This window comes from Gluconobacter sp. Dm-74, assembly GCF_018256135.1.
In the GTDB taxonomy this organism is placed as follows: domain Bacteria; phylum Pseudomonadota; class Alphaproteobacteria; order Acetobacterales; family Acetobacteraceae; genus Gluconobacter; species Gluconobacter cadivus.
On record NZ_JAERLX010000001.1, the window covers coordinates 511,678 to 567,250 of the forward strand.

Annotated in this window: 56 protein-coding genes and 1 tRNA gene (2 of these 57 running past the window's edge); 37 read left to right on the top strand and 20 right to left on the bottom strand. The window is 61.3% G+C overall.

Annotated features, from left to right (window positions below):
• The 6 genes from JK208_RS02365 to JK208_RS02390 form a co-directional block, all read left to right on the top strand.
• Positions 1–657: the 3' portion of a DnaA ATPase domain-containing protein gene (locus JK208_RS02365; protein WP_194266507.1), read on the top strand. Its footprint begins 57 nt before the window's first position; the window shows 657 of its 714 coding nt (coding positions 58–714); the start codon falls outside the window, past its left edge; its stop codon occupies positions 655–657.
• Between the two features lie 231 nt (positions 658–888).
• Entirely contained in the window at positions 889–3,048 is a 2,160-nt protein-coding gene (locus JK208_RS02370) for an RNA degradosome polyphosphate kinase (protein ID WP_249201905.1), read from the top strand.
• 5 nt (positions 3,049–3,053) lie between these two features.
• Complete coding sequence (locus tag JK208_RS02375) at positions 3,054–4,532, top strand: Ppx/GppA family phosphatase (RefSeq protein WP_194261483.1); 1,479 nt, start codon at positions 3,054–3,056, stop codon at positions 4,530–4,532.
• Positions 4,529–5,293: a CDP-diacylglycerol diphosphatase gene (locus JK208_RS02380; protein WP_194266504.1), complete on the top strand. Its 765-nt coding sequence runs from the start codon at positions 4,529–4,531 to the stop codon at positions 5,291–5,293. The genes JK208_RS02375 and JK208_RS02380 overlap by 4 nt, the downstream gene beginning before the upstream one ends.
• An 81-nt stretch (positions 5,294–5,374) precedes the next feature.
• Positions 5,375–6,541 (top strand): MFS transporter, encoded by a 1,167-nt coding sequence (locus JK208_RS02385; RefSeq protein WP_211574183.1) that lies wholly within the window; start codon positions 5,375–5,377, stop codon positions 6,539–6,541.
• Positions 6,538–7,212 (top strand): HAD family acid phosphatase, encoded by a 675-nt coding sequence (locus tag JK208_RS02390; RefSeq protein ID WP_211574184.1) that lies wholly within the window; start codon positions 6,538–6,540, stop codon positions 7,210–7,212. Before JK208_RS02385 ends, JK208_RS02390 begins: the two co-directional genes overlap by 4 nt.
• Before the next feature lie 81 nt (positions 7,213–7,293).
• Here the strand turns inward: JK208_RS02390 and JK208_RS02395 are convergent, their stop codons facing one another.
• Together JK208_RS02395 and lysA are read right to left on the bottom strand one after the other, a co-directional pair.
• A complete protein-coding gene (locus JK208_RS02395; protein ID WP_211574185.1) occupies positions 7,294–9,966 on the bottom strand; it encodes a DUF4175 domain-containing protein in 2,673 nt (890 codons plus the stop codon).
• Positions 9,959–11,314, bottom strand: coding sequence for a diaminopimelate decarboxylase (lysA, locus tag JK208_RS02400; protein WP_211574186.1), 1,356 nt, complete (start codon positions 11,312–11,314; stop codon positions 9,959–9,961). Before lysA ends, JK208_RS02395 begins: the two co-directional genes overlap by 8 nt.
• A gap of 68 nt (positions 11,315–11,382) precedes the next feature.
• Between lysA and JK208_RS02405 the strand changes: the two genes are divergently transcribed.
• The 3 genes from JK208_RS02405 (at position 11,383) to JK208_RS02415 (ending at position 13,044) form a co-directional block, all read left to right on the top strand.
• Entirely contained in the window at positions 11,383–11,772 is a 390-nt protein-coding gene (locus tag JK208_RS02405) for a cytidine deaminase (protein WP_194261477.1), read from the top strand.
• On the top strand, positions 11,769–12,464 hold the full coding sequence (locus tag JK208_RS02410) for a serine protease (RefSeq protein WP_211574187.1): 696 nt from the start codon (positions 11,769–11,771) through the stop codon (positions 12,462–12,464). Before JK208_RS02405 ends, JK208_RS02410 begins: the two co-directional genes overlap by 4 nt.
• A gap of 145 nt (positions 12,465–12,609) precedes the next feature.
• Positions 12,610–13,044, top strand: a complete 435-nt coding sequence (locus JK208_RS02415; RefSeq protein ID WP_211574188.1) for a response regulator — start codon at positions 12,610–12,612, stop codon at positions 13,042–13,044.
• A 34-nt stretch (positions 13,045–13,078) separates the two neighbouring features.
• Here the strand turns inward: JK208_RS02415 and JK208_RS02420 are convergent.
• Together JK208_RS02420 and JK208_RS02425 are read right to left on the bottom strand one after the other, a co-directional pair.
• Positions 13,079–13,155 (bottom strand) — tRNA-Arg (locus JK208_RS02420).
• 61 nt (positions 13,156–13,216) lie between these two features.
• Complete coding sequence (locus JK208_RS02425) at positions 13,217–13,594, bottom strand: hypothetical protein (protein ID WP_211574189.1); 378 nt, start codon at positions 13,592–13,594, stop codon at positions 13,217–13,219.
• A 75-nt stretch (positions 13,595–13,669) separates the two neighbouring features.
• On the opposite strand from JK208_RS02425, the gene guaA reads away from it, so the two are divergent.
• On the top strand, positions 13,670–15,292 hold the full coding sequence (guaA, locus tag JK208_RS02430; RefSeq protein ID WP_194261473.1) for a glutamine-hydrolyzing GMP synthase: 1,623 nt from the start codon (positions 13,670–13,672) through the stop codon (positions 15,290–15,292).
• A 172-nt stretch (positions 15,293–15,464) separates the two neighbouring features.
• Positions 15,465–15,878: a hypothetical protein gene (locus JK208_RS02435; protein WP_211574190.1), complete on the top strand. Its 414-nt coding sequence runs from the start codon at positions 15,465–15,467 to the stop codon at positions 15,876–15,878.
• 91 nt (positions 15,879–15,969) lie between these two features.
• On the opposite strand, the gene JK208_RS02440 is transcribed toward JK208_RS02435, so the two are convergent.
• Both JK208_RS02440 and JK208_RS02445 read right to left on the bottom strand, forming a co-directional pair.
• Complete coding sequence (locus JK208_RS02440) at positions 15,970–16,416, bottom strand: CHRD domain-containing protein (RefSeq protein WP_194255203.1); 447 nt, start codon at positions 16,414–16,416, stop codon at positions 15,970–15,972.
• 42 nt (positions 16,417–16,458) lie between these two features.
• Positions 16,459–17,031: an HNH endonuclease gene (locus JK208_RS02445; RefSeq protein WP_099285209.1), complete on the bottom strand. Its 573-nt coding sequence runs from the start codon at positions 17,029–17,031 to the stop codon at positions 16,459–16,461.
• A 143-nt stretch (positions 17,032–17,174) separates the two neighbouring features.
• On the opposite strand from JK208_RS02445, the gene gluQRS reads away from it, so the two are divergent.
• Positions 17,175–18,035 (top strand): tRNA glutamyl-Q(34) synthetase GluQRS, encoded by an 861-nt coding sequence (gene gluQRS, locus JK208_RS02450; protein WP_211574191.1) that lies wholly within the window; start codon positions 17,175–17,177, stop codon positions 18,033–18,035.
• On the opposite strand, the gene JK208_RS16045 is transcribed toward gluQRS, so the two are convergent.
• The gene (locus JK208_RS16045) at positions 18,004–18,135 is read right to left on the bottom strand and encodes a hypothetical protein (RefSeq protein ID WP_255308560.1); all 132 of its coding nucleotides are present in this window, start codon (positions 18,133–18,135) and stop codon (positions 18,004–18,006) included. The genes gluQRS and JK208_RS16045 overlap by 32 nt on opposite strands.
• Positions 18,132–19,577: an argininosuccinate lyase gene (gene argH, locus JK208_RS02455; RefSeq protein WP_211574192.1), complete on the bottom strand. Its 1,446-nt coding sequence runs from the start codon at positions 19,575–19,577 to the stop codon at positions 18,132–18,134. Before argH ends, JK208_RS16045 begins: the two co-directional genes overlap by 4 nt.
• 15 nt (positions 19,578–19,592) lie before the next feature.
• Between argH and JK208_RS02460 the strand changes: the two genes are divergently transcribed.
• Genes JK208_RS02460 through JK208_RS02515 form a run of 12 tightly spaced genes read left to right on the top strand, consistent with a single transcriptional unit; the run spans position 19,593 to position 29,923 of the window.
• Positions 19,593–20,192 (top strand): TlpA disulfide reductase family protein, encoded by a 600-nt coding sequence (locus tag JK208_RS02460; RefSeq protein WP_211574193.1) that lies wholly within the window; start codon positions 19,593–19,595, stop codon positions 20,190–20,192.
• Positions 20,189–20,770: a TlpA disulfide reductase family protein gene (locus tag JK208_RS02465; protein ID WP_211574194.1), complete on the top strand. Its 582-nt coding sequence runs from the start codon at positions 20,189–20,191 to the stop codon at positions 20,768–20,770. Before JK208_RS02460 ends, JK208_RS02465 begins: the two co-directional genes overlap by 4 nt.
• Before the next feature lie 38 nt (positions 20,771–20,808).
• Positions 20,809–21,468: a TlpA disulfide reductase family protein gene (locus JK208_RS02470; RefSeq protein ID WP_099285542.1), complete on the top strand. Its 660-nt coding sequence runs from the start codon at positions 20,809–20,811 to the stop codon at positions 21,466–21,468.
• A gap of 16 nt (positions 21,469–21,484) precedes the next feature.
• Positions 21,485–22,249: an N-formylglutamate amidohydrolase gene (locus JK208_RS02475; protein ID WP_211574195.1), complete on the top strand. Its 765-nt coding sequence runs from the start codon at positions 21,485–21,487 to the stop codon at positions 22,247–22,249.
• Positions 22,246–23,076: a shikimate dehydrogenase gene (locus JK208_RS02480; RefSeq protein ID WP_211574332.1), complete on the top strand. Its 831-nt coding sequence runs from the start codon at positions 22,246–22,248 to the stop codon at positions 23,074–23,076. The genes JK208_RS02475 and JK208_RS02480 overlap by 4 nt, the downstream gene beginning before the upstream one ends.
• Before the next feature lie 3 nt (positions 23,077–23,079).
• Positions 23,080–23,685: a dephospho-CoA kinase gene (coaE, locus tag JK208_RS02485; protein ID WP_211574196.1), complete on the top strand. Its 606-nt coding sequence runs from the start codon at positions 23,080–23,082 to the stop codon at positions 23,683–23,685.
• Positions 23,682–24,368 carry a DNA polymerase III subunit epsilon gene (gene dnaQ, locus JK208_RS02490; RefSeq protein WP_211574197.1) on the top strand — a complete coding sequence of 229 codons (687 nt, stop codon included), beginning with the start codon at positions 23,682–23,684 and terminating at the stop codon, positions 24,366–24,368. The genes coaE and dnaQ overlap by 4 nt, the downstream gene beginning before the upstream one ends.
• Complete coding sequence (locus JK208_RS02495) at positions 24,368–25,288, top strand: glycosyltransferase family 9 protein (protein WP_211574333.1); 921 nt, start codon at positions 24,368–24,370, stop codon at positions 25,286–25,288. The genes dnaQ and JK208_RS02495 overlap by 1 nt, the downstream gene beginning before the upstream one ends.
• Before the next feature lie 36 nt (positions 25,289–25,324).
• Complete coding sequence (locus tag JK208_RS02500; protein ID WP_211574198.1) at positions 25,325–26,374, top strand: glycosyltransferase; 1,050 nt, start codon at positions 25,325–25,327, stop codon at positions 26,372–26,374.
• Positions 26,374–28,134 carry an asparagine synthase (glutamine-hydrolyzing) gene (gene asnB, locus JK208_RS02505; protein ID WP_211574199.1) on the top strand — a complete coding sequence of 587 codons (1,761 nt, stop codon included), beginning with the start codon at positions 26,374–26,376 and terminating at the stop codon, positions 28,132–28,134. Before JK208_RS02500 ends, asnB begins: the two co-directional genes overlap by 1 nt.
• Positions 28,135–28,162: 28 nt before the next feature.
• The gene (locus JK208_RS02510) at positions 28,163–29,482 is read left to right on the top strand and encodes a dihydroorotase (RefSeq protein ID WP_211574200.1); all 1,320 of its coding nucleotides are present in this window, start codon (positions 28,163–28,165) and stop codon (positions 29,480–29,482) included.
• Between the two features lie 45 nt (positions 29,483–29,527).
• Positions 29,528–29,923 carry a hypothetical protein gene (locus JK208_RS02515; protein ID WP_211574201.1) on the top strand — a complete coding sequence of 132 codons (396 nt, stop codon included), beginning with the start codon at positions 29,528–29,530 and terminating at the stop codon, positions 29,921–29,923.
• A gap of 26 nt (positions 29,924–29,949) precedes the next feature.
• On the opposite strand, the gene JK208_RS02520 is transcribed toward JK208_RS02515, so the two are convergent.
• Positions 29,950–30,252, bottom strand: coding sequence for a hypothetical protein (locus JK208_RS02520; RefSeq protein ID WP_194266475.1), 303 nt, complete (start codon positions 30,250–30,252; stop codon positions 29,950–29,952).
• A 187-nt stretch (positions 30,253–30,439) separates the two neighbouring features.
• Here JK208_RS02520 and JK208_RS02525 point away from each other — a divergent pair, with 187 nt between their 5' ends.
• The 5 genes from JK208_RS02525 to JK208_RS02545 all read left to right on the top strand — a co-directional run bounded on the left by JK208_RS02525 (position 30,440) and on the right by JK208_RS02545 (position 36,855).
• Positions 30,440–31,123: a tetratricopeptide repeat protein gene (locus tag JK208_RS02525; protein WP_349291954.1), complete on the top strand. Its 684-nt coding sequence runs from the start codon at positions 30,440–30,442 to the stop codon at positions 31,121–31,123.
• Positions 31,123–32,523, top strand: a complete 1,401-nt coding sequence (locus JK208_RS02530; protein WP_211574202.1) for a PQQ-binding-like beta-propeller repeat protein — start codon at positions 31,123–31,125, stop codon at positions 32,521–32,523. The genes JK208_RS02525 and JK208_RS02530 overlap by 1 nt, the downstream gene beginning before the upstream one ends.
• A gap of 4 nt (positions 32,524–32,527) precedes the next feature.
• Positions 32,528–33,913: a ribosome biogenesis GTPase Der gene (gene der / locus JK208_RS02535; protein WP_099285537.1), complete on the top strand. Its 1,386-nt coding sequence runs from the start codon at positions 32,528–32,530 to the stop codon at positions 33,911–33,913.
• A 133-nt stretch (positions 33,914–34,046) separates the two neighbouring features.
• On the top strand, positions 34,047–35,459 hold the full coding sequence (locus JK208_RS02540; protein ID WP_211574335.1) for a sugar porter family MFS transporter: 1,413 nt from the start codon (positions 34,047–34,049) through the stop codon (positions 35,457–35,459).
• Positions 35,460–35,463: 4 nt separating this feature from the next.
• The gene (locus JK208_RS02545; RefSeq protein ID WP_194261457.1) at positions 35,464–36,855 is read left to right on the top strand and encodes an MFS transporter; all 1,392 of its coding nucleotides are present in this window, start codon (positions 35,464–35,466) and stop codon (positions 36,853–36,855) included.
• On the opposite strand, the gene JK208_RS02550 is transcribed toward JK208_RS02545, so the two are convergent.
• A complete protein-coding gene (locus tag JK208_RS02550; protein ID WP_211574203.1) occupies positions 36,824–37,492 on the bottom strand; it encodes a methyltransferase in 669 nt (222 codons plus the stop codon). The two genes, JK208_RS02545 and JK208_RS02550, sit on opposite strands and share 32 nt — an antisense overlap.
• Entirely contained in the window at positions 37,489–38,406 is a 918-nt protein-coding gene (ubiA, locus tag JK208_RS02555; RefSeq protein WP_211574204.1) for a 4-hydroxybenzoate octaprenyltransferase, read from the bottom strand. Before ubiA ends, JK208_RS02550 begins: the two co-directional genes overlap by 4 nt.
• A 36-nt stretch (positions 38,407–38,442) precedes the next feature.
• On the opposite strand from ubiA, the gene JK208_RS02560 reads away from it, so the two are divergent.
• The 4 genes from JK208_RS02560 (at position 38,443) to JK208_RS02575 (ending at position 42,253) form a co-directional block, all read left to right on the top strand.
• Positions 38,443–39,189, top strand: coding sequence for a 16S rRNA (uracil(1498)-N(3))-methyltransferase (locus JK208_RS02560; RefSeq protein ID WP_211574205.1), 747 nt, complete (start codon positions 38,443–38,445; stop codon positions 39,187–39,189).
• Between the two features lie 73 nt (positions 39,190–39,262).
• On the top strand, positions 39,263–40,639 hold the full coding sequence (locus JK208_RS02565; protein ID WP_211574206.1) for a glutamate--cysteine ligase: 1,377 nt from the start codon (positions 39,263–39,265) through the stop codon (positions 40,637–40,639).
• Positions 40,640–40,666: 27 nt separating this feature from the next.
• A complete protein-coding gene (gene mbfA / locus JK208_RS02570) occupies positions 40,667–41,623 on the top strand; it encodes an iron exporter MbfA (RefSeq protein WP_211574207.1) in 957 nt (318 codons plus the stop codon).
• 3 nt (positions 41,624–41,626) lie between these two features.
• Entirely contained in the window at positions 41,627–42,253 is a 627-nt protein-coding gene (locus tag JK208_RS02575) for an outer membrane lipoprotein carrier protein LolA (RefSeq protein WP_211574208.1), read from the top strand.
• A gap of 4 nt (positions 42,254–42,257) precedes the next feature.
• Here JK208_RS02575 and rsmI read toward each other — a convergent pair whose 3' ends face one another.
• Positions 42,258–43,091, bottom strand: coding sequence for a 16S rRNA (cytidine(1402)-2'-O)-methyltransferase (gene rsmI, locus JK208_RS02580; protein WP_211574336.1), 834 nt, complete (start codon positions 43,089–43,091; stop codon positions 42,258–42,260).
• 149 nt (positions 43,092–43,240) lie between these two features.
• Here rsmI and JK208_RS02585 point away from each other — a divergent pair, with 149 nt between their 5' ends.
• Positions 43,241–44,536, top strand: coding sequence for a penicillin-binding protein activator (locus JK208_RS02585; protein ID WP_211574209.1), 1,296 nt, complete (start codon positions 43,241–43,243; stop codon positions 44,534–44,536).
• Between the two features lie 85 nt (positions 44,537–44,621).
• Here the strand turns inward: JK208_RS02585 and JK208_RS02590 are convergent, their stop codons facing one another.
• The 7 genes from JK208_RS02590 to pdxH form a co-directional block, all read right to left on the bottom strand.
• Positions 44,622–45,005 (bottom strand): hypothetical protein, encoded by a 384-nt coding sequence (locus tag JK208_RS02590; RefSeq protein ID WP_194261450.1) that lies wholly within the window; start codon positions 45,003–45,005, stop codon positions 44,622–44,624.
• Positions 45,006–45,170: 165 nt separating this feature from the next.
• The gene (locus JK208_RS02595; RefSeq protein ID WP_211574210.1) at positions 45,171–46,085 is read right to left on the bottom strand and encodes a lysophospholipid acyltransferase family protein; all 915 of its coding nucleotides are present in this window, start codon (positions 46,083–46,085) and stop codon (positions 45,171–45,173) included.
• Positions 46,082–47,065, bottom strand: coding sequence for a tetraacyldisaccharide 4'-kinase (gene lpxK / locus JK208_RS02600; RefSeq protein ID WP_211574211.1), 984 nt, complete (start codon positions 47,063–47,065; stop codon positions 46,082–46,084). The genes JK208_RS02595 and lpxK overlap by 4 nt, the downstream gene beginning before the upstream one ends.
• Positions 47,062–48,927 carry a glycosyltransferase N-terminal domain-containing protein gene (locus JK208_RS02605; protein ID WP_211574212.1) on the bottom strand — a complete coding sequence of 622 codons (1,866 nt, stop codon included), beginning with the start codon at positions 48,925–48,927 and terminating at the stop codon, positions 47,062–47,064. Before JK208_RS02605 ends, lpxK begins: the two co-directional genes overlap by 4 nt.
• A 64-nt stretch (positions 48,928–48,991) precedes the next feature.
• Complete coding sequence (locus tag JK208_RS02610) at positions 48,992–49,720, bottom strand: polysaccharide lyase family 7 protein (protein WP_211574213.1); 729 nt, start codon at positions 49,718–49,720, stop codon at positions 48,992–48,994.
• Positions 49,721–49,767: 47 nt separating this feature from the next.
• Positions 49,768–50,652: a universal stress protein gene (locus tag JK208_RS02615; RefSeq protein WP_194261445.1), complete on the bottom strand. Its 885-nt coding sequence runs from the start codon at positions 50,650–50,652 to the stop codon at positions 49,768–49,770.
• Positions 50,653–50,699: 47 nt separating this feature from the next.
• Positions 50,700–51,302: a pyridoxamine 5'-phosphate oxidase gene (pdxH, locus tag JK208_RS02620; protein WP_211574214.1), complete on the bottom strand. Its 603-nt coding sequence runs from the start codon at positions 51,300–51,302 to the stop codon at positions 50,700–50,702.
• A 371-nt stretch (positions 51,303–51,673) separates the two neighbouring features.
• Here pdxH and fabI point away from each other — a divergent pair, with 371 nt between their 5' ends.
• Both fabI and aroC read left to right on the top strand, forming a co-directional pair.
• Positions 51,674–52,525, top strand: coding sequence for an enoyl-ACP reductase FabI (gene fabI, locus JK208_RS02625; protein ID WP_211574215.1), 852 nt, complete (start codon positions 51,674–51,676; stop codon positions 52,523–52,525).
• Position 52,526: 1 nt separating this feature from the next.
• A complete protein-coding gene (gene aroC / locus JK208_RS02630) occupies positions 52,527–53,609 on the top strand; it encodes a chorismate synthase (protein ID WP_194261443.1) in 1,083 nt (360 codons plus the stop codon).
• Between the two features lie 22 nt (positions 53,610–53,631).
• Here the strand turns inward: aroC and JK208_RS02635 are convergent, their stop codons facing one another.
• Positions 53,632–54,063, bottom strand: coding sequence for an OsmC family protein (locus JK208_RS02635; RefSeq protein WP_211574216.1), 432 nt, complete (start codon positions 54,061–54,063; stop codon positions 53,632–53,634).
• A gap of 337 nt (positions 54,064–54,400) precedes the next feature.
• Between JK208_RS02635 and JK208_RS02640 the strand changes: the two genes are divergently transcribed.
• Positions 54,401–55,573: the 5' portion of a ribonucleoside-diphosphate reductase subunit alpha gene (locus JK208_RS02640; RefSeq protein ID WP_211574217.1), read on the top strand. The gene runs 804 nt beyond the window's last position; only the first 1,173 of its 1,977 coding nucleotides appear in the window; its start codon is at positions 54,401–54,403; its stop codon lies off the right edge, out of view.

The window sequence follows — 55,573 nt, forward strand, 5'->3', positions numbered from 1 at the left end:
TTTCCCCTGCGCCGGGTGACGGCGATGACGTCCGATCGTTTCATCAATGGTCCGTCGAATGTGGCGGCGCGGGCATGGCTTGCGCGCAGTCAATGGCCGGATGGGCGTTTATGGCTCTGGGGCCCTTCGGGGACGGGGAAGACGCATCTTTTGACGGCATGGGCGCATGAACATGACGCGACGGTGCTGGATGCCCGCCTGTTCTCCACGTCCTCTGCGGGCGGGCGGATCCGGGTTCAGGGGAATCTTGCGATTGATAATGCCGATTCGCCGGGCGATGAGGCGACCATGCTGCATCTGCTCAACGATGCGTTCTCCCAAGGCGATCGCGTTCTGATGGCGGGCCGCCTGCCACCGTCGCGCAGCCATTTCATGCTGCCCGATCTGGCGAGCCGCCTGCGGGCGACGGCCACGACCGCAACGGGCGAGCCTGAGGACGATCTGCGGGCGACGCTGCTTCTGTCATTGCTGGCGGATCGTCAGCTTGTCGTGTCGCAGTCGGTGACGGACTGGCTGTGGCGTCATCTGCCCCGGACGGGCAACGCGCTGGTTTCCGCGGTGGAGCGGCTGGATGAGGCGGCTCTGGTCCGCAAACAGCCCATCACGCGGGCGCTGGCGCTGGAAATGTTGCCAGATCTGCTGACGCCTGAGGAATAGATGTCACGAACGTGACACAAAAACTCCGTTTGACATGCCTATCCCGTGGCATGACCCTTGAGGCGATTTGTAAATTCGTGTGTTCCGGAAGGCCCCATTGTGACGACTGAAGATTCCCGGCCCGCGCCGCGCCGCCGCTCCCCCCGCAAGCCCCGCAGTGCAGTCACTCCAGCCCAGAACCGCAGCCGTCGCCGACAGACTCCCGCTATCCGGGCCGAAGATTACGCGCGTATGGCAACGTCGCCAGAGCGTTTCCTGAACCGGGAACTGTCCTGGCTGGATTTCAACGAGCGCGTTATTGAAGAGGCCGAAAATACCCGCAACCCGTTGCTGGAACGGGTGCGGTTTCTCTCGATCAGTTCCAGCAATCTGGACGAGTTCTATTCCGTGCGTGTGGCCGGGCTTGTGGGGCAGGTGCGTGAAGGCATGGTCGTGCGCAGTCCGGACGGACTGACCCCCATCCAGCAGCTTTCACAGGTGCGGCAGAAGGCGCGGCATCTTCTGGCGGAGCAGCAGCGCGTCTGGCATGTGCTGGAAGGAGAGCTGAAGGACGCAGGCATCGTCATTCTGCCGACCGACTCGCTGGATGAAACGGATCTGGCGCAGCTTTCCACGCTGTTCGACGAGCGGGTTTTCCCGGTGCTGACGCCGATGGCGGTCGATCCCTCCCATCCGCTGCCCTTTATTCCGAATATGGGTCTGGCGCTGCATCTGCGTCTGAAGGATGCGGCCTCTTCAGCACATGTGATGGATGGACTTATCCTGCTGCCAGCGCAGGTTCCGCGTTTCCTGCGGCTTCCGGCGCGGTTGAAGGAAGGGCAGGAGACACCGGACCAGATCCGCTTCGTGCTGCTCGAAGATCTCATCACGCTATTTGCCGGACGCCTGTTTCCGGGGCTGGTGATCGGTGCTGCGGGCGTGCTGCGCGTGATCCGCGATACGGATGTGGAGTTTGAAGACGAGGCCGAGGATCTGGTGCGGTCTTATGAAACGGCACTGAAACAGCGTCGGCGTGGCGTATGCATTCACCTCGCGCTGGACCGCAAACTGCCTGACACGCTGGGTCGTGAGATGGGTGAAGAGCTGGGCGTGGGTGAGGAGGACGTTGTCGTCCTGCCGTGCTTTGTCGGCGTGACCGATCTCAAGCAACTGATCGTGGATGATCGCCCGGATCTGGTGTTTCCGGCCTATACGCCTCGCTTTCCCGAGCGGGTTCTGGATTATGACGGAGACTGTTTCGCGGCGATCCGTGCGAAGGACATGCTGGTCCATCATCCGTTCGAGAGCTTCGACGTGGTAGTGCAGTTCCTGCGTCAGGCGGCGCTGGACCCGAACGTGCTGGCGATCAAGCAGACGCTGTATCGCACATCTCGCGACAGCCCGATCGTTCACGCGCTGATCGAAGCGGCGGAGGCCGGAAAATCAGTGACCGCCATGGTCGAACTACGGGCCCGGTTTGACGAGGAAGCCAATATTCGCCTGTCCCGCGCGCTTGAAGCTGCGGGCGTGCAGGTCGTGTTCGGCTTCGCGCATCTCAAGACCCATGCGAAGCTGAGTCTTGTGGTCCGTCGCGAGAACGGCTCGCTCCGGTCCTACGCACATTTCGGAACGGGCAATTACCATCCGATTACGGCGCGGATTTATACGGATCTGTCGTTTTTCACCTGTGACCCGAAGCTGGCTTCGGATTCGGCGCGTCTGTTCAATTACATGACGGGCTATGCCATCCCCGCGAAAATGGATGCGCTGGCCTTCTCGCCCATCACCATCCGCTCCACGCTGGAACAGCTCATTCAGGACGAAATCGACCATGTGAAGGAAGGGCGTCCGGGGCGGATCTGGCTGAAAATGAACAGCCTCGTGGATGCCGAACTGATCGACAAACTCTACGAAGCCTCGCAGGCCGGGGTGAAGATCATTGGGATCATTCGCGGAATCTGCTGTCTGCGGCCCGGTGTGCCGGGGCTTTCGGACAATATCGAAATCAAGTCGATTGTCGGGCGTTTTCTGGAACATTCCCGGGTTTTCGCCTTTGGAAACGGGCATCGGATGCCGTCCGCCAAGGCAAAAGTTTTCATTTCTTCGGCAGACTGGATGGTGCGGAACATGGACTGGAGGGTAGAAGCCATGGTGCCCATCACGAACCCGACGGTCCATGCGCAGATTCTTGGCCAGATCATGACGATGAACATCAAGGACAACCTTCAGAGCTGGACGCTCACGAGGGACGGCTATTGGCATCGGGTTTCGCCGGGCGCACATCCGTTCTCCGCCCACGAATACTTCATGAACAATCCGTCCCTGTCCGGCCGAGGCTCGGCTGCGCGGGAGAAGGTCCTTCCGGAGGCACATCGCCCCCGTGAGCGGCCCGACAGGATTCTGGAAGACTGATTTTCATGTCCTCATCTGCACAGCGTTCCGCCATTGTCGATCTTGGGTCCAACTCGGTCCGGCTGGTTGTTTTTGAAGGGGTGACGCGCAATCCCCTTCCGATTTTCAACGAGAAAGCCACGCTCAAGCTGGGGCGCGGACTGGATGTGACCGGGCGTCTCAATGACGAGGGCGTTACGCTGGCGATGGACGTGCTGGGGCGGTTCCATGCCGTCGCCCGTGCCATGGGGGCCGAGCCTTTCGAGGTTCTCGCCACCGCAGCCGTTCGCGATGCGACCAACGGGCCGGATTTCGTGGATGCTATTCGCGCGCGGATGCCGGGTGTGCCGATCCGCGTTCTGGAAGGAACGGAAGAAGCCGATTACGCGGCCCGCGGCGTTCTGTGCGGTCTGCCGGAAGCGAATGGTCTGGTTGCGGATATTGGTGGCGGTTCTCTGGAACTGATCCATGTTGCGGACAGCCAGTATTTTGAAGCCGTGACAACCAAACTGGGCGTGATCCGGCTGCATGATCGTTCCAAGGGCAGCATTGAGCGGGCAGCGGAAATTGCGAACGAACTTCTGGCAGAAGTGAACTGGCTGCCGGGCATGACCGGGCGGCCGCTTTATCTCGTGGGCGGGGCGTTTCGTGCGCTGGCGCGGCTTCAGATTGCGCGGACGCAGTATCCATTAAACCTCGTGCATCTATTTACCCTTTCCGAAGGGGAAGCGCGGGAAATGGCGGACTGGGTGATCAGTTCCCCGCGCCGGACCCTTGAGAAAATGCCGGGGGCTCCGCGCAAGCGTCTGGCGGATGCGCCGTTTGCGGCGGTCGTACTGCGCTGTCTGATGGAGCGGGTCCGTCCGTCCAAGGTCGTGTTCAGTGTCGATGGACTGCGCGAAGGCTGGTACATGCGCCATGTGGCGTCCTCGGTTGCGGATCTCGATCCGATGACGGATCTGGCGACGGAAATGGCCAATCGTCTGGCCCGCAGCGCCTCGCTCGCTGAGGCGCTGGTGAGCTGGACGGCACCGCTGTTCCGCGACGAGACGCGCACCCAGAAGCGTCTGCGCGAACTGGCGTGTATGCTCTCCGATATCGGTTCTTACGATCACCCGGAATATCGGGTCGAGCAGACCTATCGACGGGTGATGTATGGGCATGGTGTGGGCTTCGATCATACGGCCCGGGCCTTTATCGGCCTGACGCTCGCCGTGCGGTATGAAGTCTCGATGGACTCTCCCCTGATTGAACCTTCCCGACAGCTTCTGTCGCGCTCGGAGATTGACCGTGCGGTGCGTCTGGGCCTTGCGCTCCGGCTGGCCTATACACTCTGCGCGGGAACGAAAGTCCTGCTCGATGAGTGCAGGCTTCTCGTGGAAGACGGAACGCTCGTGCTGGTTCTGGGCGCGCGCAGTGTGCGGGCGGCGGGCAGTGCGGTCCGACGTCGTTTCGAGAGGCTGGCGGCTGCGATGCAGCTTGAATGTCAGGTTAGGGAAGAATGACTTTGCGGGATTACGGGACGGCGGCCAGATTTGGTCTTGTAGCGGCGGCAGTGGTTTTCGGACTGTCGGGCTGCGGAAAATCCCATGACCGGGGTGCGCTGTGGAAGGTCGTTCACGGGCGTTGTGCTGTTGATGCGGATCACAAGCCCTGCACGGTTTATGACGAGAAAGATGGTTATGCCCTCCTCAAGGATCAGACCGGACGCGGCCAGTATCTGGTGATCCCGACGCAGAAGGTGCCGGGCGTTGAAGATCCAAGTCTGCTGAAGCCTGAGACGCCGAATTATTTCGCGGAAGCCTGGGGGCAGCGTGCCCATGTGGCGCAGTCCTACGGGTTTGAAATCCCTGACTCGCATCTGTCGATGGCGATCAATTCGCGTCCGGGGCGCACGCAGGACCAGTTGCACATCCATCTGGATTGCCTGACGTCCTATGCGCGTGCCGAGCTCGACAAGAACATGATCACCGAGGATTGGTCTTTGGTCTCGTTGTACGGTCATCCCTATCGGGCGCGGATCGTGACGTCTCTGGAGCCGTCGCCGTTCCGGGTGATTGCTGCTGATGACATGTCCATCCACACGCTCGTCATCACGCCGGCAAAGCATGGCGGCTTCATCCTGCTCGATGACATGGCGCATGTGCTCGATCATGGATCGGGCGAAGAGCTTCAGGATCATGAATGTCATCTCGATGATCCGCACCATAAGGCCATGATTATGGATGGCATGGACATGGGCCAGCACCCCAACGGCATGATGTAAGACAGCTTTGGGTTGTCCGGGGATTCCGGGTGTGGCAGGGTTCGATAAATCTCGAACAATCTGTCGTCCCGGAGACCGGTCTTGAAACTGGCAGCGAAATCGTCCCCAAACTGGCCACTGCTTTCGCTCGCCGTTGGCGCCTTTGCCATCGGCACCACAGAATTTACGCCGATGGGCCTGCTGCCCGTCATCGCGCATGGTCTTCAGGTCAGTGTACCTAAGGCCGGTGGGTTGGTGACGGCTTATGCGGTGGGTGTGATGCTTGGCGCACCCGTCATTACGCTGCTGATGGCGCGTTTTCGCCGAAAACTGGCCCTGATCCTACTGATGGGGCTGTATGTGGCAGGCAATCTGCTCTCTGCGGTTTCCGCCAGCTATGATCTGTTGTTTGCCTCACGCGTCCTGACCAGTCTGGCTCATGGGGCGTTCTTCGGGCTGGGAGCCGTGGAGGCTTCCTTATCTGTCGCGCCAGCGCGCCGGGCGAGTGCGGTGGCATCCATGTTCATGGGGCTGACGATCGCCAATATCGTTGGTGTTCCAGCAATGACATGGCTCGGGCTGAATTTCGGCTGGCACAGTGCGTTCGGGGTGACGGCCATATTGGGGCTCGTAACCATGCTGGCCGTGCAGTTTGCCCTGCCGGCCCGCGAGATTGGCCCGGCCCCGGATGTTGGGCGCGAATTGCGGGTTCTCGTGAAGGGGAATGTGCTTCTGGCGTTGCTGACGACCGCGATCGGCGCGGGGGCGATGTTCGTGCTCTACACCTATATCGCGCCAATCCTCGAACACATCACCCATGCCAGCCCGACCATCATCACTCTGGCGCTGATGCTGACCGGGGTAGGGTTCTCGATCGGCAACGCTATAGGCGGCCGGAGCGCGGATCGCTCTCTGGATGGGAGCCTGCTGGTCTTTTTCCCCGTCCTTGGCGTGATCATGCTGATCTTTCCGTGGATGGCGCAGAGCGTGCCAGGCGCGCTGTTCGCGTCACTGCTCTGGGGCGCCGCGACCTTCGCGCTCATGCCCGCGCTTCAGATGCGGGTCATGCAGGCCGCGCATGATGCGCCTGCGCTGGCGTCGTCCATGAATATCGGGGCGTTCAACCTTGGCAATGCGATCGGTGCGGCTCTGGGAGGGATCGCACTGTCCATGGGGTTGGGCTATGGCGGTGTGTCCGTCATTGGTACGGCTCTGGCGCTGGTCGGGGTCGGGCTTGTTCTTCTGTCACGAAAGGTGGCTCCTCCATGATCCGTTCCCTCCTGCTCGCCACCAGCCTGTTTGTTGCGCCCCTCGCGGCGCTGGCTGCACAGCCTGCGAATGTTGGCGATGCCATTATGGCCGCCAGCGCCTATCACGACAGCGGCGATTACCAGCGTGATTTCGACGCCGTGGTTGCCCAGGCGCGCCAGTGGATCAAACAAACGGCGCCAAAAACGCGCCATCCCGCAATCGTTCTGGATATCGACGAGACGACCTTGTCCAACTGGGACGAGATCCGCGCCGATGATTTCGGCTATATCCCGGCGGGTCCGTGCGACGCCCTGCCTAAAGGGCCGTGTGGAGCGATTGCCTGGGAAAAGAGTGGCCACGCCCCGGCTTTTGCGTCCATGCGGGCGCTGATCGAAGAGGCTCAGGCGAATCATGTTGCGGTGTTTTTCGTGACAGGGCGTCATGAGGATGAGCGGGACGCAACCGAGCGGAACCTGCATCTGGCGGGAATTCAGCACTGGGACGGGCTGTATCTGCGACCGATGACCTCCCATGGATACGCAGCCTTGTACAAGGCACCGACCCGCGAGCGGATCGAACGTAAAGGCTATACAATTATTGCAAGTCTTGGGGATCAACCGTCCGACCTGAGCGGTGGATTTGCAGAAAAGACTTTCCTGCTCCCGAATCCGTTCTATCGTGTTCCGTAATATTATGTAATTCGGGGGGCAAGATCGTCTTTGCCACCTCTGAAAAAGCCCGGTGCCTCGATGGCACCGGGCTTTTTTGTCTCAGAACGATTTGAGGAGCCGTTCCAGATAGTCCAGTTCGCTCTGCGGGCGCGTGCGGTCCGAGGCGCGGCGGCGGAGTTCGCGTTCGATGTCGCGGGCGCGGTCACGGGCGCTTTTGTCCGGGATATGGGCGTCCGAATCCTTGCCTTTGTCGCCTTCGCCGAGTTTGCGGCCCAGCGGATCCTGATCCTTCTGGTCCTCATCATCGCCGTCTTCATCGCCAGCCTGCGGTTGGTCACCGTCATCGCCCTGCTGGCCTTTTGCGCCGTGCTGGGGTTTGCCGGAACCGCCTGCACCACCGGAGGGAATAAAGCTCAGGCTGCCTCCGCCCTGTCCGCCCTTGCCGGAACCGCCGGATTTCTGGTTCTGGCGCATCTGCTTTCCGGCTTCGGACAGGTCGGCCAGAACTTTCTGTTCGGCTGTCTGCGCGTCGGCGTCCTTGCGGTCCGCGAGGGCCTCGCGGGCGCTCTGCATGTCCGTTTTTGCCTTGTCAAAGGCTGTGGCGGGCTTGCCGGTCAGATCCTTGACGCGACGGCTCAGGATATCGTTCACGCGCTGAAGGGCGCGTTGCAGGGCATGATCCGCACGGCGCCCGTCGGACTGGGCGGCAACCGTCGCCGGATCGACCGGGGGCGGTTTGTCGGCAGGCTGATCCATTCCGGCAGGCGGCTGCATCCCAAGCTGGCGGAGCAGGTCCGCCGTGGACATCTGGCTGACATCGGGAGGATTGCCGTCATCGGGTGGTGCTGCGGCCTTGCGGGCGGCGGAGAGGCGGGACTGCGTGTGGTCGAGCAGCGTGGTCTCGCGGTGGACGAGATCATGCAGGGCCGCGCGCTGCGCCTGCGCTTCGGCTTGCGCCTTCATCTGGGCGGCAAGCGCCTTGAGGTCTTCGGGACGCGCCTGACGCATGCGTTCGGCCATGTCTTCCATCTGCTGGAGACGGCGCAGGGCTTCGTCGCCATGACCCTGATTGGCTTCGGACTGGAGGCGGCGCATTTCGTCTGAGAACGGATCGGCCGAGCTGGTGCCGGATTGCGGCATCATGATCCCGCTCTGCGCGGCGCGTTCGAACAGGAGCTGCATCCGACGGTTCAGGGCGTCCTTGAGGGCCTGTGTGCGGCGCTGGAGTTCTTCCTGTTCAGGAAGAGTATGACCTTTTTCTCCCAGATCGCGCATGTGGTCGAGCTGCTGCTGCACGCCCTGCTGGGCTGCGCGGACTTCAGCTGCGGCATCCGCGATTTCGGGGCCGTCACGGCGCAGATCGTCCAGATAAAGTGCGAGCGCCCAGAGGTCACCGGGAACGCGATCCGCCGAGCCTTCAGGGGCATCTTTACGAAGGGATGCGATTTCCAGCCCCAGCGCTGCGAGGATCGCGCGTTCGTCGGTTGTCTGTGTCAGGAGCGCGAGTTCATCCGAGGCTTTTGAAGCGCGTTCCTGCCCGAGCATGAGGCGGCGGCGCAAAGCCACGAGGGCGCGGGCCAGCGGATCGGTGAATTTGCGGGCGCCGATTTGGAATTTAACCAGGTCGCTTCGGCTTTCGCGACCCGAAACGCTTTTGGCGTGCAGGCGACCTTCAACGTCCATTCCAGCAAAAGGATCGGAAGAGAGATCCGGAGTGGCGATCCCTTTCGCGTTCTTCGGATGACCATCGAGGGGGATCGGAACGCGTAGGATCCGGCCGCGGGAGAGGCCGGGCAGTTGGATTTCGGCCTCCAGCGACTCTACGCCATAGGTTTGATGGATATGCCAAGGCAGGCCGGTGCGCCAGTCATCTTTCTGGGGGCCCGGCTTGCCGTCCCATGTGACGGTCGGGGGCAAATCGGGCTCGATGGTTACGTGCCAGGCGCCGAGAGTGCGGCCACGAATGACGATGCGGACAGTCCCGGATTGCTGGAGCGTACCGTGACTGTTCCAGCTTCCAGCATCCAGACGGCTCTGCTCAGGAGAGGCGATGCCGGACAGAGTGGGTTTTCCGTGAGCGCCGGTGATGGTGGCGTTCAGGATCGAACCCTGCGGCACATCAATCGCGGTGCGGCCCGTTGAGGACAGGAAAATGGGCGCGCCGGGCGCATAAGAGGGGCGGTCGATCCAGGCCTGAAGGGTCGGGAGCGGAACGCTGTCATCGTCCACGCCGGGGAGCAGTCCGGCGTAAAGACGCGACGGTGTATGTGTGCTCGCCAACAGCGCGGCACCGATCAGGGCTAGAGGGACGGCGATAAGGCCGATGCGGTCCTGCAGACTGGTTTCAGGATGAGGCAGACCGACGCGGAGCGTCCCGAGCGATGCTGTAACGCGTTCGACATGGCGCGCCCAGATGGCGGACTGTTCGCCGTTTCCGGCAAAAGCCGGGCGGTCCGTCAGGCTGAGGAGTGGCTGGCGGGCGAGGCGGGAATCGTGTTCAATCCTGCGGTCTGCTGCCGGGATGCTGACCGGGGCGACACGCCGCATGCCGCTGACGGTCAGCCAGAGTGCCGTGCCGAGCACGCCGATTTCGAGCAGCGCATGCAACCAGTCGGGCAGGGACTGTGGAATGCGCGCCAGACTGGCCAGACCGTAGAACGCCACGAGAAGTAGCGGCCAGCGCAGGGGCTCCCACGCCCGTTCCCACCACAGGACGCGCTGGGCCTTGCGGCGCAGGGTTTTGAGATGGAGGGCCGGGTTTGGCTCAGCCATGGTCATTCCCAGCTGCTGTCAGCCATTCGGGGACGGTTTCAACGGCAATCAGTTCTGCAACACTCTGGGGCTGGCGGATAATATCCCATTTCCCATTGTCGATCAGAACCTGCGCGGCGAGCGGGCGGGAATTATAGGTGGAACTCATGACAAATCCATAAGCGCCGGTGTCGAGCAGGGCGATCAGGTCACCACGTTTCGTATCCGCAGGGAGCGCGCGATCACGGGCGAAGATATCGCTGCTTTCGCAGACCGGACCGACGATATCCCAGAGTTTTGTCGGGCTGGTCAGGCCATTGGGGGCGACTGGCATGATGCCGTGCCAGGATTCGTACAGGGATGGACGGGCCAGATCGTTCATGGCAGCGTCGAGCACAACGAAATCTGGATTGCCAGCTTTCGTTTCGATCACGCGGCTTAGTAGAATGCCGGTTGGTGCGGAAAGCCAGCGGCCGGGTTCGATGCTGAGGCGGACACCAAGGTCCCCCAGCGTCTCGGCAATAACGCCTGCGAGCATATCGGGCGAGGGAGCGATTTCGTCACGATAGCGGATACCGAGGCCGCCGCCGCAGTCCACGGCTTCGACGGTGTGACCGGCGGCGCGGATTTCGCGGACCATATCGGCCAGTCGGGTATAGCCTTCGCGGAAAGGGCCTGCGGTCAGCATCTGGCTGCCCAGATGAACGGCAAGGCCAACGAGGCGGACGTTCTTCAGGCTGGCGGCTTCACTATACAGGGCCACGGCGCGGCGGTGTTCGATACCGAATTTGTCTCCGGCGCGACCTGTGGAAATCTTGTCATGAGTGTCGGCGTCCACGTCCGGATTAACGCGCAGGGCAGCACGCGCGACACGACCGCAGGCGCGGGCAATGTCGTCGAGGCGGTATAGTTCTTCGACGCTTTCGACATTAACCTGCGCGATATCGTGTTCAACGGCTGCCCGCAGTTCCGCATCGGATTTCCCAACGCCGGAGAAAACGATCTTCGAGGGTTGGATCCCGGCATGGAGCGCGCGCTGCATTTCGCCGCCGCTGACGATATCCACGCCGTAACCGCACTGCCGCAGGATGGTGAGTGTGGCCTGATGGTCCTGCGATTTCATGGCGAAATGCATGCTGATCGGCAGGTTCCGAGCCTCGAACGCCGCGCGCAGGGCTTTTGCCCGCCGTCGCAGCGTTTCTGCTCCCATGATCCAGCACGGCGTGCCGACAGCGGCCGCGATGACGTGCAGGGGCACGCCTTCGAACAGGAGGCCGTCCCGCGCATCCATCGTCAGGGAAGGGCGGGTGTCCAGCATGTCGTGGAAGGACGGGTCGGTAGCGGGATCGGAGGGAAGCGGTGCACTCATGATGGTGATACCGTATCGCTCTTGGAAGCATGTTCCAAGCTGAACCCGCAGGGGATAATATCATCGGTATGATACAGGAACTGATCCGGGAGGCCCTTGAGGCCCGTTCGCGTGCTTATGCACCCTATTCGCGCTTTCAGGTGGGCGCGGCCTTGCGGTGTGAGGGGGGTGTTCATTCAGGCTGCAATGTCGAGAACGCCGCCTATCCGCTGGGAACATGTGCTGAGGCCGGTGCGATTGCCTCCATGATCCGTGCTGGGGGACGGCGGATTGAGGAAATCGTGGTCGTGGGCGGCGATGCGCCGTGTACGCCCTGTGGCGGGTGTCGGCAGAAACTGCGGGAGTTCGGTCTGCCGGACCTGCGGGTGCATATGATCTCGCCCAAAGGGGATATTCTTCTGACCCGGACTCTGGCCGAACTGTTGCCTGATGCGTTCGGCCCGGATCATCTGGGATGAAAGGCGCCGCTGCGCTGCTGATGTTCTGGATCTGCGGCGCAGCAGCGTTCGCCGCTCCGGGTGTCGCGCTGCCGGGACTCGGACCTGACAGCCATCGCAGCGTGGTGGATGTGAATAAGGCGCCCTGGAAGATTTTGGGGCGCGTCCAGACCTCTCTCGGTAGTCGTTGCACGGGATTCGCCGTAGCGCCGACGGTCATGGTGACGGCGGCGCATTGTCTGTGGCTGCCTGCGACGCGGCACTATATCCAGCCTGAGGATGTTCATGTCCTGATGGGGTATATGCTCGGACATTACCGTCTTCATGCGCAGGTGACACAGTTTGTTATTGCGCCCGGTTACGACCCTGAAAACGAGGGCGGCACGGCGTCCGAGGATCGGGCAACGCTGGTGCTGGACCGCAAGGTCATCGCGTCGGCCGATCTTGTTCCTTACGGCGCAGCAGAGATGGGCGCGGCTGCGATGCTGGTCGGATATCCGCAGGATCGGTCGGAAGTCCCGTATGGAGATATTTCCTGTTATATCAATGGTTTGTCAGGGAATGGTTTGATCCATCATGACTGTTCGGCAACACGCGGAGACAGCGGTGGCCCCCTTCTGGCACGCCAGCCAGACGGCCAGTGGGGGATTGTGGGTATCGATGTTCTGGCGACGCCGGCGCGGGGCGGTTTTGCGGCCCCTTTACCACACTGAAATTTGTGTGTTTCCACAGGGTATAGTGCGTAAGGTTTGCGTCAGAAAAAATTCACTCATGCAAACATGAGCCGTGTTTCCGCGTTGTTGAGGAGACGACACCATTATGGTGTTAAAGGTTTTTTAATCCCGGAAAGTAACTGCCATGTATGTCATGTCCATGAAGGGAGCATCATCCAGCGTCGTTCCGCAGGGAAACGCGCAGGGGGAGAGTAAAAAAATCGACAGAAAGCATGTTCTGGTCGTTGAAGATCAGGCGCTTCTGCGATTCCTCGCTGCTGACATGCTGGAAGAGGCTGGTTACGAGACGTCGCTTGCGGCGGATGCTGACGAGGCACTGGCTGTTCTCGCCCGGCACCCGGACATCTGTACGATTTTTTCCGACGTCAATATGCCCGGTGATATGGACGGCGTGGGTCTTGCGCATGCGATTCGCGAGCAGCACCCTGATATCGGTCTTGTTCTGACGTCAGGAACCCGGATTCAGGAACTGGGGGAACTGCCGGGCGGCACGATGTTTTTGGCCAAGCCCTATGAATGGGACGAGGTCTATCGCTGCCTTGAGCGCGTGCGCCACTGAATAACAGGTAAAATCTTTTAAGGAGAAGGCAATGTGGTGCACCCGAAAGGACTTGAACCTCTAACCCCCAGATTCGTAGTCTGGTGCTCTATCCAGTTGAGCTACGGGTGCGCTGTGAGGCGGGGTTTTACAGAGGCTTAGCTGACCTGACAACCCCGCTTTCGAAAAAATTTCAGTTTCGCGTCATGGTGATATGAGCGCGGCATGACGGCGAGCCGAAAATACCGCCGATCGCCTGTCCGACGGGGTAGCCGTTGAAGACGACGGCTGTGGGATGGTGGTCCAGATCCGTCATGGCGAGTTCTGCATGATAATGCTGGTTGCCGGGTGTGTAGGTGCCGTGAAGAACCTGTGAGCCGTCGGCGGGTGTGAACAGGATTTCTCTACCTCTTATACGAAGGGTGGAGGGGTGCTCGGTCGGGCATGTTCCCTGATCCGTAACAAGAGCACCAACCCAGGAACCGGTTGGATCGTGGCCAGGATCGGGCGTGCCCGCACATGCGGCAAGCAGGGCCGTGGCGGAAATGGCGAAAAATGCTGGCAGGCGCATGTTGTTCCTGTTCGATGATGCAGAATGGATGACGCAGACGATACAACACCTTATAGGAGAGCCTCAAAAGGCACCATGAAACCGGAACGCGAGGCCACGACATTGACCCAGCAGGACGCCAGCACCGTCGAAAAGCTCGACGAAACTCTTCACGAAGACCGTATCCTCATTCTGGATTTCGGCAGTCAGGTGACGCAGCTCATTGCGCGCCGCGTCCGCGAAAGCGGTGTGTACTGTGAGATCTGGCCGTACACGGCGACCGAGGAAAAAATCCGCGCTTTCAATCCGCGCGGCATTATCCTCTCCGGTAGCCCGGCCAGCGTCCATGACGAGAATGCACCGCCGGTTCCAGAGGTGGTTTTTGCGCTGAACCGCCCTGTGCTGGGGATCTGCTACGGCCAGCAGGCCATGTGCCAGCAGCTGGGTGGCAAGGTCGAAAACCACGATCATCGCGAATTCGGTCGGGCATATATCGATATTGCCGAGGATTGCTCGCTGTTCCGTGGCGTCTGGGCGCGCGGCAAGCGTGAACAGGTCTGGATGAGCCACGGCGACCGCGTGACGCAGCTTCCGCCGGGCTTCCGTGCCGTCGCCCATTCCGAAGGTGCGCCGTTCGCGATCATCGCGGATGAGGGACGTCGTCTGTATGGCGTGCAATTCCATCCGGAAGTTGTGCATACGCCGCATGGTGCAGCGCTGATCCGCAACTTCACCCATAACGTCGCGGGTTGCAGCGGCAGCTGGACGATGGCGGGTTTCCGCGATCTGGAAATCGCGCGTATCCGCAAGCAGGTCGGCTCGGGTCGGGTGATCTGTGGTCTGTCCGGTGGTGTGGACAGTTCGGTGGCTGCAAAACTGATCCATGATGCGATTGGCGATCAGCTCACCTGCATTTTCGTAGATCCGGGCATTATGCGGACGGGCGAGGCGGATGAGGTCGTCAAGACGTTCCGTGGCCGCTTCAACATTCGCCTTGTGCATCGTGATGCGTCCGAGCTGTTCCTCAAGGAACTGGCTGGTGTGACGGACCCGGAAACCAAGCGCAAGACGATTGGTCGTCTGTTCATCGAGGTCTTCGAGGAAGAAGCCGCGAAGCTGGGCGGTGCGCAGTTCCTCGCACAAGGCACGCTGTATCCGGATGTGATCGAGAGCGTGAGCTTCTCGGGCGGTCCGTCCGTGACCATCAAGTCCCATCACAATGTGGGCGGTCTGCCGGACCGCATGAACATGGAACTGGTTGAGCCGCTGCGTGAGCTGTTCAAGGACGAAGTCCGCATGCTGGGCCGTGAGCTCGGGATTCCCGAAAGCATCGTCGGGCGGCATCCGTTCCCGGGACCGGGACTGGCGATCCGTATTCCGGGCGATGTGACGAAGGAAAAGCTCGATCTACTGCGTAAAGTGGACGTGATCTATCTTGAGGAAATCCGCCGCGCCGGACTTTACGATGCGATCTGGCAGGCTTTTGCGGTTCTGCTGCCGGTGCGGACCGTCGGTGTCATGGGTGATGGTCGGACCTACGATCAGGCCTGCGCCCTGCGCGCCGTGACCAGCACCGATGGCATGACGGCGGAAGTCTATCCGTTCGATTTCGAGTTTCTGAACCGCGTTGCAGGTCGTATTGTCAACGAAGTGCGCGGCATCAACCGCGTGACCTATGACATCACGTCCAAGCCACCCGGCACGATCGAGTGGGAATGATTCTGTTTCGTTAGTGCTTGAACCTTTTTAGGTTTGAAGGTGTTGAAAACCCCGCAGTGATGCGGGGTTTTTTGTTGTGGCTACTGTGTGTTGCGACGGGAAAGCTGTGTTGGGGTTGCTTGACCCTGTGGAGGATGACAGGGTGTATGTCTCTGAAAACAGGAGACTCTCGATGTCGATCCGGTTCATTTCCTCTTCCGCCCCTCTGCTTCTTGCTGCTCTGGCCGCGTTGCCGCTGGGAATGGCTTCGCAGGCTATGGCGACTGACTCTACTGAGAAGCCCTGTGAAACCGATCTGTGCCGGAGCGTGCGTCAGTCCTGGGCCGCGGTTCGTCATGACACGTCCGATGCGGCGCAATGGACGAAGAAAGAGAGCGTCAAAGGTTGGGACGCTACGAAAAATGGCGTTTCCGATGCGGCTCACTGGACTGGCAGGGAAGGCGAGAAGGGGTGGAAGGCCACCAAGAACGGCACGAAGGATGCGGTGCATGACACTGGCGTGTGGACGAAAAAAGCCGTGCACGATCTTGATCCAGGCCAGCCCGCCAAAGCTCCCACCACGAAAAATTCCACGACAGGCGAATAAAACTGCCGGTCAGACTGGATCTGTTGCCAGTCTCATGAAAAAGGCCTGCCCTGTGAGGGGCAGGCTTTTTTAATTTGCCGTGATGACAGTCTTATTCCGCGTGGTGATGGTGGCCGGTCAGTTCCGTGGTGAGCTGGGCGCGGGCTTCTCCGTCCGGGAATTTTTCCGTATGAAGATTGATGTAGCTCCGTCCGGCCTGAACGTCCTTCACCTGATCAGGCGTGAGCTGGAGTGTACCAGTCATGCGGGTGGTGTAGGGACCGTTAATTGGGGCCAGAACGCCTGCGTCTTCACCTGCATCTGCGGGGCCATGAAGATGGATGGCAGTGACGGGACCGGACAGGCCATTATCTTCGAAGCGGTAGGTCAGGGTGTTTTTCGTGGTGTCCAGCATGGCGGACGCCGAGCCCTTGATCGGCGTTGTGGCGCCATGTTCGCCCTTGAAAGGGCCAAAAAGATGCAGGGTCTCGGCGGAAGCCGGGAGGGCTGTGACGGAGAGACCGAGGGCGAGTGTTGTGAGCAGAAGTCCGGTACGCATGGAAAATCATCCTTGCAGAATAGGGATCAACAGAACGCCTGCTCAGGTTTCGAGTTCGGTATTCCAGTATAGATAATCGCGCCAGCTTTCGTGAAGGTAATGGGGCGGGAAGGTCCGGCCGTTTTCCTGAAGAAGGCGGCTGCTGGGTTGGACCGGCTTGCGGTGCGGGTGCATGCCGAGTTCGCTTGGCAGTTTTGAGCCTTTGAGCAGGTTGCAGGGGCTACAGGCGGTGACGACATTTTCCCATGTCGTGCGCCCGCCGCGGGCGCGGGGGATGACGTGATCGAAGGTCAGTTCGTGCGTGGGCAATCGATCATGGCAGTACTGACACGAGAAATTGTCCCGCAGGAAGACGTTGAAGCGCGTAAAAGCCGGTTTGCGCGCGCTGGGAATATAGTCTTTCAGGGCGATCACGCTGGGCAGGCGCATGCTCTGGCTCGGAGAGTGGACGACGGCGTCTTCATATTCTGAAAGGACCGAGACGCGATCGAGAAAGACTGCCTTGACGGCCTCCTGCCAGGACCAGAGCGAGAGCGGGAAATAGGACAGCGGACGGAAATCCGCGTTCAGGACAAGAGCCGGAAAATGCTGACCGCTGACGGACACCACACGCATCCTTTCTGCAAGGACGACACATGCGGGGTTACGGCGCCGAATGAAAACGGGACAAACAGCGGGAAAACACGTGTCGTCGGCTTCTTTGAGGAAACTATTCCAGTAAACTGCGCGAACCGCAAGCAAACGCTGGTGACACATTCATGACGCTTCCCGCCACAACACGATTTGCGCCGAGTCCTACGGGTTTTCTCCATCTGGGGCATGTGGTGTCAGGGTTGTATTCGCGGATCATGGCAGGTGAGGGCGGAAAGTTCCTGATCCGTATCGAGGATATCGATACGACGCGTTGCACGCCGGAACTCACGGTGGCGCTGCGTGAAGATCTGGACTGGCTTGAATTGTCGTCAGACGCGTCGGTTCGGCAGCAGTCCAGACATTTGTCTGAATATCACGCCGTACTGGAAACTCTGCGGAAGCGGGGGCTGCTCTATCCGTGTTTCTGCACGCGGCGGGAGATCGCCGACGCCGCGACGCAGACCGCGCCGGACGGGAGCGTCGTGTATCCGGGAACCTGTCGGCATGGCGCAGTTCATGCAGGTCGGGAGCCGGTCTGGCGGCTCGATATGGGGCGGGCGCTTGATGTGTTGCAGGAAGTGCCTGGCTGGCAGGAGTTAGGGCATGGGCGGATCGCGGGGCAGGCCGGGACGTTCGGCGATATTGTGTTGGCGCGGCGGGATACGGGTGTTTCGTATCATCTGTGCGTCACGCATGACGATGCGCTGCAAGGCGTGACCACAGTCACGCGCGGGCGGGATTTGTACGAGGCGACGTCAGTGCAGCGGGTGTTACAGGACCTGATGGGCTGGCCGGAACCGGTCTATGCCCATCATGCCCTTATCATGGATGCGGATGGGCAGAAACTGTCCAAACGGGATGGGGCTGAAGGCGTGCGGGTTCTGCGGCAGAAAGGGTGGACGGCCCGACAGGTTCTGGACCATCTACTGGTGCGGCAGGCTTTGAAAGAGAGCTTTATTCCGGCGGATAGGTGCCCGGATAGGTGATGTCCTGCGCGGGGCCGGGGGCGTGTGGCGCGCCTTTCTTGCCGCAGGCGGTCAGGCTGAGAGCCATAACCGCCATGCTGACGAGCAGCAGGGTTTTCATGCGGATTCTCCGAGTTTTGCGAGCCACGCTTTGGCCTGATGCGTCACATTGGCCGGTGCGGTGCCGCCTTCGCTGGTGCGGGACGCCAGAGAGGCCTCAACGGTCAGGACATCGAAAACGCCCGCGTTGATCTGGGGCTCGACGGACTGCATTTCGCCAAGCGACAGATCCGCCAGATCGCAGCCTTTCAGTTCCGCCATGCCGACGAGCCGACCTGTGACGTGATGGGCGGTGCGGAAGGGAACGCGCAGTTCACGGACCAGCCAGTCGGCCAGATCGGTCGCTGTCGAGAAGCCCATGCCCGCGACTTCGCGCATCCGAGGGGCGTTGGCCTTGAGGTCCCGGATCATGCCGTCCATGGCGGCGAGGGAAAGCGTCATGGCCTCGGTGGCGTCGAAGACAGGTTCCTTGTCTTCCTGCGTGTCCTTGGCATAGGCAAGCGGCAGACCTTTCATGACCGTCAGAAGGCCCACAAAATCGCCCATGATCCGGCCGATCTTGGCGCGAACCAGTTCGGCGGCGTCCGGGTTGCGCTTTTGCGGCATGATGGACGAGCCGGTCGTGAAGGCATCGGAAAGCGTGACGAAACCGAATGGCGCGGAGGCCCACATCACGATTTCCTCGGCAAGACGCGATAGATGCATGGCCTGAAGCGACAGAGCGGACAGGAATTCGAGGGCGAAGTCACGGTCCGAGACGGCATCGAGTGAATTGGCGGTCGGGCGGTCGAAATCCAGCGCCGCAGCCGTCATGCGACGGTCGATCGGGAAGGACGTTCCAGCAAGAGCGGCCGAGCCGAGCGGGCATTCGTTCAGACGGGCGCGGGCGTCACGCAGACGGCCGCGATCGCGCGACAGCATCTCGACATAGGCCAGAAGATGGTGTCCGAACGTGACCGGTTGGGCGACCTGAAGATGGGTGAAGCCGGGCATCGGCGTTGCGGCATGTTCCAGCGCGCGCTTGGCGAGGGACCGCATCAGGGCGGCGGTCTGGTCCTGAAGGCCGTCGATGGCATCGCGGACCCAGAGGCGAAAATCGGTGGCGACCTGATCGTTGCGTGAGCGGGCCGTGTGCAGGCGTTTGCCGGCCTCGCCAATCCGCTCAGACAGACGTGCCTCGATGTTCATGTGGATGTCTTCGAGGGCCGGGGAGAACTCGAAGCGCCCTTCGCCGATTTCCTGCGCGATATCGCCAAGGCCCTGACGGATTTCGGCAAGTTCCGTCTCGGTCAGCAGGCCGACTTTCTGGAGCATGGCAGCGTGTGCGAGAGAGCCGCGGATGTCCTGTCGCCACAGGATCTTGTCAAATCCGATGGAGGCGTTGATCTCACCCATGATGGCGGCAGGGCCTGAGGCAAAGCGGCCACCCCATTGCGGATTGGCGGCAGTGCCTTCAAAGGACGTGGCGGCATCTGATTGTGTGTCGACAGGAGCGTTTTTCATGATAACCGTAAGCAGATGATTCGGAAGCAGATCGACCGGCGAACCCTTCTTGGAGGAGCTGCCAGCCTAGCTGCGGCAGCCTCCCTCTGCAATTGCGGGCTGGGGAATTCCGCCCGCGCGGCGGATGGAGCACAGCCAGTGCTGCCCTCGCTCGTGCCCGGCGCGCCTAAGTTGGAGCCCGTGAATTTCCAGCTTAAGGGACCGGATGGCACGATGTTGGCACTCTCCTCGTTGAGGGGGCGGCCCTTTATTCTGCATCTTTGGGCGACATGGTGCCCGCCGTGCAGGCTCGAGCTTCCTGCACTGAATGCGTTCATCGAGAAAACCGGAGCCAGCATTCCTGTCATTCCAGTCGCCGTGGCGAGTCCGCTGCCGAAAGTGATGATCTTTCTGGCGCAGGGCAATCTGCCGCATATCGCGCCCTGGACGCTGGACCAGCATGAGTTTTCTCAATGGTTCACGTCCGGCGAGCCAAGCCTTCCCATGACGTGTGTGATTGATGCGCAGGGACGGCTGCGTGCCAGCGTTGAGGGGGAAATGGCATGGGGCGCACCGGACAGTCAGGCCTCTTTTGAAAAGATCCTGTCGGGCCTTCAGGCGTCCAAGCCCGCGTGAGCGGTGGGCTGGCCAGTCGGCGGAGCCTTGTTTTGGGAACGGCAGGTCTTGCGGTTCTGGTCGGGGTCGGAGCTTCGAAACTGGCCGGGACGGTTGTGCGCCGTGGGATGCCGATTGAGCGGCTGATGCCGGGGCGGCCCGTCTCGGAATCCGTTACGCTTTCGCTGTCCGGCCCTGAAGGTGCGCATTTGTCACTTGTCTCGCGTCGGGGAGCGCCTTTCCTGCTGCATGTCTGGGCGACATGGTGCCCGCCCTGCCGTCATGAACTGCCTGCTCTGGTGGGGTTCATGCGGGCATGGGGGACAGATTGCCCTGTTGTTCCGGTCGCGGTTTCAAGTGGATCGCCCGACGATGTTCGTGCGTTTCTGGACCGAAACGGCATCGCAGATTTGCCCGCATGGACAGTGGACGGGACGGCTCTGAAAGACTGGTACCGGGCTGCGGCGCTTGCCATCCCTGTAACATTCCTGATTGATGGTGCAGGGCGCATTCGCGCGACGGCGGCCGGTCCGTTGGACTGGGGCGCTTCCGATGCCGTTGGCGTGCTTCATCAGGTGCTTGCCGCCACGACTGCCTGAGACGCGATAAAGTAGAAATGAAAGAACGGATTTCCAACATGACTTTCCCCCTGACGCGCCGTCATCTCATGGGTCATCTCTTAGGCGGAGCCGGTGCCCTCCTGGTTTCGGGACGGGCCATTGCCGCAACGGCGGCAAAGGAAGAGGCCGGGAAGGGGCTGGCTTTCGAGCCGAACTCTTTCGGCAAACTGGCTGTGCCAAAAGTTCTGCCGCCGCTGAGCGTGAAGAACGAGCAGGATCAGGACGTGCCGCTGTCGCACTGGTATGGCAAACCGTTCATCCTGCATTTCTGGGCAACATGGTGCCCGCCCTGCATCCGCGAACTACCTTCGGTGAATGCGACGGCCAAGGCGCTAGGGGCCGAGGGGCCGCAGATCGTCGCCGTCGCTGTGCGTGGCAGCACGATTCCCAAGGTCAGGGCGTTTTATGACAGCCACGGGATCGACGCCCTGCCGATCCTGGTCGATCCGCTTTCAGCAGTGATGATGGAAACGGCCGATCAGGCGGCGCTGATCCAATCGATCCAGCAGGTGCGTCCGGATGATCTGAAGAGCCTGACACCAAATGTCATGTCCCTGCATGGCGTGCCCCGGTCGCTGATCCTGAATGCGAAAGGCGAAGTCGTGGCGGAATCCATTGGGAACATGGACTGGTCTGCGGACGCTGTGAGGCATACTGTGCAGGCTCTGGCTGGATAGTAAGAGTAAAGTCCTGATGTCTGCTCCCCTTCTTGGCGCCAATGACCCGGCACCCTTCCTTCTTTTCCCTGAAAAGACACCGTCTCCGTTCGTGTTCGTGAGCGATCACGCAGGGCGGGCGGTGCCGGATGCGCTGGGAGACATGGGGGTGCAGACCGAGGACTGGGACCGTCACATCGCCTGGGATATCGGCATCGTCGGTGTCGGGCGCGTGCTGCACGAAACGTTGGGGTCGGCGTTGATCGAGCAGGTCTATTCAAGGCTCGTGATCGACTGCAACCGCGCCCCCGGCCATCCGACATCCATGCCGGGTGTGAGTGATGGCACGCCGGTTCCGGTCAATCAGGCGGCGCAGGAGAGTTGCCGGGCGAAGCGTGAGCGGGAAATCCTGCACCCGTATCATGACACAATCGCGGAGGTTCTGGCCGAGCGCGGTTCGCGTCCGACGGCGCTGATTGCGCTGCACAGTTTTACGCCGCAGATGAACGGGAAAGACCGCCCGTGGCAGATCGGTATTCTGCACAATCAGGACAGCCGCATGGCGTCGATCGCACTGGACCTGCTGCGTGAAGATACTGCGCTGTGCGTGGGCGATAACGAGCCTTACGTCCTGACCGATACGTCCGACTACACGGTGCCGCGCCATGCGGAAGCGGCGGGCCTGCCTTATCTTGAAATCGAAATCCGGCAGGATCTGATCCTTGAAAAAGCTGGACAGCGGGCATGGGCCGAGCGTCTGGCCGACTTGCTGCCGAAAGTCTGGGAAAGGCTGGCGGCATGATTGACGGACATACGAAACTCGCGGGCGTGATGGGATGGCCCGTCGAACACTCGCGCTCTCCGCTGATGCACAATCACTGGTGCCGGGTGAACGGTGTGAATGGCGCCTATGTGCCGTTACCAACACGGCCTGAAGGGTTCGATCAGGCGTTGCGCGGGTTGGCAGCGGCGGGCTTTCAGGGCGTTAATGTCACGATTCCGCACAAGGAAGCCGCGATGCGCGCCTGTGACGAACTCACCCCGACCGCGAAACGGGCGGGAGCCGTAAACACGATCTGTTTCGTGGCGGGACGGATCATCGGTGACTGTACGGACGGAACGGGATTCTGCGACAATCTGAGCGCGCATGATGTCGCGATTGCGGGCCGCGCCCTGATCCTCGGCGCGGGCGGTGCGGCACGGGCCGTGGCGGCAGCGCTGCTGGACTGGGGCTGCGAGGTTGTGATCGCGAACCGGACGCTGGAGCGGGCCGAATCTCTGGTCGAGGCCCTTGGCGGCGGCGAGGCCGTCGCGTGGTACGAATGGCCGTCCCTGCTGTCGGGGTGTTCGCTTCTGGTGAATGCCACGTCCATGGGGATGGGTGGCAAGCCCGGCATGGACTGGGATTCCGCGCTGCGAGAGGCCGCACCGGGGCTCTGCGTAACCGATATCGTCTACACACCGCGCGAGACGCCTCTGCTGCTGGCAGCTCAGGCGCGCGGACTGCGGACAGTGGATGGTCTGGGAATGCTCGTCCATCAGGCGCGGGCCGGGTTTCGGGCGTGGTTCGGCGTTGACCCTGAGGCCGACCGGACGACGTTCGACCTTCTGGCGGCGAGCCTGCGCTAGGGCGTGCGGATTATTGGGCTGACGGGCGGGATGGCAGCCGGGAAAAGCACGGTTGCAACATTGTTCCGGAGAGCCGGAGTGCCGGTTTTTGATGCGGATGCGTGTGTTCGGAGGCTTCAGGGCGAAGGGGGAAAGGCACTCCCTTTGATCGAAAAAATGTTTCCGAAAACGGTGGTTGCAAGGCGTCTGGATCGAGACGCGCTGCGAGAGATTGTACGGACGCAGCCTGACGCGCTGAAACGTCTGGAAGCCATCATGCATCCGCTGGTGCGAGCAGAACGGGCGCGTTTTCTGAAGCAGTGTCGGGTGCGGAAAGAGCCGTTCTGCGTGCTGGATATTCCGCTGCTCATGGAAATCGGGGAAGACCGACGCTGCGATCTGGTCGTGGTTGCAGAAGCTCCAATGAGCACGCGTTTGTCGCGTATCCGGCAGCGCGGACGCAGTGGAGGGCGTATGAGCGTGACAGATGCCAAAGGATTGCTGGCCCGTCAGATGAGTGACCATGAACGCAGACGCCGGGCCGACATCGTGATACGAACCGGCCTGTCCCGTGGACACGCCGCCCGGCAGGTCCACGCCCTGCTGCACCGGCTTCGTGAGGCGTCATGAAACGATCCATCCTGTTCGATACGGAAACCACCGGATTTGACCCGGATATGGGGGACCGAATCATCGAGATCGCGGCTCTCGAACTGATCGACGACCTGCCGACGGGTGAGGCCTATCATGTGCTGATCCACCCCGAACGCGATATCCCGCCCGAAGCGACCAAGGTGCACGGGTTCCGGATCGAGGATCTGGAGGGAAAACCGAAATTCGCCGAAGTTGCAGACGCTTTTCTGGAGTTCATCGCAGACAGTCCGATGATCGCGCATAATGCCCGCTTCGATTTCAAGTTCGTCAATGCCGAGTTGAAAGCCTGTGGGCGCGAGCCGCTCGATTATGCCAGCCGGGCCATCGACACGGTGGAAATGGCGCGGAAGAAATATCCGGGCCTTCCAGCAAGCCTGGATGCACTGTGCCGACGTTTCGGCATCGATCTGTCGCAGCGCGGCACCCATAACGCGCTGCTGGACTGCAAACTTCTGGCGGAAGTATATGTCGAACTGATGGGCGGACGGCAGCGTGGCTTAGGTCTGGCAGGTCCGTCCCGCAGTCGCAGCATGACGGACGGGATCAATGCGCTCGCCAGTCGTCCGCCACGGAAAATGGCCCCGCCGACCGCGGAAGAGCTTCAGGTGCATGAGGCATTCGTGAGCACCATCAAGGACGCGGTGTGGCATCGCGAATGATGCGGATTTTGTTCATCACGTCCAACCGTCTGGGCGATGCGGTGATTTCCACGGGCGTTCTGGATGCCCTGCAGAAGCGCTATCCGGCGGCGATGTTCACAGTGGTCTGTGGCCCTGTGGCGGCGGGGCTTTTCGAAGCGGACCCGCGCTGTGAGCGGATCATCACCATGGAAAAGCGTCGCCATGACCAGCACTGGATTGATCTGTGGCGGACTTGTTTCCGAACACGATGGTTCATGGTCGTGGATCTGCGCGGATCGTTGCTCGGGCTGACGTTGTGGGCGCGGCGTCGGGTCATCGTGCGAGGTGGGCGTCGGCCCGGACGACGGGTCGAGCAACTCGGGGAGGCGCTGGGGTATCGCCGCACGCCCATGCCGCGTGTCTGGACGTCCGAGGCGCAACAGGCGAATGCGGTTGCGACATTGCCTGAAGGGCGCTGGCTGGCATTGGGGCCGACGGCGAACTGGGATGGCAAAATCTGGCCGCCCGAACGGTTCGTGGCATTGGCTCAGGCACTACGATCGGAAAACCTGCGTCCCGTCGTGTTTTATGGACCCGGTGAGGACGAGCGTGCGCGGGCGGAGCCTGTGCTAAAGGGACTTCCCGATGCGCTGGATCTGGGCGGGAACCATGCGCTGGGTGATGTGGCGGCACGTCTTCAGCGTTGCGCGCTGTTTGTAGGTAATGATTCCGGCTTGATGCATCTCGCCGCCGCTGCGGGGACGCCGACGCTGGGTCTGTTTGGGCCGTCCCGGGCGTCGGAATATGCGCCCGCCGGTCGTCTTGCGCGTTTTGTGGAAGCCCCGGGGCCGGAAGGTCATGCTCCTATGGCCGGATTGGATGTGGCGCAGGTTCTGAAAGCTGCGACGGAAATCCTGAATGAAAAAAGCGTGTTTGTTCCGGACCTTGGAGCAGACTGACTTGATGCCCTGTCGGTCATGGCCGATAGAGGAAGGATGATGTCTGCATCGTCCAACGAATACCGGGGCCGCGTGGCCCATGTGATGGCGGGGGCTCCTCGAGGGGGCGCAGAGCTTTTCTTCGAGCGCCTGACGATGGCCCAGATGCGGGATGGCCGTCCCGTTCAGGCATTGATCCGACACGATGCCGGTCGGCTCGCACGGCTTGAGGAAGCAGGAGTCGACACCCGGACGTATCGGTTCGGTGGTCTGCTGGACCTGCGGACCCGGCCCGGACTGCGGCGTAGTCTGAATGCGTTCCGGCCGGATGTTGTTGTAGCGTGGATGAGCCGGGCGGCGCGTCTCGTGCCGTCAGGGCCGTGGCAGATGGCCGGGCGGCTGGGAGGATATTACGACCTGTCGAACTACCGGCGATGCGATCATCTGATCGGCAATACGCGGGGGCTGGCGGACTGGATGAAAACGCAGGGCTGGGCCGCCGATCGCGTGCATCACCTGCCGAATTTCGCGACGGATTTTTCGGACGTGACGCCGCAGCGTCCCGGTTTCCTACCGTCCGGTGTGCCGTTTGTGCTCGCTCTGGGCCGTCTGCATGAAAACAAGGCCTTCGATGTTTTGATCCGGAGCATGAAGCATGTACCCGGCGCTCACCTTGTGATTGCGGGCGAAGGGCCGGAGCGTGCCGCGCTTGAGGCGCTGGCGAAAGCGGAAGCTGTTGCAGATCGTGTGCATCTTCCCGGCTGGATCGGACAGAGCGGCCCATGGCTGCGGGCCTGTGATGTTCTGGTCTGTCCGTCCCGGATTGAACCGCTGGGCAATGTCGTGATCGAAGCCCTCTCCGCCGGGGTGCCGGTCGTGGCAAGCCGCATTCAGGGACCGCAGGAAATTCTTGAAGGCACGGAAGACGGGCTTCTGGCCGCAGTCGAGGACGAGAAGGATCTTGCGGCACAGATCGGCAGTGTCATGGAAAGTCCTGCACTGGCGCAGCAACTTTCCCTGAACGGGCGGGCGCGGTTTGAGCGGGAGTTCTCGCAAAACGTGGTCATGACGAGATGGTCAGCGTTTCTGGACGGGGTACGGACCTGATGTGTGGCATCGCAGGCCTGTCCTGTTTGCCGGGGCATCGGCCGGACCACGCGGCGCTGGAGCGTATGTCACAGGCGATTTTCCATCGTGGGCCGGATGGGGAGGGGCGCCTGGATCTGGCGGGGGCTGCCCTGCGTCACCGCCGACTGTCCATCGTCGATATCGCAGGCGGTGCGCAGCCCTTTAAGCTTGGCGCAGCAGCCCTGATCGCGAATGGTGAAATCTATAACGATCCGGTCCTCCGCAAACGGTTCCCCACAACCTGCTTTCAGACGCACAGCGACTGCGAGCCGCCATTGCATCTGTGGTTGCAGGACGGTGCGGGCTATACCCATGCATTGCGGGGTATGTACGCCATTGCGATCGTGGAGAACGAGCATGGGCGTCATGAAATGGTGCTCTCGCGCGATCCGTTCGGGATCAAACCGCTCTATATTGCGGCTTACGAAGGGGGTATCGCCTTCGCATCCGAAGCACAGGCGTTGCTTGCGGGCGGATTTGGGCGACGGGCCGTTCGCGAAGGGGCACGTGACGAACTGATGCAGCTTCAGTTCACAACAGGCCAGGACACCATTTTCGAAGGCATCCGGCGTCTTCTGCCGGGTGAGACGCTCAGGATTGTGGACGGGCGAATCGTGGAGTCACGCCGCCGTCACGTTCTGCACGAAGCACGGGATACGGTTCCGGCCGGTCTGACGGATACGGATGCGCTGGCGCGGCTGGACGCGGCGCTTCTTGACAGTGTGGCGGCGCATCTGCGGGCGGATGTGCCGCTTGGACTGTTCCTGTCGGGCGGGATCGACAGTTCGGTCATTCTGGCGGCGGCTCATCGGCTGGGACTTCCGCATCCCAAAACATGGACCGCGCGTTTCGATGCCGGATCGGCAGATGAGTCCGCCAATGCCGCAGCTCTGGCAGCGTCAGTCGGTGCGGAGCATCATGTCCTGACCGTCACCGAAGACATGGTCTGGCGCGATCTGCCATCCATCGTGGCCTGTATGGACGATCCGGCTGCGGATTATGCGATCATCCCGACATGGTTTCTGGCCCGCGAAGCAAAAAAGGACGTCACGGTCATCCTGAGTGGTGAGGGCGGGGACGAGCTTTTTGCGGGCTATGGTCGCTATCGGCGGGTCATGAAACCCTGGTGGAAAGGTGGCCGTGCGCCGTATCGGTCCGGGACGTTCGGCCGAAATTTTCCACAACGGGGGCGGCAGTGGCGACACGGGATCGCCATGACGGAACTGGCGCTCGGAACATCCGGGCTGGAGGGCGCGCAGGCGCTGGATATCGCGGAATGGCTACCCAATGATCTGCTGCTCAAGCTGGATCGCTGTCTGATGGCCCATTCCTTGGAAGGGCGCACCCCGCTGCTGGACCCGGTTGTGGCCAAAGCGGTCTGGTCTTTGCCTGAGACGTTCAAAGTGCGTGATGGTTACGGGAAATGGCTTCTGCGCCGCTGGCTTCAGGACGCATTGCCTCAGGCCCGGCCTTTTGCGCCAAAGCAGGGATTTACGGTGCCTGTAGGGGCATGGATCGAGAAACAGGCTCCGCGTCTGGGGCCGCTGGTCGCGCGTCAGCCCTGTATCCGCGCCATGATGCCGCAGCAGGATGTAGAGCGTCTTTTTGCCCGCGCCAACCAGCGCGGCGTCGCACGGCAGGCCTGGACATTACTGTTTTATGCGCTCTGGCATCGCCATCATATCGAGGGTGTTCCCGTGGACGGGGATACGTTTGAAACTCTCTCGCGCGCTTTATGAATAGCTTACTGATTTTTAAGGACGGAACATGCATTACGATCTGATTATCCGCGGTGGACTCTGCGTTTTTCCCTGGGGCGAAGCGGAAGCAGATATCGGAGTTCGCAACGGCAAGGTCGCGTCGCTGTCCGTTGCCTCGACGGATGAGGCGGATCGGGTGATTGACGCGCGTGGCCTGCATGTTCTGCCCGGTTTGATCGACGCGCATGTTCATCTGCGTGATCCGGGCAAGCCGGAAGTTGAAACACTGGAAACCGGAACGCGCGCTGCGGCGCTGGGCGGGATTGCAACGGTTTTCGACATGCCCAACACGTCTCCGAGCATCACCGACGTGACGATGATCGACTGGAAGCGCGATCATATCCGCAAGACGGCTCATGTGGATGTCGGGATGTATGTCGGTGCGACGCGTGAAAACACGCCGGATCTGGCGCTGCTGGAGCAGCAGCCGGGTGTGTGTGCGGTGAAGGTTTTCGCAGGATCGTCCACCGGCAATCTCATGATCGAGGATGATGCGGGACTGGAAGCGGTTATGCGTTCTGGCCACCGCCGCGTGGCCTATCATTCGGAAGACGAATACCGGCTTCAGGCGCGCAAGCCGATGTTCCATGAAGGTCAGCCCTACGAAACGCACAGCGTATGGCGGGATGTGGAATGTGCGTTTCTCGGCACCCGTCGCATCATGGCACTGGCTCGCAAAACCAACCGTCCGGCGCATATCCTGCATGTCTCGACAGCGGAGGAGTTGGAATATCTGGCAGATTATAGAGATATTTCCACGGTCGAGGTTCTGGTGAACCATCTTACGCAGGTGGCGCCGGAATGTTATGAGAAGCTTGGTGGCCTGGCTGTCATGAACCCGCCGCTGCGGGATCGGTCGCACTGGGAAGCAAGCTGGAAGGCCGTTCAGGACGGGCGGGTGGACGTGGTCTCGTCCGACCATGCGCCGCATCCGCTTGAGGCCAAGCAGCTTCCCTGGCCAAAATGCCCGGCTGGCCTGACGGGGACCCAGACGATCGTGCCGGTCATGCTCGATCATGTGAATGCGGGTCGTCTGTCGCTGTCACGTCTGGTGGATCTGATGGCCGCAGGTCCGGCGCGGGTTTACGGGTTACAGACGAAGGGGCGTATGGCTGTCGGATTCGATGCCGATTTCACGCTTGTGGACATGAAGGCTGAGCGCGAAATCACCAATGACTGGATCGTCACGCCTGCGGGCTGGACGCCGTTCGATGGCACGCGTGTCACGGGTTGGCCGATGGCAACGATCGTCCGTGGAACGGTCGTGATGCAGGACAATGAGGTTTCGGGTGCGCCAACGGGGCAGCCTGCCAAATTTGCGCCTTGATCTGGGCGTAGGGCGCGCAACGCTTCAATCAGGAAAGGGAGCTGTATGAGACGTTGCGTTGCCGCCAGCCGTAGGGCGGTGCTGTTTGGGCTGGTTTTTGCAGGGATTGTCGATGCCGGGACGGTGCATGCGGCTGAGGCGGCATGGACGGCTCCGAAATGTGGCGCCGAGCCTCAGGCCCCTGCCGTCAAGGCAGGGACGGTCGCGCAGTACAATGAAAGCGTCGATCGTGTGACGGCTTATGAAAAGGCTGCCCGCGTTTATAATGCCTGTGTTGCGGCTCAGGCCAATCGCGAAGAAACGGCCATCAGTCAGGACGCCAGTGCGCGGATCGCGCATGTCCATGCCGGAAGTGCCGCCGTTCAGTCTCATATTGCGGCATCATTCCAGACGCTCTCCGCCAATCTTGCGGCAGCCGGGCGGAAGCTCGGCCATCACTGAAGCCCAGTTGGGGCAGTTTGCGACTCTTACTGCCCCATGCGTTCCTGATTCTGGAGCGGTGTCAGCGTCGTCGGGCCTTCATAGGTCTGGCGGGCGACATTGGGCATGAGGTCAGGACGCGCCCAGCAGGTCGTGCCTTCAAAGCTCGTCGTGCAGTAAGGTTGTGGCGGAGGTGGCCCGATCGGGCGGGCACAGAAACTCTCATTGTCATACAGATAGGCCGTGTTGCAGTCCTTTCCGGTAATCGCGGACGCGATACGGTCCGGCGCGCAGCCGTCAAGGGCGCAGAATACCAACGGAAACAACAGGAGCGGGGCAGGCTTTTTCATGGCCGTCAGGATGCGTTGGGCCGCGTTAAGGAAGTCTGAATGTCGGTCGGATTTTCTGACGAAAACCGGTTTTTCAGTACTGCGCGCTACGCGAATATCTATCCGGGCGTGTGAAGCGTTTGCCGCGACGGTTCGGCACCTGTATGGTCGTGCAAACAGTTTGAAGACCGATCCAGCAGGGGACCAGGTGGCAGACGATTTCATCACGCAGATTGACGAAGAAATGCAGGCGCAGCGGTTGCGGGCCATGGCACGGCGGATTGGTGCCGTAGCTGGCGTCGTTGTGCTCGTTGGTGCCATCGGGGGGGGGGTGTGGGGCTGGAACAGCCATGCGCGCCATGTCGCACAAAAGGCAGCATCGGCACGCTATTTCACAGCCATGGCCGCTCTGTCTGATCCGAAGCGGGACGCTGCGGCCCTCAGTAAAGCCACCGCAACCTTGCAGGATCTGGCGGAGCACGGCCCAGCGGGTGCACGCTCCTATGCTGCGCTGCGTCTGGCCGACCTTCAGGTTCAGGCACATCAGGACGCTGCGGCTCTCCGGTCATGGAAAAGCGTTGCGGATGATTCCTCAGCCGAACCGTCTCTGCGGGACATGGCGCGCTATATGGGCCTGAACGCCCAGACTGCCTCTCCTGCTGACCCGAAGGCGATCCGTTCGGGCTATGAAGCTCTGGCGCAGGGTGGTGGAGCATGGGCGCCTCTCGCTCAGGAAGGTCTTGTGGCGCTGGATCTGCGATCCGGCGCGACGGCCGATCAGCAGAAGGAAGCCCGGCGTATCCTGACCCAGATCGTTAGCAGTGCAAACGCGACCGAAGGGGTGCGTGCGCGTGCGCAGGCCCTGCTTGAGACATTTGGAGACGCCGGTTGATGCGCCGTCCTGTTCTTTCCCGCTCTTCTCTCTCCGTGAACCGCAGGGCTCTGCTTCGGACGGCCTGCTCAGGCAGTGCGCTCGCAGTTCTTGGCGGATGCAGCCTGTTTGAAGACGACAAGAAGCCACCTCTGGCCGGGCATCGCGTGGATGTGCTGTCCACGGGGGCAGGGCTTACGGTCGATCGTGACGATCATACGCCGATCAATCTGGGGCCGGTGCAGCCGGTTCGGGAATGGCTTCAGGAAGGCGGTCGTCCGTCCCATGTCGCGGTGAATGCGGCCTGGAATGGCCCGGATCTGGCCTGGAGTCAGACCATCGGTGCGCCGACCGACCCATCCAGTTTCCTGTCCATGATCGCCATCATGCCGACCAACCGTGGCGCGATCCAGTCTCCTCCGGTGATTGGAAACGGCCATCTTTACACGACGGACGCGCAGGGCGTGGTGAAGGCCTGGACATGGCCGGGCCGCCGCCTTGTCTGGACGCGCCAGCCCGCATCTTCGGCAAGCCGTTCCACCAATATCGGCGGTGGCCTCGCGCTTGACGGAGACACGCTCTACATCGTGGACGGCGTGGCGCAGGCTCTTGCGGTCGAGGCGCTGACAGGCAAGGTGAAATGGCGTGTGAGCACGGGAACGCCGGGTCGTTCCGCTCCCACGATTGCAGAAGGCCTGATGGTTTTCGGAACCATTGACGAGCGTCTCATCGCGCTGAATGCGAATACGGGCCATCAGGTCTGGGCGTATCAGGCAACGCCGTCCGATACGGTCATTTTCGGCCAGTCCGCCCCGGCTTTTGTGGATGGCGTTATTCTCGCGGGCTTTGGCAGCGGCGATCTGGTTGCTCTGCGTGCGGCTTCAGGCGAGATGGTCTGGAGCGACAGTCTGGGCGGCACCAACGGCATGGGCGCCATGCTGGATTTCTCCTGCATCCGGGGCGCGCCGGTCATCAAGGACGGCACGGCCTATGCCGTGTCCATGTCCCGCGTGCTGGTGGCAATCGACATGCGTTCGGGCCGCCGCCTGTGGGAACGTGAGGTCAGCGGGCAGAGTCCTCTGGCGATCTGTGGAGACTGGATGTATGTGCTGTCCACGGATCAGCAGATCGCCTGTCTGGATCGTCTGTCCGGGCATGTCCGCTGGATCACGCAGCTTCGTCGCTTTGTCCGCGTGGATGCGGAAAAGGACGCCATCGCCTGGGTGGGACCGCTTCTGGTGAATGGCAAGCTGGTCTGCTTCTCCACCTTTCCGAAAGAAGGCATGGCGGTTGTGAACGCCGTGACCGGGAAACTTGAACTGACCCGCAAGACCGTTGCCCCGTGTCAGGTTCAGCCGATCGTCTGTGACGGTCATGTGCTGGCTCTGTCGCAGGATGCCGTTCTGCGGGCCTATGGCTGAACGAATGACCTCTGAGAACCTGCCCGTTGTCGTTATTGCCGGGCGCCCGAATGTCGGGAAATCCACTCTGTTCAACCGGCTTGTCGGCCGCCGTCAGGCGATTGTTTCCGACATGCCGGGCGTTACGCGCGATCGTAAAGAAGGCGAAGCCCTTCTGCGCGGTCGGCGTGTGCGACTGATCGATACGGCCGGGCTAGAAGAAGCAGCACCCGATACGCTGTATGGGCGCATGCGCGCTTCGTCAGAATCTGCTGTTGCGATGGCGGATCTGGTACTGTTCTGCATTGATGCACGCTCTGGCATTACGCCTGCGGACGCACATTTTGCAAGCTGGCTGCGTCGTCAGAACCGGCCTGTCCTGCTGATCGCCAACAAGGCGGAAGGACAGGCAGGGACGAATGCGGCACTTGAAGCCTATTCCCTTGGTCTTGGCACCCCGCTGGCACTGTCAGCAGAGCACGGCGAAGGCATTGCCGATCTGATGGGTGAGATTGCCGAGCGTCTGCCTCCGGCTGAAAAACAGCGCCGTCGGGAAGCGCCGAAGGTTGATGCCGAGGGTGAAGAAGAGGAACGCCCGGCGGGTCCGCTGCGTCTGGCGATTATCGGACGGCCCAATGCTGGAAAATCCACGCTTCTGAATTGTCTGCTTGGCGAAGAGCGGATGATTACCGGTCCTGAAGCCGGGCTGACGCGCGATTCCATTGCAGTCACGCTTCATGACGATCAGGGCGAGATCCGACTCGTCGATACGGCCGGAATGCGCAAGCGTGCCCGCGTCGAGGAGCATCTGGAGCGGATGTCCGTTTCGGCCTCCATCGAAGCCCTGAAAATGGCGGAAGTGGTCGTGCTGGTGATCGATGCGACGCTCGGCGTGCATGAGCAGGATCTCCAGATTGGTCGTCTGATCGAGCGCGAAGGCCGCGCCTGTGTCATCGCGCTGAACAAGTGGGATGCAGTCGAGGATCGGAACGCGACGAAAAAAGCGATTCTGGACCGTCTGGAAATTTCTCTTGCGCAGGTCAGAGGCATTCCGGTCGTGACGTTCTCCGCACTCACGGGAGCGGGTGTGCATCGTCTCCTTCCTGCGGTGCGGGAGGTTTACGAGATCTGGAACTCGCGCATCTCGACCGGTGAACTGAACCGCTGGTTTGAAGATGCTCTGGAGCGCCATCAGCCGCCTCTGGTGGACGGTCGTCGCCTCAAATTGCGTTATATGACGCAGGTCAAGGCACGCCCTCCGACATTCCTTCTGTTTGGCACGCGTGCGGAACAGCTTCCCGATTCCTACAAGCGTTATCTGGTCAATGGCCTGCGTGAAACGTTCCACATGCCGGGCGTTCCGGTGCGTGTACAATTGCGCGGAACGAAAAATCCTTACGCGGAAAAGTGATTTTCTGTTGGTTTCGATATAGACCACACCCCTGATTGATCATTAAATACAGGACCGTCTGTTTCCGATTTCGGAACATTCGGTTCTGTTCCCCTCGCCGGTATGAGGGGATATGTTTGGGGTGACTAAGGGTATGGTTGGGATTGCTGCGTCTTCCAGCGAAGGTCTGTCGACAGGACAGACCCGCAGCACCGCACGGGCGACAACCCTTGGTATTCTGGCAGCGTTAGCGGGACTGATGTTCGGTCTTGATACCGGCGTTGTCGCGGGCGCCCTTCCTTTCATTGCAACCGATTTTCATGCGGGCGACGTTCTGCAAGGCTGGATCGTATCCTCTATGATGGCAGGGGCTGCGGTTGGGTCGCTATTTGCTGGTCGGATTTCGGTTCGGTTCGGGCGAACGGGCGCGATGCTCGGGGCCGCAATCCTGTTTCTGATCGGCACACTGCTTTGCGCTCTTGCTCCGGGCGCTGCGATCATGATCGTAGGCCGGATTTTTCTGGGGCTTGCGGTCGGTGTCGCGGCATTTGCAGCCCCGCTTTATATTTCCGAAATCACGGTTGAATCCGTTCGCGGAGCCATGATTTCGTTTTACCAACTCATGGTCTCTCTCGGGATTTTTCTGGCTTTCGTCTCGGACAGCGTGCTGGCTTCGGGAGGGCACTGGCGTTGGATGCTGGGTATCATGGCGGTCCCGGCCAGTTTCTTTCTTGTGATTGTTCTGATCCTGCCGCACAGCCCGCGCTGGCTGATGATGCGGGGGGAAACGGAGCACGCACGCCGGGTTTTGCAGAGCCTGCGATCCGATGAGGAAGTGGCGGAAGAGGAACTGGTCGATATTCAGTCGCGGCTCCAGAAAAGTAGCGACGCGGGGATCGGGCTTTTCAAAAGCAACCCCAATTTCCGGCGGACGGTTTTTCTGGGCATGTTGCTTCAGATCATGCAGCAGCTCTCGGGCATCAACGCGCTCCTGTATTATGCGCCGCGCGTGTTTCAGGCCGCGCATTTTGGAACGAACGCAGCCATCTGGGCGACAACCCTTGTTGGGTTGACGAACATGGCATTGACGGGTGTTGCGATCGCCTGTGTCGATCGCTGGGGGCGGCGGCCGCTGCTGATCCTCAGTTGCGCGATTGCTGCCTTTTCTCTGGCTGGCGTTGGAACACTGCTGGCTGTCGGAGCGAACAGTTTTGAATCCCAGCTTCTGCTCTGCGGGTTTGTGCTTCTGTTCGTCGCCGGGTTTGCCATTGGCGAAGGGCCACTGGTCTGGACGCTGTGTTCTGAAGTGCAGCCAACGCGGGGACGGGATTTCGGGATTGGCTGCTCGACCGTGACGAACTGGGCCGCAAACTGGGCCATCTCCAACGTGTTTCCGCTCGGCATGGCCATGATGGGGGCGTCGGTGACGTTCCTGATGTTTGCCCTCTTCAATGGTCTTTTCATCGTTGTGACCGTATTGTTCGTTCCCGAAACGAAAGGCGTCTCGCTCGAAAAGCTGGAGGCCAACCTTTTTGCAGGCATGCGCCTGCGTGATCTGGGGCGCTGATACCATGACGACCACGACGGAAGACGAGCAACAACACGAAGAATACGACTCCAAACGCCATGCGGGGCTCTATGGGGCGCAGCGGGTCAAGGCGATGTCGGCTGTTCTTCTGGCACTTCTTCTGTCGGTTCTGGATTATGCGATCGCCAATGTCGCTCTGCCGCTGATTGCGGTGGATCTGCATGCGTCATCGTCGCGGGCCATCTGGGTCGTGAATGCCTATCAGCTTGCGAATCTGTCCTGTCTGTTGCCGCTGGCTTCTCTGGGCGCGCGCGTGGGGTTCGGACGGCTGAGCCAGTTCGGGATTTTCCTGTTCCTGATCGCGTCCGTGGCCTGCGCGCTTTCGCAAAATCTGCTGGAATTGACGCTGGCGCGCGCCTTACAGGGCGTGGGCGGGGCCTGCATCATGAGCGTGAACATTGCGCTCGTTCGCTTCATCTATCCGCATAATGAACTGGGGCGCGGGATTGCGCTGAACGGATTGTTCGTCGGTATCGGCGTGGCGCTCGGACCCACTCTGGGGTCTCTGATCCTGTCTGTTGCGACGTGGCCCTGGATTTTCTGGATCAATCTGCCACTGGCTCTGGCCGCTCTGGCGCTGGCACATGCTGCGCTTCCCCAGACTCCACGCAGCGATATTCCAACCGACGTGGTCGGCTCGCTCCTGACGGTGGCGTCTTTCGCCCTGACCGGCGTGGGGCTGGATGGGCTGATGCATGCCGATTTCGTGTCCGGTGCCGCAGTCACGGCTGCAGGTGTGTTGTGCTGGGCGATGTTGTTGCATTACCAGCGTGAACGACTTGAACCGATCGTGCCGGTCGATCTTCTGGCGCGCCGTCCGTTTCTGCTGGCCTGTCTGGTTGGGTTTCTGGGATTCGTGGCATCCAATCTTTACATCGTAGCGATGCCTTTCACGCTGGCTACGGCATTCCATCGCGGGGCGGGAACGATCGGTCTTCTGATCGCGCCGTGGGCGGTGGGTGTGGCGACGATGTCTTTTGTAGTCAGCCGTCTGGCCGACCGTTTCCCAGCGTCGGTTTTGTCGTCAATCGGTCTGTTCATTACGGCGAGCGGTTTCTGCCTGCTCTGGTTCCTGCCGACGGATGCAGGCAATTGGGATATCGCCTGGCGGACGCTTTTTGCCGGATGTGGCTTTGGACTGTTTCAGCCGCCCAACAACCGCGCCATCATGGTGACGGCCCCTCCCGGACGGGAGGGCGGGGCAAGCGGTATGTTGTCTGTTGCACGACTGGCAGGACAGACGACGGGGGCGCTCCTCGTGGCGGCACTGTTCACGATCTTTCCCCATCCGGCCTTTATTTGCCTCGGGGCGGCCATGACCGTGGCGCTGACGGGATCAATCCTCAGTCTGGGGCGGAAGTATCTCGCAGCCTGAAGAGTGTGGTCGCGCGTTGCTCCACGCTTTCCAGTTCCTGCGTGACGGAGACGGACTGCCGGACCAGCACTTCAAGCGGCATTGATGGCGCATAATGCCGACCCGGATCGCAGAGCCAGACTTCGCAGGTTTTCGAACATTCCAGAAGCCACGGAATAATCCGTGAGGCCATGGCTTCGTTGTAACAGACGTCCCCGATGACCAGAAGGTCACAGTCCGGGACCGTGCCGATCAAATCGCCCGGAATCGGAGTGACCGTCGCGCGGTTCAGTCCCGCATTGAGGGACGTTGCTTCAAGCGCCATGAAGTCGATGTCGTTGGCCTGAACGGACGCCGCGCCGGATAGGGACGCGGCGATGGCAGCCAGTCCGCATCCGCAGGCCACATCCAGAACGCGACGTCCGCGCACAAGCTCGGGATTGTCGAGGATGAAGCGGGCGATGAGCTGGCTTCCCGGCCAGGCGAAGGCCCAGAAAGGCGGTTCTATGCCGATCTGTTCGAGATAGGTCTCGCTGGCCTGCCAGATCGGGGTGATTTCCGTGGCCAGATGCAGGGAAATCTCAGGAACCAGCGGGGCTTGTTCAACGCATGTATTGTCGCGGATAAAGCTGACGGGATCGCCTAAGGTGGTGATCATCCAAATACTCTTGCCGCGACGAAGCCTGCGGCTAGCACGAACCCGATAGGCACGTTACGGCGAAATTCCTTCAGACACGCCGGAGCATCATACGGGTTCAGCACCCGGACCTGCTGGAGCAGCATGGCTGTTGCGATGGCGAGGAACGGCCAAAAAATCCAGTGCAGATGTGCATGGATACCGACGAGCGCCAGAGCCAGAATCATGAGGCTGTAACAGGTGCCGATGAAGGAGCGCGCGTTTTTCTCCATCAGGCGCGAGGTGGAGCGCACACCGATCCGGGCGTCGTCGTCCATGTCCTGAAAGCCGTAGATCGTATCGAATCCGAGCTGCCACAGAATGACGGCGCCATAGAGCAGCAGCCCGTTGCCATCGAGCGTCCCGGCCGCTGCGGCGTATCCCATGGGGGCACCGAATCCGAAAGTGAATCCCATAACGAGCTGCGGCCACCAGGTGACGCGCTTGGCCGCCGGGTAGAGCGCAACGAGCAGGAGCGCGAGCGGGGCGAGGGCCCAGCAGACAGGCGGCAGGCAGACCAGAACGCCGAATCCCATCAGCAGCAGCACCGCCAGAAGCAGCAGCCCCTGTTTCAGCGATAGCGCTCCGCTGGCGAGGGGGCGCCCTGCGGTCCGGGCGACTTTTGCGTCGATGTCGCGGTCCCAGATGTCGTTCACGACACATCCGGCCGAGCGCATGACGAGCGAACCGAACGCAAACAGCGCCGTGTCGATCAACCGCATCTGGAGAGAGGCACCGGGGGCAAGGAACAGGCCCCACACGCCGGGCAGGAGCAGAAGCCATGTCCCAACCGGGCGGTCGAGACGGGCGAGTAGCGCATAGGAACGCCACGGCTCGGGGAGGCGGGCAATACGGCCGCTCAGATCGATGTCGGTATGGGCGCGGGTCTGGCTCATGGGAAGATGTGATGCTGTGTGGACGTGCTTCCGTCAATGGCTCAGGCGCGCTATCGGAAAAGGATGAGCCGATCCGATCCCCGTCTTTATGTTCCCGCGTCTGAAACAGCTTTCGTGGAAGGCCAGACCGTGCAACTTCCACCGGGGCAGGCGCATTATCTGGGCAACGTTATGCGTCAGGGCGTGGGAAGCCTTGTGCGGGTGTTCAACGAGCGTGACGGGGAGTGGAGTGCCGAGATTGCGGCTCTGAAGAAGGATCGTGGAAACGTTCTGCTGCAACATCGTGAACGGGACCCCATGCCGACACAGGGCGTGGAGCTGCTGTTTGCGCCGCTCAAGCGGGATGCGACCGAGCTTGTGATCCGTATGGGCACGGAACTCGGAGTGACACGCTTCCGGCCCGTTGTGACGGAGCGCACCAATACACATCGCCTCAATTTGGAGCGTCTGGCGGTGATTGCGACGGAAGCGGCGGAGCAGTGTGAACGGCTGGATGTTCCTGACATCCAGCCCCCTGAGTCGCTGCGTGTGGTGCTGGCGGAGTGGCCGGAGGATCGCCCGCTCTTTGCCGCGCTGGAGCGTCGGCCCGGCGAGCGTGCGAGCGTACGCGCCGCCGCTCTGCTGATTGGGCCGGAGGGCGGTTTTTCGGGAACCGAAGTGGAGATGCTCAGGCGGCATGGTGCCGTTCATGCGCTCAGTCTGGGGCCGCTTGTGCTGCGGGCAGAGACCGCGGTCTGTGCGGGGCTGGCCCGTCTGGCGGCGGGAGCCGAGGGCGCTGCCTGAGGGTGACAGAACCGTCGGACCTGCTACAGTTCAATCATTATCGAACAACGAATTCAGACCGAGGCCAAACGCCATGTCCAATCCCGGAACGTCCAATGCTGCGTCGATCGAAAGCCGGGCGCAGCTCGTCGAGGCGATCGCAAGGGGTTGCAAACCGAAATCGGAATGGAAGATCGGGACCGAACATGAAAAATTCGGTTTCATCCTTCCTCAGGATGCTGATGGACGCGAGCCTCTTTCTCCGCCGCCTTACGCGCCGCGCGGAATCGGAGCCTTGTTGGAAAAGCTTCAGGGCCCGGATTGGGCCCCCATCATGGACGGCGAAAACCTGATCGGGCTGAAGGGGCAGAACGCACAGGCCGGACGCGCAATTTCGCTTGAACCGGCCGGACAGTTCGAGCTTTCGGGTGCGCCGGTCGTGTCGCTTCAGGAAACCGAAGCGGAGATGCAGGAGCATTACGATCAGGTCCGTGGTCCGGCTGCGGAACTGGGGCTGGGTTTCCTGCCATTCGGTTTTCAGCCGCTCTGGTCGCGTGATGAGATGCCGTGGATGCCCAAGAGCCGCTATGCGATCATGCGCAACTACATGCCGAAAGTCGGCACGCTTGGTCTCGATATGATGACGCGGACCTGCACCGTTCAGGTTAATCTCGATTTCAGCGACGAAGCCGACATGGCGCGCAAGATGCGCGTCTCTCTGGCCCTTCAGCCGCTGGCCACCGCGCTGTTTGCGAATTCTCCGTTCGTCGAGGGCAAGGCCAATGGTCTGCTGTCCAACCGTGCACGGATCTGGACCGATACGGACAACCAGCGTTCGGGCCAGCCTTCGGTGTTCTTCGAGGACGGGTTCGGCTTCGAGCAGTATGTGGACTGGGCGCTCGACGTGCCGATGTATTTCGTCTCGCGCGAGGGAAAGAACATCGACGTGGCAGGCTGCTCGTTCCGTCGCTGGCTTGCCGGAGACATTCAGGAGCCACTGAAAGGCCTGACACCGACGGTTGGCGATTTTGAAGACCATCTGACGACGGTTTTCCCGGATGTGCGCCTCAAGCAGTTCCTTGAAATGCGTGGCGCGGATGCTGGGAAACTGGATATGATGGTGGCGCAGTCGGCCCTGTGGGTTGGTCTGCTCTACGACCCGGCAACGCTGGAAGCTGTTGAAAAGCTGGTGCGTGAGCAGCCTTGGAGCGCCTACCAGCAGCTCCGCGCCGAAGTGCCGCGTCTTGGGTTGGATGCTGCGTTCCCGGGTGGACTGAAGCCATTGGCCAAGCGTGTGGTCCAGCTTGCGGAGCAGGGCCTGCGGGCCCGCGTGCGCAACGAGGCCAGCTATCTCGATCCGCTGCATCTGATTGCCGATGGTGGTCCGAATCAGGCACAGCACTGGCTGGATCTGTATAATGGTGCGTGGGGGCAGAGCGTGAAGCCGCTCTTTACCGAAGCCGCCATCTGATTTTATGAGACGGGACCTGCTGCCTACGTGACAAAACTTTCCGAGCTGACCGAACGCGAAATCCTTGCGCTGGCCATCGCCAGCGAGGAGGAGGATGGTCATATTTACGCGGATTTCGGCCAGATGCTGGCGGAAGATTATCCCGACAGCGCCGCCATCTTTCAGGATATGGCGGAAGAGGAAAACCATCACCGCCGGGCGCTGATCGACCTGTTCGTCCGGCGCTTCGGCAATCATATTCCGCTGGTTCGTCGGCAGGACGTGCAGGGGTTTCCCTCCCGTAAATCTGCATGGCAGATGCAGAATCGCGGAATTGAGGCCATCCGGGCGCAGGCTGCCGAAATGGAGCGGCAGGCGGCACGGTTTTACCGTCAGGCCGCCGGACAGACGCAGGATGCGGAAATCCGCAAACTGCTGGGCGACCTGGCAACAGAAGAAGACCGTCACCAGCGCGAAGCACGCCGTCTGGAAGACGAGCATCTGAACGATAACAGTCGTGACCGCGAGGACGAGCACAGCCGCCGCGATTTCGTGCTGCGGATCGTCCAGCCGGGTCTGGTCGGGCTTATGGACGGCTCCGTCTCGACGCTGGCGCCTGTTTTTGCAGCGGCGTTCGCGACGCACAGTCCCCATGCTGCTTTTCTGGTTGGGCTTGCGGCCTCGCTGGGGGCCGGGATTTCCATGGGGCTGGCGGAAGGACTGGCTGATGACGGCAAGCTGTCCGGACGTGGGGCACCGCTTTTGCGTGGGTTGATCTGTGGCGCCATGACGTTTGGCGGTGGCATCGGCCATACGCTGCCATTTCTGGTGCCGGATTTCCGCGTGGCCTTTGGCGTGGCGCTCGTTGCGGTGGCGATTGAGCTTCTGCTCATTTCCTGGGTACGCTGGCGCTATCAGGACACACCGTTCGGTTCGGCCATGGTGCAGGTTTTCCTTGGCGGGGCTCTCGTTTTTGCAACCGGCGTGCTGATTGGCAGTTCCTGAGACATGATGAACCGTTCCTTTTTCCGCGCGGCTGTTCTGGCGGCGCTGTTTCCTGTCTCCCTGTCTTGTAGTGCTTTTGCACAGACGGCTTCCGTGCAGCTTCGTCCCGCGGATCAGGGGTGGGTGTCCCGCATTGAAGACACGCTCGGAAAGGTGACGACGCTTCAGGCGCATTTCCGTCAGACCGCTGCGGATGGCAGCGTGACAACGGGGACGGCGACGCTCGACCGGCCGGGTCGGATGCGTTTCGATTATGACAAGCCGAGTCCGCTCCTGCTGGTCGCTAATGACGGTCGCGTGGTGTTTCAGGACCGCAGCGTCGATCAGGTCACGACCCTTCCGCTCGACCGTACGCCGCTGGGACTGTTGCTACGGCCTGAGTTCAAGCTTTCAGGCGATGTGACTGTAACAGGATTCGAGCATCGGGACGGGCAGATCAGGATTCAGCTTGTCCGGACGCAGAGTGCTGGTGAGGGCAGTCTGACGCTCGTATTCTCCGATGCGCCTCTGGCACTGGAAGGCTGGAGCGTCGTGGACGCGCAGGGGCGCACGACCACGATTGCGCTGTCCGATGTGCATCTTGGCGGAGATGTGCCACAATCGCTGTTCGTACTGCCGAAAGCGGACTGAGCTTTCAGTTTTTCAGTTCGCGTGAAAGCTCCAGCGCGCGGGCATAGACCGTGCGTTTGGGCAGTTTGACGATGCCCGCCACCAGAGCCGCCGCGTCCTTGACGGAATGGGTGGCAAGAGCCTCGCGCAAATGCGTGTCCAGATCGGCCGCGCCACTGTCGTCTTCGTCGGACGGGCCGATCAGCAGCGTAATTTCGCCGCGTGGTGCCGTCATGCGAAAATGTTCCAAAACCTCCGTAAGCGTGCCGCGCACCATTTCCTCGAACCGCTTGGTGAGCTCGCGTCCGACTGCCGCTTCGCGCTCAGGGCCGAACACGTCAATCAGGTCTTCAAGGCTCTCGACCAGCCGGTGCGGCGCTTCATACCAGATCAGCGTTGAGTGCAGACCCGCCTGTTCTGCGGCGCGCAGGGCGGAGAATCCGCTCTTGCGGGCTTCGCTGCGTGGGGCCGGAAAGCCCAGAAACATGAAGGGCAGGGGCGGCAGGCCCGAAAGCGTCAGGGCCGTGATGACGGCGTTCGGACCGGGAATGGCCGTGACGTGTATTCCGGCCGCGATGGCGGCGCGGACCAGCCGGTATCCCGGATCGGATACCAGCGGCGTACCCGCGTCAGAGACGACGGCATAGCGGGCACCTTCCTGCAGTTTTTCGATCAGGAACGGAGTGCGGTCCTGTTCGTTATGGTCGTGCAGTGTTCGGGTCGGTGTGGCAATATTGCGCGAAAGAAGGAGTTTTGCCGTGACGCGCGTGTCCTCGCAGAGGATCGCATCCACGGTGTTCAGGGCCTCGATTGCGCGTTCGCTGATATCGGCCAGGTTGCCGATTGGCGTTGCAACCAATATCAGACATCCACCTTCGGCCTGGCCCTGCGCCGGCAGGGGGGCGGCCGGTAACGTTTCAGTCGCATCGCTCAAGGGAGTTTCAGCGGAACATGACTTTTCGGACATCTGCATCCTCGGTGACAAACTCAGGGGCGTATTGTCGCCCCTTGAGCCGTCTGCGCAAGGGTGTAAGCACCGGCCTTGCCGCGGGAACATTCCTGACCCTTGCTGCCTGCTCGGGTGGCGGATCGTCTTCTGTGCCGGGTGTGGGCGGTATTCCGGGCGTTTCCGAAGGGCCGGGAGCCCATGATGTCGGGCTGATTCTGCCGCTGACGGGACGCAATGCGTCTTACGGCACGCGGATGCGCGATGCAGCGAAACTGGCCCTTTCCGCCAAGGGGGCGCCTGCACTTGACGTTCATGACACCAATGGGCCGGGCGGGACGGAACAGGCCGTGCGCGATGCGCTTGCGCGGGGTGACGCCATTCTGCTGGGCCCTCTGACCGCTACCGAAACTGCCGCCGCTGCACCGCTCGCGATCAATGCGGGCAAACCAGAGCTTGCCTTCACCAGCGACTCCACGCAGGCCCGTCCGGGCGTCTGGGTGATGGGACTGACGCCGGAGCAGCAGGTGCGCCGGATGGTCGATGCCGCGCGGGCGACGGGTCGCAAGACTTTCGCGGCTTTCCTGCCGGACAATGCTTTCGGACACGCCATGGGAGACGGGTTGGCCCGGGCCTGCCGGGATGCCGGGTTGAAGGATCCGCAGATCGTCTTCCATACGATGGATGCCCAGAACATCGATGACGGCTTGAAAGCGCTGTCTGCCATCGAAACGCGTCAGCCCGCTGCGCCAGTGGTTGCGGAGACGCCGTCTGGCCCATCCGCAATTGACCCGACAGGTGAGGCCACTCCGGACGCTGCTGCTCCAGCGGGGACTCCGTCTCCGGCCCCCACGCCTGCGGCGCAACCCGCGCCGATCCCGCCGCCGCCATTCGATGCTCTGGTGCTGGCTGATACGGGGCTGGAGCTTGGACGAGTCATCACCGCGCTTCAGGCCGATCATATCGATTCGTCGCAGGTCCAGATCATGGGGCCCGCGCTGTGGAAGGCCTTTGATGGCAAGCTCGGCGCGCTGCATGGCGCCTGGTATGCAGCCCCGGACGCTCATGACCGGTTAGGCTATGTCGCGCAGTATCGGGCCCTTTACAAACAGGCACCGTCGCCCGTCAGCGATTTTGCGTATGACGCGGCGGCTCTGGCTGGCAGTCTGATCCGGCAGGGCGGTGTGACGGTCGAAGCTTTGACGCGCCCGGATGGTTATATGGGTGTGGATGGCCTCTTCCGCCTGCGGCCGGACGGACATGTAACGCGGGCGCTGGCGATTTATCAGATCCAGCGTGGTGGTGGTGCGCGCATCGTGGTTCCGGCTTCCCGGGATGTGGCGATTCGCCCAAGCTAAGACTGTATTTTTTCAAAAAAAAGCGCGTCCGTTCTTTGAACGGCGCGCTTTTTTTATGTCTGATCGAGAAAGCCCTGGTGCAGGTTCAGGCGGCGCAGGTCTCGGCGAGCGGCAGAACCGGGCGGATCACATGCAGGGCGAGCTCGAAGCTGGCATAGCTGCCCAGTTCATGATCGCGGATCTGATCGATCAGCACCCAGCGCATACCCTGTGGCCGCAGCATGTAAGCGGGATCGGGATTTTCACGGACCCAGACCAGAACATGATCGACAGGTGCGCTTCCGTCTACATTGATGATGTCGTGGGAAGCATCTGCGATTTCTGCATCGAAAACGCCCATACGCTGTCCCGCTTCAAGCCAGCGCAGCAGATATTCGCGATGACGCGGCAGCAGGCCCTGTCGCAGAGGCACGATATTGCTCGTGCTGCGGCTGTGAGAAAGGTCGTGAAGGTGAGCCACCTGCGCCATCAGGAAGTCCTCATCAAAAAGCCGGGCAGGGCACCCGGGCTGTGGTGATGAATTCAGGCTAGGGTTTAGAGGGCACGTTTCACAATCTTTAATAACGTCTGAAGAAGGTTTTGCGACACAAACCATCCCTACTGTGGCAAATCTGCCATGCTGTAAACGCATAGCTCAACAGGGTGTTGCCATATTCCGGTACAGGGATTTGTCCCAGCGACGATGCAGCCAGAGCCAGGAGCCCGGGATTTCACGGATCCAGAATTCAAGACGGTCGTTAAACAGCTGCGTCAGGGCGAGGACGTCTTTTGCGCGGTCATCCGTTTTTTCAGGCGAAAAGGGTGGATCAACCACAAGCACGAGTCTCGCTGGGCCGTCACGGCGCACATGACCGGTGACAATCAGAGCGTCATGCCGCAGCGCGAAGACTGCTGCGGCGGACGCTGTCATGGCGGGGCGTCCGAAAAGGCGGGCTTCGATTCCGTCGTTCATTTTCTGATCGCCCAGAACCCCCAGATGACCGCCTTTGGACAGGTGTTTCAGGGCTGAGCGTGCGCCTTTGGCCCCTTTGGGGAACATTGGCACATCCTGTCCCATGGCCTCCTGACGAAGGCTGTGGATCAGACCGTCGACGCCCGGGTTGCTGGCCGCCCGATAGAAGGAGGCGAATGGCATACCGTAACGCGCAACCACCGGCGGCATGAGTTCCCAGTTCCCGATATGGCCGGAAAAGAAAATGACCGGCCGGCCTGAAGCCTTTGCGGCTTCAAGATGTTCCGTGCCCTCGACGCTCCATCCCGCACCGGAGGGTGTGTTGTGTTTCAGGTGACCGATATGAGGGAACTCGCCGACCGTCCGCCCCAGATTGTCCCAACAGTCGCGCACGATACGTCGTCGGGCGAGAGCGTCGAGTTCGGGCATGGCGAGTTGCAGGTTCCGGTCCGCTATTTTCGAGACCGGCAGTGCTGGGCCGATGGTCCGGGCTACACCCCCTCCAAGATTCGAGGCTGCGGCTGCGGGAAGGGCGCGGATCACGGTCAGAAGTCCACGGATCAGCCAGGTTTCCGCGCGGTATAGAAAAGACGTCATGGAGTGCTGAACAGCAGATCGAGAAGGCGTTCGGGCGCTTTCGGATCAGCCCAGAGCAATTCGACGTTTATGATCTTCACCTGTGTGCGGAATGGAAAGGGCAGTTTCACGGCATCCTTCGCGGTCGTGACCAGTGTGGTGCCCGATTCCCGGCTGAGGGTTTCGAGGCGCTGAATATCGCGGGGTGTGTAGACATGATGATCGGGGAACGGGAGTGCGCGGATGGGTGTGACACCGGCGTCCCGTAGCATGTCGAAAAATTTTTCTGGGCGCCCGATTCCTGCGAACGCCACGATCCGCCGTCCCTGAAGGGTTCGGATTTCAGGGCCGGGAACCAGTCTGGCCTGTGCGGTCAGGAGATGACGCGGAAATGTCGGGAGCAGGTTGTGTCTGTCGTCTCCGATGACGACGACAGCCTGTGCGCGGGAGAGCGCATCCGGGAGGGGTTCGCGGAGCGGACCTGCGGGGAGGACGCATCCGTTGCCGAAACCCGTTATGCCGTCCACCACCAGAATGGAGACGGTCTTGTGCAGCGTCGGATTCTGGAAGCCGTCATCCATGACGAGGCAGTCTGCCCCCTGACCAATGGCGAGACGCGCAGTTTCAGCCCGGTTGGCGCCAATCCATGTCGGCGCGGACTGTGCGAGGAGGAGCGGTTCGTCGCCTACGTCGCGGGCGGTGCTGCGTCCGGGATTGACGTCGATGGGGCCGCGCTCACGTCCACCGTGGCCCCGGCTGAGGATATGAGGATGGTGGCCCCGGTCTTTGAGGCGCTGCACGAGGTCGAGAGCGAGAGGAGTCTTGCCCGTCCCGCCTGTGGTAATGTTGCCGCAGCACAGAACCGGAATGGGAGCATGAAATGTGGGCCGCCTGAGGCGGCGGCGGGTAAGGGTCGTGGCGACGAGAGAGAATGGCCTGAGAAGGCGGGCGGTGAGACTGCGCCTCGGATGCAGCCAGAAACGGGGTGGGCGACCTCTCATCGTTCAACCGTTCTGAGGATACGGTCTCGCAGGACGCTCACGACCGAGCGCTGCAATCCCGTGGTCCTGACGGGCGGGAGAGGGGATTTGAGCCATCGTGTCAGACACTCCACATCGTTCACGATCTGGATGGTATCAGAAATGGTGACCATTGCCTCCCGCCAGTTCTCCATTTTCGGGCCGGTTGCCGTTGGAGTTCCCAGACGCAGCGGTTCGAACGGATTATGGCCGCCGCCTTTTCCGGTCAGGGAATTTCCCAGAAAACAGCGGTCCGCCAGTCTGTAGAACAGGCCTAGCTCGCCGAGTGTGTCGGCCAGCCAGACTGGGGTTTGTGGCGTCGGTTCCTCGCCGGCAGAGCGGCGGGGGAGCTGGAAACGCTCTGCCAGTTCCGCGCCACGAGCGGGATGGCGCGGGACAAGGATGGTCAGAAGATCGGGTTGAAGGGTGCGGGCGCTTTCGGCGGCTTGAAGGACGAGGTCCTCCTCACCCGGATGGGTGGATGCGGCAACGAATATCGGACGTTCCCCAAACAGGGCCTTCAGACGGTTATATTCCGCTTCGTCATAAGGAAGGGGCGGGGCATCCTGTTTGAGATCGCCGTCTTCGTAGACCGGAGCGGCTCCAAGTGCGCGAAATCGCGCTGCATCTTCAGGGCCGCGGGCTGCTACCCAAGAGAGACGTCCCATCATGCGCCGTGCAGGGGCACGCAGACGGCCCCAGCGTTGGGAGGAGCGGTCCGACAGGCGTCCGTTGACGAGCATGACGGGAATGTCCCGGTCCGAACAGGCCGCAATGATGCCCGGCCAAAGCTCGCTTTCAACGAAAACCGCGCCTTCGGGTTGCCAGAGGTTGAGGAAGCGCCTCAGCCAGCGGGGTACGTCATGTGGAATGAAGCGATGGATGATGCGCTTCCCGAAAAGCGGGTGGCGCGCGACGATTTCGCTCCCTGTAACGGTTGCTGTCGTAAAAAGAAGTGTCAGCTCCGGTCGGGCGTCGAGCAGGGCCTCGGCCAGAGGCAGGGCGCAGAGGGTTTCGCCAACACTGGCGGCATGAAGCCAGAGAATCCGGCCTGCGGGGCGCCGGGTGTTGCCCAGCCCCATGCGTTCACGCAGACGATCGGGGAGTTCACGACCCTTCTGCAACCGGATGCGGAGCATGACGGTCAGGGCCGGAGCAAACAGGGTTCCCGTCAGACGCCACAGATGCTCGCTCACGCCAGATTGGTGATGCCGCTGAATGCTCTCTGCTCGCCCTGAAAGCGTATTCAGTGCGTTCTGGAGGTCAGAGGCTCCCGGTTGGAACAGGGGTTCGCCCAGAATGAGCGCGCCGCGTCCGAAGGGGAGCGGGAAGGCGAGTCCGTCCCACGAGGGCAGACGCAGACTTGTGCATGCCATGCCGACCGGCACCACTGCGCATCCGGCAAGGCGCGATAAGGCCACGGCACCGGGCTGGACGTGTTCGGCTGGTCCGCGTGGGCCGTCGGGAGTGATGCCCACGATCGCACCACTGTGCAGTTCTTTCAGGGCGGTCCGTAAAACTGCAGCGCCGCCTTTGTTCCTGCCGTTCTTACTGGAGGAGCCGTGGATACCAATAATACCCCATGGCCGGACAACATCGGCGATCAGCATGCCATCCGGATTGCGGGAAATCAGTACCCGTAATTGCAGCCGTGGCTCCTGCGAACGGGCCCAGAACCAGAGTGCGGGACTGAGCGTCAGGGAGCGGTGCCAGAAAGCAACCACAGCCCCGTTTTGGGGCGTGAGTAGTGTTTCGACCGCACGGGGGGAGCCGCTGACCTGCCAGCGCGTGGAGCGTAGGCAGAGTCCCAGCCACAGGCGGAGCAAGCGTGGAGGCAGGGTCATGTCGCGTCGGGTAGCACGCGACGTTACAGGGGGCAAAGACCGGGCATTTCGACAGGCAGGACCATCAGGCTGTCGGATGATTCATCTCAAGGGATGTGAACGTCACGCGCGCTGAGACGCTGTGGCAGGGCATGTGCCAGCCGGTCTGCCCGGCAACAGCCTCGAACCACATGGCAGGAGCTGTCGCTGCGGCTGGCATGGCGAATACATTGCGGGTGCCATTCACGACGACAAGCAGCGTTCCATTGGGTCGGGAAGAGAGACCGTAGCTGATGCTCCGGTCAGGATAGATCGTCCCGGCAACGACGCGGCGCGTTTCGGTACCATTATGAATGACGGCAATAACCTGCGAACGCTTGCCGTCCGCGATCAGTTGTACGACCGGTCCCTGCGCGCTCTGGATCTGGCCGATAATGACGCGCTGATTGCTGGGCCATGTGTCGATGTGCAGGGTGGCGGTCATGTCCGCCGGAGTCTGCTGGAAATACCATGCCGTCCCCTCGCGCAGCACGGTCGCGGGGGCCGTTTGGCCGCGGATGGACGGCTGAAGCGCATCCGTCCGCAGGGTAATGGCGCCAGTCGCAGCATTCTGCTCATAGAACGGGCTGCGATAGCCCGTCGCGAGCGTGGTGCCGGGAACGAGGCGCAATTTGAGGCGTGCCTGCGGTTCCTGAAGGGTAAAGCCAACAGCCTGAGGTGGGGCGTGCGTGTCCATGGCCGATGCGGGAGCCAGCGCGGTGCCTGCCAGCGTGAGGGTCAGGCAGGTGGCGCAGAAGAGGCGGGGCAGGGACATGGGACGGTTCCTTCAGGTCAGCAGGCAGAAAGCGGCAACAGGTGTGTTCAGCGGCTCATGAGAACCGTGATTTGGGCGTGCTCCAGAATATGACGGGTGACGCCGCCCAGAATCATTTGCCGCAGGCGGGAATGGGAATAGGCCCCCATGCCGAGCATGTCGGCATTGAACTCCGTGGCAGCGTTCAGCAGGCCCATACCAATGTCCCTGTTGACGGCCTCAAACTCGCGGGATGTGGCGGAAATGCCGTGCATCCGCAGATAGGTCACGACCTCGTCTGCCCCCGGACCGCGGCGCTGATAATCCTGGCAGGTCAGAACCTGCACCGCTTCGGCCTTGTGGGCCCAGGGCAGGATGCAGCGCAGGGCCAGCGAGGCTTCGGGCGTTCCGTTCCAGGCAATGGCAATCCGTCTGCCGACCGATTTTGGCGGAGACGGCGGCGCGATCAGCAGAGGGCGTCCGCTGTCGAACAGGATGGCGTGCAGCGTTTCGGAAGCGCGCGGGTCCCCATCCTTGGCAAGATTCGGGACCAGCGTCATATCGGCCAGACGGGAGCGCCATGTCAGGGAGTCGTGCTCGGTTCCGTTGAGGACGTCGAGGCTTGCGCTGACGCCTTCTCCGGCCGAAGAGCCGATTTTCGAGGGCTCGATACGACGGATGCCATGTTCATGGACGAAAGCGTCGAAAGCCCTGCGGATCTTGATGGCCCGGTGCTGCGCTTCGGTGATGGCGGTGTCGATCATTTCATTGACCATCCCCGCCGAGATACCTTCACCGGCCAGTGTCGCGACTTCGGACGGGTCCGATCCGACCACGACTGCGGACAGATGAGCGTCGAACCGGCGCGCGAAATCCAGCGCGACCGACATGACGGCGTCCAGCTCATAGGTGCCGTTCAGGGGGAGAAGGATGTTCTTGATGTCGATAAGCATGGGTGAAGGCTCCCCGGCCGTAATTTTGTGACGTCGTTATGATGTATTTACGGATAAAGTCGTGTGACGTTCCATTGGTTTCCATCACGCGTCCACACAGCGCGATCATGCAGGCGATAGGGACGGTCCTGCCAGAATTCGATAGCCTCGGGCAGAACGCGGAAACCGGACCAGTTGGTGGGACGGGGGATCGGGCCGTCTCCATATTTTTCGTCCGCGGCCTTCAGTCGCTCCTCGAATGTGCTGCGCTCGTCGAGCGGGCGGGACTGGTCGGAAGCAATGGCGCCGAGGCGCGACATACGGGAGCGGCTAGCGAAATAGGCATCGGCTTCGGCTGCAGTAACGACTTCGACGGGCCCCTCGATCCGGACCTGACGGCGGACAGATTTCCAGTGAAACAGCAGGGCGGCGTGCGGATTGGCGCGCAGTTCGCCGCCCTTGCGGCTGTCCAGATTGGTGTAGAAAACAAACCCCCGCTCATCCACGCCCTTCAGCAGCAGCATCCGAACGGACGGATGTCCGTCAGGCGTTGAGGTGGCGACGGCCATGGCGTTGGGATCGTTTGGTTCGGCGGCCTCCGCGTCCGACATCCAGGCTGCGAACAGGGCGAAGGGATCGGCCTTCAGATCAATCAGGGGGAGGTCGGACATCGGGTGCTCCTTGGGATCGGCATGACGGAGCGGTGCAGGACCGCTTGATCTGTAATCATAACGCGACTGACGCGTTGCAGCTATCGCGCGGCTTATTGGAGTAGCGTTTGCGGATGGTAACGCAGCAGGGTTGCGTCAGGCGCATTCCTGTTGTCGGAAAAACCCATGGCTCCAATATCCGACGGCGACATCTGAATGACTGAAAGAATGCTCGTTTCCTGAAAACGCTCAGGAACCGTCGTCGCGCCGGAGTGATGCCTTAATGTCCTGTCAGAAGGCAAAAAACCGGGCAATCGTCGCAAAGTCTTGTCTGTAACGGGCGCTTGTGCAACCACCACCCTCAATACGCCAACGCGATTCAGGAAATCACCATGTCTGAAACGGAAGACAATATCCCGGCACCCGTGACCGGAACCCTCATGAAGGGCAAGCGCGGTGTGATCATGGGCGTCGCCAACAAGAACTCGATTGCCTGGGCCATCGCCAGTGCCTGCGCGGCACAGGGTGCCGAACTGGCTTTCACCTATCAGGGCGAGGCGCTGGGCAAGCGCGTCCGTCCGCTGGCCGAGAGTGTCGGGTCCGAACTCGTCATTTCCTGTGACGTCAGCGATGACGACGCCATCAACACCACGTTCGACGAGATCGAGAAGGTCTGGGGCAAGATCGACTTCGTGCTCCACGCCATTGCTTTTGCGGACAAGCAGTATCTCCGTGGCCGCTATATCGACACGCCGCGTGATGCCTTCCTGCAGGCCATGGACATCTCCTGTTATTCCTTCGTGACCGTCGCCCGTCGTGCGTCCGCGATGATGAATCCGGGTGGCTCGTTCCTGAGCATGACCTATCTGGGTGCCGAGCGCGTTATGCCGCACTATAACGTGATGGGTGTGGCCAAGGCGGCTCTGGAAGCCTCCGTGCGCTACATGGCCGCCGATCTGGGCCGCGACGATATCCGCGTCAACGGCATCTCCGCCGGTCCGATCATGACGCTGGCCGCCAACGGGATCAGCGATTTCCGCTATATCCTGCGCTGGAACCAGCTCAACGCTCCGATGGAGCGCAATGTGACGCTCAAGGATGTCGGCGGTTCGGGCATGTACCTGCTCTCCGACCTGTCCAGCGGCGTGACGGGCGAGATCCATCATGTGGATTGCGGCTACCATACGGTCGGCATGAAGAACCCGGATGCTCCGGATATCGCAGCGGTTGGCTCCGGGACCTGACATGTCGGACAACAGCTTCGGGAAGCTCTTTCGCGTCACCACCTGGGGTGAGAGTCACGGACCAGCCATCGGCTGCGTCATTGATGGCTGTCCGCCCCGCCTGAAGCTGTCCGAAGAGGACATCCAGCCCTGGCTCGACCGCCGTCGTCCAGGGCAGTCCCGCTTTACCACGCAGCGCCGAGAGGCGGATCAGGTCCGCATCCTGTCGGGCGTGTTTGAAGGCCAGACGACCGGCACCCCCATTTCGCTGATGATCGAAAATACCGATCAGCGGTCGAAGGATTACGGCGATATCGCAACCCGCTATCGCCCCGGTCATGCCGACATTGCCTATGACATGAAATACGGTATCCGCGATTATCGCGGGGGCGGCCGCTCCTCGGCGCGCGAGACGGCCATGCGGGTTGCCGCAGGGGCCGTGGCGCGCGTGTTGCTGAAAACACTCGTGGGGGAGGGTGTAAAGATCCGCGCGGCCCTGACCGGCATTGGTGGTCAGACCATCGATCCATCCCGCTGGGACTGGGATGAGGTGGAGCGCAATCCGCTCTGGTGTCCCGATGCGGGTTCCGTGGGCTCGTGGGAGGCTTTGCTCGACTCCGTCCGCAAGGATGGATCGTCGATTGGGGCGACTGTCGAAGTCGTGGCGGAAGGTCTACCCTCCGGACTCGGTGCGCCGGTTTATGGCAAGCTGGATGCCGATCTTGCGGGTGCCATGATGGGGATTAATGGCGTGAAGGGCGTCGAGATCGGGGATGGTTTTGCCGTGGCCGCCCTGCGTGGCGAACAGAACGCCGATCCGATTTCGCCCGGGCCGCAGTTCGCATCCAACCATGCAGGTGGCATTCTGGGCGGCATTTCCACAGGGCAGCCCATCGTGGCGCGTTTTGCGATCAAGCCGACCAGTTCGATCCTCACACCCGTTCCCAGCATCACGCGCGATGGCGAGTCTGTCGAAGTGATGACCAAGGGCCGGCATGATCCCTGTATCGGGATCCGCGCCGTTCCCGTGGCGGAAGCGATGATGGCCTGCGTACTGGCCGACCATCTGCTGCGCGATCATGCGCAATGTGGCTGGGGCCGCTAGACCCCAGCCAGCACACGACGTTTTAGTGTTCGAGGGTGGCATCCAGCGTGATGTTCGCCTTGATGACCTGCGACAACGGGCAACCCGCCTTGGCTTTGTTCGCAATGTCGAGAAACTGGGTTTCGGACGCGCCCGGAACCTTGCCGCGCAACGTGAGATGAGACTGGGTGATGGCAAAGCCTTCGCCGGACTTGTCCAGCGAGATGGTCGCCTTCGTTTCGAGTGATTCGGCTTTGAATCCAGCCTGTTCGAGCATCATGGACAGCGCCATCGTGAAACACCCGGCATGGGCCGCACCGAGCAGTTCCTCGGGGTTCGTGCCGGGCTTGTCTTCAAAGCGGGTGTTGAAGCCGTAAGGCTGGTCATACAGAGCGCCGCTCTGGGTGGAAATCGTGCCTTTGCCGTCCTTGAGACCGCCGGTCCAGTGTGCCGAAGCTGTCTTTTTGATGGTCATGATGAGCTCTTTCGCGATGTGGGTTTCGTACTCCAAACGCGATGCCGTTCGGATCGTTGCCCGACATGATGTCCCCAAATTTCCCAACTCTGTGACCGCTATCACACACCGGGAAAACGCTGCGGGGGAAAACTCTTGGGATAACAACGCTTAGGGGCGGTTTTCTGCGATCAGCACTATATCTAGGGGCATTAACGAATTCCTTCCCTAGATATGGGATGGTTCGCATTCACAGCTCTTTCTATTTTGCAAGCGAACTTCGTGCTTGCGATCGGGTTCGGAGTGATGGAAATGAGTGCTCAAGATTTCGAAAATAGATGCCCTGCGGAGAGAGCGAATGACCCTTCATGACGTGACGATGGACGTGTCCGATCAGTCCGACCGACCGCATGACGTGCGCCCGCTATCCGACCACCCCGTGGGTGAGACGCCGATTCCCGGAGATGCCAATTCGGCAGACATGTTCGATGACGTTGTGCAACTCCCCGGCCATCATGCCGTGCGCGTCGATCGTTCGCGCGATTCCCTGCTGACGGATTTCGGTAAAGCGACACTCAACAACCGCTATCTGCTGCCGGGCGAGGACTATCAGTCACTTTTCGCCCGCGTCGCCTCTTATTACGGCGCGGATGCAGGTCATGCGCAGCGGATCTATGACTACATTTCCCGTCACTGGTTCATGCCGGCCACGCCCGTTCTGTCCAATGGCGGAACCGAACGCGGACTGCCGATTTCCTGCTTCCTGAACGAGGCCGAAGACAGCCTTGAGGGAATCGTGGGGCTGTGGAACGAGAATGTCTGGCTGGCGTCCAAGGGCGGCGGCATCGGGTCTTACTGGGGCAATCTGCGCTCCATCGGCGAAAATATCGGCCGCAACGGCAAGACGTCCGGCGTCATTCCCTTCATTCGCGTCATGGACAGCCTGACGCTGGCTATCTCGCAGGGCTCTCTCCGTCGTGGTTCGGCGGCGGTGTATCTGCCGGTCTGGCATCCGGAAGTGGAAGAATTTGTCGAGATGCGCCGCCCGACGGGTGGTGATCCGAACCGAAAGGCGCTGAACCTTCATCACGGCGTGCTCGTGACCGATGCGTTCATGCGTGCGGTCGAGGCGGATGAAGAATGGGCGCTGCTGTCGCCGAAGGATCATAGCACAATCCGCAAAGTTTCGGCGCGTGGTCTGTGGATCCGCATCCTGACGGCCCGGATGGAGCAGGGCGAGCCCTACATCATCTATTCTGACCATGTGAACCGCGCCCGTCCGGAGCATCACAAGCTGGCTGGTCTGGAAGTGAAGACCTCCAATCTCTGCGCCGAGATCACCCTGCCGACCGGCATCGATCATCACGGTAAGAACCGTACGGCTGTCTGCTGCCTGTCCTCGCTCAATCTTGAGACCTGGGACGAGTGGAAGGATGATCCGCAGTTCATCGAGGACGTCATGCTGTTCCTCGATAACGTGCTGCAGGACTTCATCGACCGTGCACCGGATGACATGGCGCGCGCCAAATAC

What these genes read in the sequence shown, in the direction of transcription:
- argH (WP_211574192.1), bottom strand. Translation starts at nt 19,577, where the DNA reads ATGAAAAACGCTCCTGTCGACACACAATCAGATGCCGCCACGTCCTTT.
- dnaQ (WP_211574197.1), top strand. Translation starts at nt 23,682, where the DNA reads ATGAAACGATCCATCCTGTTCGATACGGAAACCACCGGATTTGACCCG.
- JK208_RS02445 (WP_099285209.1), bottom strand. Translation starts at nt 17,031, where the DNA reads ATGCGTGTGGTGTCCGTCAGCGGTCAGCATTTTCCGGCTCTTGTCCTG.
- JK208_RS02460 (WP_211574193.1), top strand. Translation starts at nt 19,593, where the DNA reads ATGATTCGGAAGCAGATCGACCGGCGAACCCTTCTTGGAGGAGCTGCC.
- JK208_RS02590 (WP_194261450.1), bottom strand. Translation starts at nt 45,005, where the DNA reads ATGGCGCAGGTGGCTCACCTTCACGACCTTTCTCACAGCCGCAGCACG.
- JK208_RS02405 (WP_194261477.1), top strand. Translation starts at nt 11,383, where the DNA reads ATGATACAGGAACTGATCCGGGAGGCCCTTGAGGCCCGTTCGCGTGCT.
- JK208_RS02565 (WP_211574206.1), top strand. Translation starts at nt 39,263, where the DNA reads ATGTCCAATCCCGGAACGTCCAATGCTGCGTCGATCGAAAGCCGGGCG.
- JK208_RS02530 (WP_211574202.1), top strand. Translation starts at nt 31,123, where the DNA reads ATGCGCCGTCCTGTTCTTTCCCGCTCTTCTCTCTCCGTGAACCGCAGG.
- JK208_RS02495 (WP_211574333.1), top strand. Translation starts at nt 24,368, where the DNA reads ATGCGGATTTTGTTCATCACGTCCAACCGTCTGGGCGATGCGGTGATT.
- JK208_RS02370 (WP_249201905.1), top strand. Translation starts at nt 889, where the DNA reads ATGGCAACGTCGCCAGAGCGTTTCCTGAACCGGGAACTGTCCTGGCTG.
- lysA (WP_211574186.1), bottom strand. Translation starts at nt 11,314, where the DNA reads ATGAGTGCACCGCTTCCCTCCGATCCCGCTACCGACCCGTCCTTCCAC.
- fabI (WP_211574215.1), top strand. Translation starts at nt 51,674, where the DNA reads ATGTCTGAAACGGAAGACAATATCCCGGCACCCGTGACCGGAACCCTC.
- JK208_RS02610 (WP_211574213.1), bottom strand. Translation starts at nt 49,720, where the DNA reads ATGTCCCTGCCCCGCCTCTTCTGCGCCACCTGCCTGACCCTCACGCTG.
- JK208_RS02510 (WP_211574200.1), top strand. Translation starts at nt 28,163, where the DNA reads ATGCATTACGATCTGATTATCCGCGGTGGACTCTGCGTTTTTCCCTGG.
- JK208_RS02605 (WP_211574212.1), bottom strand. Translation starts at nt 48,927, where the DNA reads ATGACCCTGCCTCCACGCTTGCTCCGCCTGTGGCTGGGACTCTGCCTA.
- JK208_RS02410 (WP_211574187.1), top strand. Translation starts at nt 11,769, where the DNA reads ATGAAAGGCGCCGCTGCGCTGCTGATGTTCTGGATCTGCGGCGCAGCA.
- JK208_RS02435 (WP_211574190.1), top strand. Translation starts at nt 15,465, where the DNA reads ATGTCGATCCGGTTCATTTCCTCTTCCGCCCCTCTGCTTCTTGCTGCT.
- JK208_RS02395 (WP_211574185.1), bottom strand. Translation starts at nt 9,966, where the DNA reads ATGGCTGAGCCAAACCCGGCCCTCCATCTCAAAACCCTGCGCCGCAAG.
- der (WP_099285537.1), top strand. Translation starts at nt 32,528, where the DNA reads ATGACCTCTGAGAACCTGCCCGTTGTCGTTATTGCCGGGCGCCCGAAT.
- JK208_RS02540 (WP_211574335.1), top strand. Translation starts at nt 34,047, where the DNA reads ATGGTTGGGATTGCTGCGTCTTCCAGCGAAGGTCTGTCGACAGGACAG.
- JK208_RS02635 (WP_211574216.1), bottom strand. Translation starts at nt 54,063, where the DNA reads ATGACCATCAAAAAGACAGCTTCGGCACACTGGACCGGCGGTCTCAAG.
- gluQRS (WP_211574191.1), top strand. Translation starts at nt 17,175, where the DNA reads ATGACGCTTCCCGCCACAACACGATTTGCGCCGAGTCCTACGGGTTTT.
- JK208_RS02575 (WP_211574208.1), top strand. Translation starts at nt 41,627, where the DNA reads ATGATGAACCGTTCCTTTTTCCGCGCGGCTGTTCTGGCGGCGCTGTTT.
- pdxH (WP_211574214.1), bottom strand. Translation starts at nt 51,302, where the DNA reads ATGTCCGACCTCCCCCTGATTGATCTGAAGGCCGATCCCTTCGCCCTG.
- JK208_RS02545 (WP_194261457.1), top strand. Translation starts at nt 35,464, where the DNA reads ATGACGACCACGACGGAAGACGAGCAACAACACGAAGAATACGACTCC.
- aroC (WP_194261443.1), top strand. Translation starts at nt 52,527, where the DNA reads ATGTCGGACAACAGCTTCGGGAAGCTCTTTCGCGTCACCACCTGGGGT.
- JK208_RS02550 (WP_211574203.1), bottom strand. Translation starts at nt 37,492, where the DNA reads ATGATCACCACCTTAGGCGATCCCGTCAGCTTTATCCGCGACAATACA.
- JK208_RS02515 (WP_211574201.1), top strand. Translation starts at nt 29,528, where the DNA reads ATGAGACGTTGCGTTGCCGCCAGCCGTAGGGCGGTGCTGTTTGGGCTG.
- JK208_RS02380 (WP_194266504.1), top strand. Translation starts at nt 4,529, where the DNA reads ATGACTTTGCGGGATTACGGGACGGCGGCCAGATTTGGTCTTGTAGCG.
- ubiA (WP_211574204.1), bottom strand. Translation starts at nt 38,406, where the DNA reads ATGAGCCAGACCCGCGCCCATACCGACATCGATCTGAGCGGCCGTATT.
- asnB (WP_211574199.1), top strand. Translation starts at nt 26,374, where the DNA reads ATGTGTGGCATCGCAGGCCTGTCCTGTTTGCCGGGGCATCGGCCGGAC.
- JK208_RS02470 (WP_099285542.1), top strand. Translation starts at nt 20,809, where the DNA reads ATGACTTTCCCCCTGACGCGCCGTCATCTCATGGGTCATCTCTTAGGC.
- JK208_RS02390 (WP_211574184.1), top strand. Translation starts at nt 6,538, where the DNA reads ATGATCCGTTCCCTCCTGCTCGCCACCAGCCTGTTTGTTGCGCCCCTC.
- JK208_RS16045 (WP_255308560.1), bottom strand. Translation starts at nt 18,135, where the DNA reads ATGAAAACCCTGCTGCTCGTCAGCATGGCGGTTATGGCTCTCAGCCTG.
- JK208_RS02500 (WP_211574198.1), top strand. Translation starts at nt 25,325, where the DNA reads ATGATGTCTGCATCGTCCAACGAATACCGGGGCCGCGTGGCCCATGTG.
- guaA (WP_194261473.1), top strand. Translation starts at nt 13,670, where the DNA reads ATGAAACCGGAACGCGAGGCCACGACATTGACCCAGCAGGACGCCAGC.
- lpxK (WP_211574211.1), bottom strand. Translation starts at nt 47,065, where the DNA reads ATGAGAGGTCGCCCACCCCGTTTCTGGCTGCATCCGAGGCGCAGTCTC.
- JK208_RS02425 (WP_211574189.1), bottom strand. Translation starts at nt 13,594, where the DNA reads ATGCGCCTGCCAGCATTTTTCGCCATTTCCGCCACGGCCCTGCTTGCC.
- JK208_RS02415 (WP_211574188.1), top strand. Translation starts at nt 12,610, where the DNA reads ATGTATGTCATGTCCATGAAGGGAGCATCATCCAGCGTCGTTCCGCAG.
- JK208_RS02375 (WP_194261483.1), top strand. Translation starts at nt 3,054, where the DNA reads ATGTCCTCATCTGCACAGCGTTCCGCCATTGTCGATCTTGGGTCCAAC.
- JK208_RS02615 (WP_194261445.1), bottom strand. Translation starts at nt 50,652, where the DNA reads ATGCTTATCGACATCAAGAACATCCTTCTCCCCCTGAACGGCACCTAT.
- JK208_RS02480 (WP_211574332.1), top strand. Translation starts at nt 22,246, where the DNA reads ATGATTGACGGACATACGAAACTCGCGGGCGTGATGGGATGGCCCGTC.
- JK208_RS02595 (WP_211574210.1), bottom strand. Translation starts at nt 46,085, where the DNA reads ATGACGTCTTTTCTATACCGCGCGGAAACCTGGCTGATCCGTGGACTT.
- JK208_RS02520 (WP_194266475.1), bottom strand. Translation starts at nt 30,252, where the DNA reads ATGAAAAAGCCTGCCCCGCTCCTGTTGTTTCCGTTGGTATTCTGCGCC.
- JK208_RS02475 (WP_211574195.1), top strand. Translation starts at nt 21,485, where the DNA reads ATGTCTGCTCCCCTTCTTGGCGCCAATGACCCGGCACCCTTCCTTCTT.
- JK208_RS02440 (WP_194255203.1), bottom strand. Translation starts at nt 16,416, where the DNA reads ATGCGTACCGGACTTCTGCTCACAACACTCGCCCTCGGTCTCTCCGTC.
- JK208_RS02560 (WP_211574205.1), top strand. Translation starts at nt 38,443, where the DNA reads ATGGCTCAGGCGCGCTATCGGAAAAGGATGAGCCGATCCGATCCCCGT.